Source organism: Stenotrophomonas sp. (genome assembly GCF_050737075.1).
GTDB lineage: Bacteria > Pseudomonadota > Gammaproteobacteria > Xanthomonadales > Xanthomonadaceae > Stenotrophomonas.
The window spans coordinates 1-41,445 of record NZ_JBOHXV010000038.1; the positions used below are offsets into that span (position 1 = coordinate 1).

Sequence of the window (41,445 nt, forward strand, 5' to 3'; positions counted from 1 at the left end):
GTCCTGAACATTGCCATGGCAGAAATGTAATCGAGCGAACACACTCCTGCAAGTGTCTGCGAACGCAGACACTTCAATGATGTAGGGCCATTTCATATGCCCATTCAATCAATTTTGTTTCCGATCGCTTACATTTAAAGCAAAGTCACCGAGCGCAGACATTCGTAAAATATCTGCGTTCGGTGACATTTTCCCGGCGTCGGGGGCCGTTATGCCACCTGCACGATATGCAGCGCCTTCGGGTTGCGCCACTGCGCCAGCAGCGTCGCTTCACGCGCCTTGGCCTTGTGCAGGTGGGCTTCCTTGACGTGGCCGTAGCCGCGGATGTGTTCGGGAATGCTGGCGATTTCCACCGCCAGCGCCACGCGATCATCGCCCAGCCCTTCCAGCAGCAGGGCCACGGTCTGTTCGTAGTCGGTGATCAGCTGCCGTTCGCCACGGCGTTCTTCGGTGCGCCCGAAGATATCGAACGTGCCGCCGCGCAGGAACTTCAGCTTGGCCAGCAGGCCGAACGCCTTGAGCATCCACGGGCCGTACTCCTGCTTGATCAACCGGCCCTGGTCGTCCTTCTTCGCGAACAGCGGCGGTGCCAGGTGGAAGCGCACCTCGAAGTCGCCCTCGAACTGCTGCTGCAGCCGGCGCTGGAACTCGCCGCTGGTGTACAGGCGCGCCACTTCGTACTCGTCCTTGTAGGCCAGGAGCTTGAAGTAGTACCGGGCCACGGTCTCGGTCAGCGCGGTGCTGCCGGCCTTGTCCCATTCCACCGCGCGCACGCGCTCGACCAGCGTGCGGTAGCGCGCGGCGTAGGCCGCATCCTGGTAGTCGGTGAGGAAGCGCACGCGGCGTTCCACCAGCTCGTCGAGCGAACGCGAGAGCCGTTCGTCGTCCAGCGGCAGGAACGCCACCTCGCCGCCGCCGCCGTGCCCGGGCAGGCCGCGCAGTTCGCGCTCGTCGCCGGTTTCGCGTGGCGCGGCGGTGGCGCCCCATTCGTTGCCTTCCCACTCGCCCGGCGGCAGGTCATGCAGCGGGCCCGGGGTGCGTTCGGCATCGGTGTGGCCGTTGCGCACCAGCCCGGCAGCCTGCTGCACCGCCTGCGGATCGATGGCGGCCAGGCGGCCCCAGGCGAATGCCTGCTGGTTCATCGCCACCGCCGCGCCGTTGAGTTCGACCGCGCGCATCAGCGCCTCGAACGAGATCGGCACCAGGCCCTGCTGCCAGGCGTAGCCCAGGATGAACAGGTTGGAGGCGATTGCATCGCCCAGCAGTGCGGTGGCCAACTGGGTGGCATCGAGCAGCAGCGGCTCGCGGCCGCCCAGCGCCACGCGGATGCCGGCAATGATGTCGGCGGCGGGGAACTGCATGTCCGGGCGGGTGGTGAACGTGCCCGGCATCGCCTCATAGGTGTTGAGCACCACCTGCGAACGCTCGGCGCGCACCTTCGACAGCGCCCAGTAGTCGTTGACCACCACCATGTCGCAGCCGAGCACCAGGTCGGCCTCACCGGCGGCGATGCGCACGGCGTGGATGTCTTCGGGGGTACGCGCGATGCGGATATGGGTGGTGACCGCGCCGCCCTTCTGGGCCAGGCCGGTCTGGTCGAGCACGCTGGCGCCCTTGCCTTCCAGGTGGCCGGCCATGCCCAGCAGCGCGCCGATGGTGACCACGCCGGTGCCACCGACGCCGGTGATCAGGATGTTCCAGGGCTGCTCCAGCGCGGTACGGAAGGTCGGCGTGGGCAGGTTGGCGAGCAGGTCACTGCGGTCACTGCGCGCGCCCTTGCGCGGCTTGCCGCCGTGCACGGTGACGAAGCTGGGGCAGAAGCCGGTGGTGCAGGAATAGTCCTTGTTGCAGTTGGACTGGTCGATGTCGCGCTTGCGCCCGAACTCGGTTTCCTTCGGCAGCACCGACACGCAGAAGCTCTTCTGCCCGCAGTCGCCACAGCCTTCGCAGACCAGCGAATTGACCACCACGCGCTTGGGCGGGTCGACCAGCTTGCCGCGCTTGCGGCGGCGGCGCTTCTCGGTGGCGCAGGTCTGCTCGTAGATCAGGATGCTGGTGCCCTTCACCTCGCGCAGCTGCTTCTGCACCGCGTCCAGCTCGGCGCGGTCGTGGAATTCCACGCCTTCGGGGAACAGCTCGCGCTTGTTCCATTTGCCGATCTCATCGCTCACCAGCACGATCGTCTGCACGCCTTCGGCGCGCATCTGGTGGGCGATCTGCGGCACGGTCAGGGTGCCGTCCACCGGCTGCCCGCCGGTCATCGCCACCGCATCGTTGTAGAGGATCTTGTAGGTGATGTTCACCCCGGCCGCGATCGCCTGGCGGATCGCCAGCGAGCCGCTGTGGAAGTAGGTGCCATCGCCCAGGTTCTGGAACACGTGTTCGGTGTCGGTGAACGCCGCCTGCCCGGCCCAGGTCACGCCTTCGCCGCCCATGTGGGTGAAGGTGTCGGTGCTGCGGTCCATCCAGGTGACCATGTAATGACAGCCGATGCCACCCAGCGCACGCGAGCCTTCCGGCACGCGGGTGGAGGTGTTGTGCGGGCAGCCCGAGCAGTAATGCGGCACGCGCGGGAAGCTGGCGCGCGGCAGGGCCAGTTCGGCTTCCTTGGCGTCCATCCAGCGCAGGCGCTGTTCGATGGAGTCATTGGTAAAGAAGCGCTGGATGCGGCGGCCGATCACCCCGGCGATGGTGGCCGGCGTCAGTTCGTTGGTGGACGGCAGGATCCACGCGCCCTGTTCGTCGTACTTGCCGACGATGGACGGGCGCGGACCGGCGCTGGCGGGCCAGTTGTAGAACTGTTCCTTCATCTGGCGCTCGATGAAGGCGCGCTTCTCCTCCACCACCACGATGTCTTCCAGGCCCTGCGCGAAGCGCGCGATGCCTTCCGGCTCCAGCGGCCAGGTCATGCCGACCTTGTACACGCGGATGCCGATCTCGGCGCAGGCGCGCTCGTCCAGGCCCAGGTATTCCAGTGCCTGCAGTACGTCCAGGTAGCTCTTGCCGGTGGTGACGATACCCAGCCGAGCGCGCGGCGAATCCATCACCACCCGGTCGATGCCATTGGCCCGGGCAAATGCCTGGGCGGCCTTGACCGCATAGCGGTGCAGGCGCATCTCCTGGTCCAGCGGCGGGTCCGGCCAGCGGATGTTGAGCCCGCCGGCGGGCATCTCGAAGTCCTCCGGCAGCACGATCCGCCGGGCGAACGGGTCCACCTGCACCGAGGCGGAGGACTCCACCGTCTCGGCAATGGTCTTGAAGCCGATCCAGCGCCCGGTGTAGCGGCTCATCGCCCAGCCGAGCAGGCCCATGTCCAGGATGTCCTGCACGCCGGCCGGGTTGAGCACCGGCATCATCGCGCTGACGAACTCATCTTCGCTGCCATGCGGCAGGGTCGAGCTGCGGCAGGCGTGGTCGTCGGCGGCCAGCGCCAGCACACCGCCATGCACGGAGGTACCGGCCGCGTTGGCATGCTTGAACACGTCGCCGCAGCGGTCCACACCCGGGCCCTTGCCGTACCACATGCCGTACACGCCCTGGACCTTCGCCCCGGGGAACAGGTTGGTCTGCTGCGTGCCCCAGACCATGGTCGCGCCCAGATCCTCGTTGAGGCCGGGGGTGAACTTCACCCGCGCCGCCTCCAGGTGCTGGCGGGCGCGCCACAGTTCCAGGTCGAAGCCACCCAGCGGGCTGCCGCGGTAGCCGCTGATGAAGCCCGCCGTGTCCAGCCCGGTAGCCTGGTCGCGCAGCCGCTGCATCAGCGGCAGCCGTACCAGTGCCTGCACCCCGCTCAGGTAAATGCGGCCGTCGGTACGCGTGTACTTGTGGTCCAGCGTATAGCTGTCGTCCAGCGGCCCGGCAGGCAGGTTGGCGGAGGACGGCGAGGTGAGTTCGGCGGTACTGGTCATGGCTGGCCCGTGCTGACGGCTGGCACGGCCACCGCAGGCGGCGGCCGGAAAGGGCGAAATTGTAACAGCCGGGCTGTTTCTGCCCTTCGGTACTCGCATCCGGAGCCGTGCTGCGGTTAGGATCGGGGAGGGAGGTTGTTGTGACAACCTGGGGGAGTTTGTATGGCAGTGGCAAGAAAGATGCTGACCGGCGTAGTGCTGGCGGCGGGGATGACCGTGTTCGGGGTGGCAGCGCAATCGTTGCCGGCATTGCAGGAGTTCTACTTCGACGATGACGTGGCTGCGGTCGCGCCCGTGGTCGTGCCTGCCGACAGCGGCGATGTCGTTGACCAGTTGATGAAACAACGCGAACGCGGGCGCAAGGCACTGGAAGCGACGGTGCAGCTGGCCAGCGTGGCCTATGCGCAGGGCCGTCCGGAGCTGGGGCGCGAGCTGTATGCGGACGCCGAGAAAACGGCGTCGGCAGGTTCCGTGCAGGGTCGCATGGTGCGCTGGAACCACGGTTGGGATCTGTACCGCCAGGGAGACGTCGAAGCGGCGTTGGCCCAGTGGCACAGCGCCCAGGGAGGCATGCGGGGCAACCCGTCGTGGGTACCGCCCACCTACGCGTTGGGGCTGTGGAAACTGGGCCGCAAGGACGAAGCCGTGAAGTGGTATGCCGCGGCCGTGCGTACCGAGCCGCAGGTGTGGAGCAGCAGCGCCAGCTTCGCGCAGCAACTGCCGGCCTGGAGCGATGCCGAGCGTGCCAGCCTGACAGAAGTGCAGCAGGCGTGGGCGGCGCAGCCGCCGGCCTGGCCGTAATCACGCGCACGACCGGCGCCGGCTTCGACCATGGTCGGGGCCGGCAACGCGGTGGCTTCCGCTAGGCTGGGGCGATGGCCTTCGATGCATTCGCCCTCATTCTGACCATGCTCGGCCTGGGCATGCTGTTCGCGCGCCTGCGCGCCCTGCCCGACAACAGCGCCGAGGTGCTCAACCGGGTGGTGCTGCTGGTGTGCCTGCCGGCGGCGGTGCTGACCTACGTACCCCGCCTGCAACTGGATGCCAGCCTGATCGGGCTGATGGCCACGCCCTGGCTGTTGATGCTCGCCACCGTGGTGCTGGTCGGCCTGGCCACGCGCGTGTTCGGTTTCGCCCGCGACGTGCACGCGGTGCTGCTCATCTGCGTGGCGTTGGCCAACTCCAGTTTCATCGGCTATCCGATGGTGCGCGCGCTGCTCGGCGACCACGCGTTGCCCTATGCCGTGGTGTACGACCAGTTCGGCACCTTCGTGCTGTTGTCCACGTTCGGGCTGTATGTGATTGCGCGCTACAGCGGCGACACAGCGCCCACCGCCCGCCAGGTGCTGGGCCGCATCGCCCGCTTCCCGCCGCTGTGGGCCCTGGCGTTCGCGCTCACCCTGATGCCGGTGCAGCCCCCGGGGTGGATCGGTACCGGGCTCAAACAATTGGCCGACGCGATGCTACCCCTGGTGATGCTCGCGGTGGGGTTGTCGATCCGGCTACGGCTCTCGCGTGAGGAACTCACCCCGCTGGGCATCGGACTGGTGCTGAAACTGGTGCTGATGCCCGCGCTGGCGGTGCCGATCGCCTGGGGCTTCGGCCTGCAGGGCACCCTGCTGCAGGTCAACGTGCTGGAGTCGGCGATGCCGACCATGATCACCGCCGCGGCGCTGGCGATCTCGCACCGGTTGGCCCCGCGGCTGGCGGCGGCGATGGTGGGCTACGGCATCCTGTTGTCGTTGCTCACGTTGCCGGCGTGGGTGTGGGTGTTGCACCGTTGATCTATTCGTCCGCGCTCACCGTGCGCCCGCGTGCCCATTCGCGCAGCGCGTTGACCTGCTCGGCCATCAGCACCGACAACGGGCGGCTGCCGCGGATCTCGGTCATCAGCAGCTCGGTATCCAGCGAGCGTTCCTCAGCGTGCGCCGCGTACAGCCCGGCCACCACCGCCTGTTCGATTTCCGCGCCGGAGAAGCCATCGCTGGCCGCCGACAGTGCCGGCAGCGCGAAATCGTCGGCATTGAGCTTGCGCCGCCCCAGGTGCAGGCGCAGCAGCTCCACCCGGGTGTTGGCGTCGGGCAGGTCGACGAAGAAGATCTCGTCGAAGCGGCCCTTGCGCAGCAGCTCCGCCGGCAGCTCGTGCACCTGGTTGGCCGTGGCCACGATGAACACCGTGCTCTTGCGCTCGGCCAGCCAGGTCAGCAGGTGCCCGAGCACGCGGCGTGATACGCCCCCATCCTCGCCACCGCTGGCCAGCCCCTTCTCGATCTCGTCGATCCACAACACGCAGGGGGCCAGCTGTTCGGCCGATGCCAGTGCCTCGCGCAGGTTCTTCTCGGTCTCGCCGTGGTACTTGTCATACAGGCTGCCGAAGTCCAGCCGCAGCAGCGGCACACCGAAGCCGGCGGCGGTGGCCTTGGCCAGCATCGACTTGCCGCAGCCCTGTACCCCGAGCAGCAGCATGCCCTTGGGCGGGTCGAGCCCGGCCGGGCCCTGGCCCCCCAGGAACACCGGGCGGCGCTGGTTGACCCAGCGCTTGAGGCGGTTGGCACCGGCCACGTCGGCGAACCGGGTGGTGTCATATTCGTAATGAAGGTGCCCGGCGCGGTTGAGCAGCTCGAACTTCAGCTTGGCCAGCTGCGGCAGGTCGTCCTCGCGGATCGCACCGTCGGCGAAGATCAGCTGGCGGGCGATCCGGCGCGCATCCACCAGGCTCAGCCCGCGCAGGTTGTGCAGGATCTTCTTGACCGCATCGTTGTCGACCTCCACGCGGCGGCCGCCGTTCTCGCGTGCATAGGCGGCCACTTCCTCGCGCAGCATCTTGAGCAGGGCGTTGGGGTCGGGCAGGCGCGGGTTGAAGCGGGTCGCCAGGGCCTCCAGTTCGGCCGGCAGCTCCACCTTGGCGCCGATCAGCACCAGCACGTGCGCCTCGCAGTGGCGGCGCTGGATCAGGTCGCGCAACGCGCGCTGGTGGCTGGCATAGCCCAGGTAGGGGTGGAAATCGAGCAGCAGGTAGATGCCGCGCTGGTCGGCCTGGCGGATCATCTGCAGCGCCGAGCTGGCGTCGGGCGGGCCGACCGGATCATCCTCGCGGTCCATGTCGATCCGGCGCAGGCCCTCGGTGATCGACCAGCGGTGCAGGGCCCGCCAGACGTGCATCAGGGTCTGGCGGAACAATTCGACGACGCGACCCTCGTCCTGGGTCTCGATGACAATCAGCGGGGTGTTGGCGCGGATAAGCGCACTGAGATCCTGTAACTCGCTCATACCGGCATGCAGTCCATTGGATCGCGCACGATAGCAAAGCGCCGGGGTATGCAGGAGGTTCAGCCGCGCGACTATCTCCATCACGGACGGCGGTGTACGCTCGGGACACGTTCTCCGGAAGCGAGGCTGGCATGAAGACGATCCTGGTAGCCGGTTCCAAGGGTGGGGTGGGCAAATCCACCGTCGCCACCCACCTGGCGGCGCAGGCCGCCCTGGCCGGCAAACGGACCGTCCTGGCCGACGCCGACCCCCAAGGCTCCAGCACCCGCTGGGCCGAGCGCCGCGCGGGGCTGGAAAGCGCGGTGCTGCCGATCGACGCCACCGGCAAGAACCCCTTGAAGAAGGTGCCCGACGATACGGAGGTGCTCATCATCGACGCCCCCGCCGGCGCGCGCGCTGCGGAGCTGGAGGCCTTCCTGGACGTGGCCGATGCCGTCGTGGTGCCGGTCCTGCCGTCGGCGCTGGATATCGAGGCCATCGTCGGCTTCCTCAACAGCCTGTCCAAGGTGCCGCGCGTGCACAAGCGCAAGCTGCCGGTCGGGCTGGTGCTCAACCGCACCAAGCCGTGGACCCAGACCTCCCGCCAGGCCGAGCAGATGCTGGAGGAGTGGCCTTACCCGATCGTCGCCAAGCTGCGCGACACCCAGGGCTACGTGGTCATGACCGGCCTGGGCCGAAGCCTGTTCGATTACCGCTCCGCGCAGGTGCGCGAGCACCAGAGTGACTGGGAGCCACTGTTGCAGTGGTTGAAGATTGCCTGAGCCAGAAAGAGAGCCTTATGCGAGAACTGATCCTGCTGCGCCACGCCCATGCCGAACCCGCTGGAACCGGACAGGCCGACCTTGACCGGCCGTTGTCTCAGACCGGCCTTGCCGAGGCCGAGGCCGCCGGCAAGTGGCTGGCCGAGAACGAGCTGTTGCCCGATTGCGTGGTGTGTTCACCCTCCCGGCGCACCCGGGAAACCCTCGAGGCGGTGCTTGGGAAGACCGGCTTTGTTGAAAAGATGCTGGAAGACCAGATCTACGAGGCCACTCCCGGTGTGTTGACCGGCGTCATCGACAGGCGGTGGGACGTTGACCGGTTGCTGGTGGTTGGGCACAACCCAGGCCTGGAGCAGCTGGTGGCATTCCTGACCGAAGGGACCAGCAGCGACTATCGCGGCATGCCACCTGCGGGTGTCGCTGTCCTTTCCTTCGAAGGCGAGTCCACCCTTGAACCCGGCGCGGCCACACTGACCCAGTTCTGGTGGCCGTAAGCCGTGACAGCAGTGCGCACCCTGCTGGGCTGTCTGCTCGGGCTGGCGGCGGGGGGGGTGCATGCCGAACCCCCGGTGTCGGCGCTACCCCCCGTCCATGCCACGCCGAAGCAGGTGCTGGAGCTGGATACGGCGCGCTCGCGCTTCGGCTTCGAGATCCGTACCCGCCTGGGCCAGCGCATCGAAGGGGTGTTCCCGCGCTTTGAGGGGCGCATCGAGGTCCTGTCCGATGGCCGCCACCAGGTCCACCTGCGCATGTTCACCGGCTATGTGGAGATCCCCGGCAAGGAGCGCTACACCGGCTGGATGCGCGGCGAGGAGTTCTTCGACGCCGGGCGCTACCCCGTGGTGGAGTTCGATTCGATTCCCTACCACCCCGAGCTGGTCGAAAAGGGCGGCGGCATCCAGGGTCGGCTGATCCTGCGCGGGGTGTCCCATCCCGAGACGCTGCAGGTGGAACCGGCGGCCTGCCCCCGGGCCGGGTATGATTGCGACGTCGTCAGCCGCGGTACCGTGCAGCGTGGCCGGTATGGGATGGACAGCTGGCAGCTAGCATTGAGTGATCGAGTGACCTTCGTATTGAGAGCGCGCCTGAACGAGGCGCCGAAACCGTGAATCCACTCCTGCGGGTAGTGGTACTGGCAACGCTGTTGCTGGGCAGTGGCTGTGCGTCGCTGTCCAACGCGGAGCGTGACCGTGCGTCCGGCATTGCCGCGCAGGCGCGCTCCCAAGTTGTTGATTGCGACAAACCTGACCGCTGCGCGCTCGACTCTCCGCTGCGTGCGCTGGGCGGGCATGCCTTCAGCGAATCCACGCCGGCTGCGCCGCGCCACTACGCCACCCTGCTGGACGAAGGTGAAGTGGCCCTGGTGGCCCGCGTCAACCTGATCCGCAGTGCCACCCGCAGCATCGACCTGCAGACCTACATCTTCGACAAGGACGACAGCGCCCGCCTGGTGCTGGACGAACTGCTGGCCGCCGCGCGGCGCGGAGTCAAGGTGCGCGTGCTGATCGACCAGCTGTCGGCCATTTCGGACCTGCAGATCCTGGGCGCGCTGGCCAGCAGCCACCAGAACTTCGAGCTGCGCGTGTACAACCCGACCTTCGGCAAGGCGCGGCTGAACTATGCCGACTACGCCGGCAGCGTGCTGTGCTGCTTCCGGCGCTTCAACCAGCGCATGCACAACAAGCTGCTGGTGATCGACGACGCACTTGGCATGGTGGGCGGCCGCAACTACCAGGACGACTATTACGACTGGGACAGCGAATACAACTTCCGCGACCGTGACGTGGTGGTGGCCGGCCCGGTGGCCCGCGGCATGGCGGCCAACTTCGACGCGTTCTGGCATGCGCCGCGCAGCGTACCGGCCGAACGCCTGAACGACGTGGGCCTCACCCTGCTCAAACAGGGCGCGCCGTCGATGCCGCCAGCCGATTACCGCCGCCCGCAGCGGGTGGAACAGGTCATCGAAGAAGCCACCGATGCGGACTATGTGCGCCGCACGTTCGTCGACACCGCACTGCCGGTGGCGTCGGTGCGTTACGTCGCCGACCTGCCACGCAAACACCGCCGCGAACGCGCCAGCCAGCCCGCCAATGGCCAGCACGTGACCGAGCCGCAGCTGGACGCGCTGATTTCCGGTGCACAGACCGAAGTGCTGCTGCAGACCCCGTACCTGGTGCTGTCCAAGCCGGCGCGCAAACTGTTCGAGGCGCTGCGCAAGCGCGAGAACCCACCGCGCATCGTGGTGTCCACCAACAGCCTGGCCGCCACCGACAACCCGATCGTCTACGCGCTCTCCTACAAGTACAAGCGGCGCAACCTGCGCGAGCTGGGCTTCAATATTTACGAGTTCAAGCCGTTCCCGCTCGACGCACCGGTCGACTACCGCAACCTGGTACCGGCGCCGCTGGGCGAGGTCCCCGCGGGCGATGGCAGGCGCAGCAGCCTGCTTGGTGGCAGCGCCGCCGGCAGCAACGCGCGTGGCGGCAGCAGCAGTGGCAAGAGCAACCGCCGCAGCGACGGCGTGGCGGTCCAGCCCGTGCCCGCAGCGGCCGATGACGAGGCCCCGGGCTTCGGCCCCGAGGCGCGCCGCGCCGAGGACGGCAGTGCGGTGGAGCGCCGCGTGCTGCGCGCCGAAACCCGCCCCTCGTTCCTGGGCACCAAGGCGGTCAACAAGCCGCTGCCGGTGACCCGCAGCGGCGCGCGCATGGGGCTGCACGCCAAGTCGCTGGTGGTGGACCGCCGCATCGGCGTGGTCGGCACCCACAACTTCGACCCGCGCAGCGAGAACTACAACACCGAGGGCGCGGTGATCATCGACGACCCGGTGTTCGCCGAAGCCCTGGCGCAGAGCATCCTGCGCGACATCCACCCCAAGAACTCCTGGACGGTGGCGCCGCGCACCAAACCGCCGGTGCTGTCGGGCCTGAACTACAGCGTCGGCAAGGCGTCCGAGGCGCTGCCGGTGCTCGACTTCTGGCCGTGGCGCTACGCCACCGATTACGAGTTCCAGCCCGGCCCGGAGTGCCCCGAGCCGCTGCAGAGGCAGGACCCGCGCTTCCATGCCTGCTACATCGCCGTGGGCGATTTCCCCGAAGTAAACGTGGGTCCCAAGTGGCTGCTGGTGCGCATGCTCACCGCCTTCGGCGCCGGCCTGGTACCGATCCTCTAATCCCCCTGCCGTTGTACGGAGATGCGTCATGTCCCTGGTATTCCGCGAGCCGGTCTCGATCGAGTCGCTCAATGCGCTCAGCCGCAACACGCTGATCGAGCACCTCGGCATCGTTTTTACCGCCGCCGGCGATGACTGGGTAAGCGCGACCATGCCGGTCGATGCGCGCACCCGCCAGCCGTACGGCATCCTGCACGGCGGCGCCTCGGTGGTGCTGGCCGAGACCCTGGGCAGCAGCGCCGGCAACCTGTGCGTGGATACCCGTGAGCAGGTCTGCGTGGGCCTGGAAATCAACGCCAACCATATCCGCGCCCAGCGCGCCGGCACGGTTACCGGCACGGCGCGTGCCGTGCACGTGGGCCGCAGCACCCATGTCTGGGATATCCGCATCGAGGACGAGGCCGGCAAGCTGGTGTGTACCTCGCGGCTGACCCTGGCCGTGGTGCCCGCCGCCCGCCCGGCCTGAGCGGCCCACCGTGCGGATGCTGTGTTGCGCCGGTCGAACCGGTGAGACCGGTGCGGCTGTGCCGCAGCCGGGCGCCGGCTTGACCGCCTGCGGCGACTGGCCGCCGGTTGTCATCATTTTGTCCGGGATCAGCTGGCAGACCCCGCGGCGCTCGGGTATCGTTCGCGGATGACTTCCCCCACTTCGGCCTCACGTGGCGGCGTGGCGCGTGTGTGCCGTTATCTGTACCGCGTACCGCTGCTGCTGGTCCACCTGTTGCTGTTCCTGCCCCTGCTGCTGATTGCCATGCTGCCGCCGTGGGGCCCCCTGCGCGTGGGCGAACGCACGTTCGAGCATGCCGCGGTGAATGCCTGGTCGGCCGGGTTGATGTGGATCTTCGGCTTCCGGCTGCAGCGCATCGGTACGCCGCTGCCGGGCGCCGTGCTGTTCGTGGCCAATCATGTCAGCTGGGTCGATATTTCCGTGCTGCACAGCCAGCGCATGATGGGCTTCGTGGCCAAGCGCGAAATCGCGAGCTGGCCGGTGGTGGGGTGGTTGGCCGCACGCGGGCAGACCATCTTCCACCAGCGCGGCAGCACCGAGTCGCTGGGCGGGGTGATGCAGGAAATGGTCGTGCGCCTGCAGGAAGGCAAGGCCGTGGGCGTGTTCCCGGAAGGCCGCACCCGCGGCGGTCGCGAAGTGGGCCCGTTCCATGCGCGCATCTTCCAGGCCGCGGTGGAGACCCAGGTGCCGGTGCAGCCGGTCGCGTTGCGCTACGGCCTGCGCGGCGACGCGCAGACCATTGTGGCGTTCGGCCCGAACGAGAGCTTCTTCGCCAACTTCCTGCGCCTGCTGGGGGAGCCGGCGCGCCGGGCCGAGGTGCATTTCCTCGCGCCCATCGGTACCCAGGACCTCGAAGGCCGCCGCCGCATCGCCGAGACCTCGCGTGCGCGCATCGTGGCGGCGATGGCTGCCGAGTAGCGCCGTGGCACCCCTTCACGCGCCAGCGTTGCGGTGGGGTGCAGGCTCGCGCCCATGTTGACCGCTGCCGACTATCGCCCACCGCGTTGGCTGCGCAATCCGCACCTGCAGTCGATGCTCAGTTCCAGCCGCATGCGCATGCAGCGCGGCCTGGTGCTGCTGGCTGCCACCGGCGCCCTGACCGACGAGCTGATCCTGGACGGCGGCGACGGCGTGCGCCTGCAGGGCTGGCACAGCCGTATCGAAGGCCGTGAACCGGTGGGCATGGCGCTGTTGCTGCATGGCTGGGAAGGCAGTTCCGAATCCAGCTACATGCGCATGACCGCCGCGCGCATGCTCGAGGCGGGCTATGACGTGGTGCGCCTGAACTTCCGCGACCACGGCAACACCCACCACCTCAATCCCGGCATCTTCCATTCCAACCGCATCGACGAAGTGGTGCAGGCCGCCGGCGACATCGCCCGGCGCTGGCCGCAGCTCCCGCTGGTGGCTGCCGGCTATTCGCTGGGCGGCAATTTCGTCCTGCGGCTGGCCCTGCGTGCGCCGGCGGCCGGGGTGCCGCTGCGCCGCGTGGCCTCGGTGTGCCCGGTGCTGGACCCGGCCATCACGATGGAGAGCATCGAGAACGGGCCGGCGATGTACGACTGGTACTTCCGCCGCAAGTGGGCCGGCTCGCTGCGCCGCAAGCGCGACCTGTTCCCGGAGCTGAGCGACTGGGACGACCGCGTGCTCAAGCTGGACATCCGCGCGCTCACCGCCTGGCTGGTCGAACACCACACCGAGTTCGGCACGCTGCAGGCCTACTTCGACGGCTACTCGATCGCGGGCGACCGCCTGGCCGGGCTCGAAGTGCCGGCCGACATCCTGATTACGCAGGACGACCCGGTGATTCCCTACGCCACCTTCAATGGCTGGCGGCTGCCAGCGCATGCCCGGCTGGAGATCGCCCCGTGGGGTGGTCACTGCGGCTTCCTGGAAAACTGGCGGGGCGATGGCTTCTCCGAGCGCTGGGTGGCGCAGCGGCTGGGCATCGAAGCGCTGCGCTGAGCCGGCAGCGGTGCGCCGTCTGGCGTGCACTACAATCGGGGTTTGACCCCAAGCCGGACCGTCATGCAAGACAAGATTCTCGAAGCCCTGCGCCGCAACGCGGCCGATGAAGCCGTGCAGCTGGCGCGCGCGTGGACCCAGGCCGAACCGGAGCAGCCGCAGGCGCACCGCTGGCTGGCCCTGGCGCTGCAGCAGCAGGGCCAGTACCCCGAGGCCCTGGAAAGCCTGCAGCAGGCGCTTACCCTGGCCCCGGACAACCCGGACCTGCACCTGCTGCACGCGGGCCTGCTGCTGTCGCTGCGCCAGTTCGAGGCAGCCGGTTCGGCGCTGGACCGCACCGCAGAACTCAATCCCAATGCGCTGCCCGCCTACCTGATGCAGGCGCACCTGGCGCTGGCGCGTGGCGATGTGGACGAGGCCGAGCGGATCACCCGCATCGCTGCCCGCGTTGATGAGGAGCACCCGGAAGTGGTGGCGCTGTCGGGCATGATCGCCCTGCGCCGGGGTGACGGTGATCGCGCGCTGGCGCTGCTGTCGGCCGCCAGCCAGGCCTTGCCCAACGACCCGCGCATTCTGTATGCCCTGGGGTTCGCCTACCTGGGCAAGGACATGCTGGCCTTTGCCGAGCAGGCGTTCCGCCGCGTGCTCGAACTGAACCCCGGTATTACCTCGCTGCACGGGCTGCTGGTCCAGCTCGCCCTGCGCCAGGGCAACACCGAAGGGGCCGCCGCGACCATGCGCCAGGTGCTGTCCAGGCCGGACACCGACACCCCGGCAATGCGTCGCCTGGCCGGCGAGCTGGAGCTGCAGTCCGGCCAGCCGCTGCAGGCACTTGAACACCTGGTGCCGGTGCTGGAACAGTGGCCGGCGGACCGCCAGACCCTGCAGCTGCTGCTCATGGCCTGGCAGCGCCTGGGCCGGGAGCAGCAGGCCCGCGAGACCCTCGATGGGGCGCTGGCCGGCAATGCCGGCGAGCACAACCTGTGGCTGGCCCGCCTGTCCGTGGAGGTGGTGGGCAGCACCGAAGCGGCGGCGGTGGCCGAGCGCTGGATCGAGGCCATGCCCGACCACCTGCCGGCGCTGGAAACCCGCATGCGCCTGCATGACATGAACGGCGAAGGCGACGCCGCCGAAGCCGTGGCCCGCCGCATCACCGAACGCGAGCCGGGCCGCACCAGTGGCGAGAACCGCGTGGTGGAAGCCCTGCTCGCCCGCGATCCAGCGGCGGCGGTCGCGCATGTGCAGGGTCTCATCGCCCGCGCACCGGCCGCGATCCGTGAGGATCTGCGCGCCTGGCTGGGCGCCGTGCAGGATCGCGCAGGCCGGCACGAAGATGCATTGTCGACCTGGGTCGACGTACACCAGGTGCAGGCCGCGCAGCGCCTTCCGCTGCCGCCCCAGGCCAAGGCCCCGCTCAGCTGGCCCGACATGGGCCAGGTTGACGAGACCGTCACTGACCGCCCGATGTTCGTCTGGGGCGCGCCGGGTTCGGGTGTCGAACGGGTGATTGCGGCGCTTGCCTTCGGCAGCGCGGTGGTGCGCGGGGACCGTTTCGGCCCCAACCCGCCCAATGACGCGTTCCAGAGCTATCACACGCTGCAGGACCTCTCCACCGGCAAGTTGGGCGCCGAAGCGCTGGTCGCGCAATGGCGTGAACTGCTGCCGTCGCGCGGCCTGGCCAATGCCACCATGATCGACTGGCTGCTGTGGTGGGACAACGCGCTGCTGTGGTCGCTGCGCCCGCAGCTGCCCGAGGGGCGCCTGCTGCTGGTGCTGCGCGACCCGCGTGACATGCTGCTGGAATGGCTTGCCCATGGCTCGCCGGCCCCGTTTGCGGTGAATTCGGTCAGTGAAGCGGCCGAGTGGCTGACCCGCGCGCTGTCGCAGATCGCGTTGCTGCACGAGCAGGACCTGTATCCCCACGCGCTGGTGCGCATCGATGAGATCGGCACCAACGCTGCCGCCATGGCTGACCACCTGGGCCGCCTGTTCGGTGTGCAGCTGGCGCCCGCCCCATCGCTCGGTCCGGTACGGCTGCCTGCCGGTCACTGGCGCCAGTACCGTGACGTGCTGTCCGCCGCCTTCGCACAGTTGACTCCGGTCGCGGTGCGCCTTGGCTACCCCGAAGCATAAGGAGACCTTGCCCATGAAGTTGAGCAGTACCCGCCTGCGCAATGGCGAGCCCATTGCCAGCACCTTCGCGGCCGGCGATGCCAATGGCTTCGCCCCCAACCGCAACCCGCCGCTGGCCTGGAGCGAGGTGCCCGAGGGCACCCGTTCCTTTGCGCTGCTGTGCGTCGACCCGGATGTGCCGACCGTGCCCGAGACGGTCGGCCGCCACGACCGCAGCGTGCCGCGCGACCAGCCACGGGCCGACTTCGTGCATTGGGCCATGGCCGATATTCCGGCCGACCTGCGCGGGATCGCCGAAGGCAGCTGCAGCGACGGCTTCACCGTGAAGGGCAAGCCCCAGCCGGCCGGTCCGGCCGGGGCGCGGCAGGGCTTGAACGACTTCACCGGCTGGTTCGCCGGCAATGCGGACATGGCCGGCCAGTACCTGGGCTATGACGGCCCGTACCCGCCGTTCAACGACGAGCGCGTGCACCGGTATTTCTTCCGTCTGTTCGCGCTGGACGTGGCCACGCTCGACCTGCCCACCCCGTTCACCGCCGCCGACGTGCACAAGGCCATGCACGGCCATGTGCTGGCCGAAGCGGCGCTGCATGGCACCTACACGCTGAATCCGGCGTTGGTGTAAAGGCGTAAAAGGTGTGCCGGCCAGAGGCCGGCACTACCGGGTGGGACGTCATCGGTAGCGCCGGCCGTTGGCCGGCACACGCGATGCCGGTTATTTCTCTACCGCAGACTCCACGACCATATCCAGCACATACGCCTTCGACGACGCATCGGCCGGCGGGTTGGCCACGTTGCAGCGCTTCACCCGCAGCACGTTGCGCGTGCCGGCTTCGTGCGTGTAGCCCTCGATCACGTCGTAGAAGTTCTCGAACGCGCCCGGCGTGCCCTGCTTGATGCCCTTGTCGTCGAAGTGGATCTCGCGGGTCTGCAGGCACTGCTTGTCGCGGATCATCGGGTGCGGGCACGGCTTGGTCTGCGCGGCCACCTCGATGAAGATGGTCTCGCCCGGGCCACCGAAGCGGGTCTCGGCGGTTGGCTGCGGGCTGAACACCAGTACATCAGCGCTGGCGGTGCGCAGGGTCAGCTGGCCTTCGCCGCCCAGTTCGGCCTTCAGCTCGCCTTCCAGGCGCGAGCCCACCGCCTGGTCCAGCGCCATCAGCGCCTTGTCGGTGCAGGCCATCATGGTCGACGCCATCGGCGACACGGTCAGCGTGCCATCGGCCAGGGTGTAGCCCCCGCCCATGCGGTTGCAGGTATTGCTGACGGCGAGGCGGCCGTCAGTGAAGTCCAGCGTGACCGGCTTGTCGGCGCGCGCGAACAGCGCATCGATGCGCTTGCCGGTGCTGTCGGTGGCGCTGTCGAGCAGCCAGTGGTTGCCTTGCAGGCGCTGCGCATCCAACTGTGCGACGGCCTTCTGGTCGGCGGCGGCGGTAGGCGCCGGGGCCAGCTCGTCGCGGCCGGTGCCAGGGGCCTGGCTGGAGGGGTTGCTGCACGCGGCCAGCAGGGCCAGCGGCAGGATCAGCATCAGGTTGCGGGTGGTTTTCATGGACATCTCCTTGGGAACCCGGGGAAGAACGTTGGAGCACCCCGGGTGGGGTTGCGGCGGCGCGGCGCTGTTCAGTTCCCGGCAGGCAGGAACAGCAGCAGGCCCGCGCCGAGTGCGATCCGGTAGAACGCAAAGGCGGTGAAGCGGTGGGCCTTGATGTAGCCCAGCAACCACTTCACTACGACGAAGCCGGTGATGACCGCGGCAACGAACGCCACGCCGACGTCGGTCCAGTTCTCGCTGGCCAGCTTGCCGTCCTTGGCCAGTTCCAGGAACGCGTAGCCACTGGCGGCGAACATGGTGGGAATACCCACCAGGAACACGAATTCAGTTGCCGCCGCGCGCCGGCTCAGGCCGAACAGCATGGCGATGAAGATGGCTGCCGCCGAGCGCGAGGTGCCCGGAAACACCCCGGCCACCACCTGCGCCAGGCCGACCAGCACGGCCACCTTCCAGGTCACCTCGTCGCGGTCGGGCAGGCGGGCGGTACGCGCCTCCACCAGCAGCATCCAGATGCCGCCGATGATCAGCGCCCAGGCCACCGGGGTGACCGTTTCAGGCAGTTCCCAGCCGGCCAGCCGCACCGGCAGGCCCACGATGGCGGTGACCAGGAACGCGGTGCCCAGCTTCAGCACGTAATCGCGGTTGGCGCGGTCCTGCAGGCCGGTGGCCAGCGTCCACAGCCGCTGGCGGAATACCAGCGTGATGGCCAGGATCGCACCGGCCTGGATCACGATGTTGAAGAAGTCCGAGCGCGCGCCCAGCCAGTGCTGGGCGATCAGCAGGTGGCCGGTGCTGGAAATCGGGAGGAATTCGGTAACGCCTTCAAGGATGCCCAACAACAGGGCGGAGAGCAGGTCGGACATCGGCGGGCAAAGGCTCTTTGAATGAAAACGGGGTAACGCCGGGACGTTGCCCGGCAACTTCGGAAACGCCGGGCTCTGCCCGACAAATTTTGTAGCGCCGGGCTCTGCCCGGCTGCACAAGCATAAAACATCAGATGACGCACCAAATGTGTGCAAGGTGCGGCCGTTGCACCGCGATGGTGCGCAGCGTTCAGCGCCCATCCGGGTGCACGCCGTGTGAAATCAATCACTTGTGTGCCGCAAGAAGTTGGCACGGGGATTGCTCTACCTACTCAGGCAATCACCCATCTGAGGTTTCACCGATGTCCGTGGAAAACGTTGAGAAGCTGATCAAGGACAACCAGATCGAGTTCATCGACCTGCGTTTCGTCGACATGCGCGGTATCGAACAGCACGTGACCTTCCCGGCCAGCATCATCGAGCCGGCCCTGTTCGAAGAAGGCAAGATGTTCGACGGCAGCTCCATCGCCGGCTGGAAAGGCATCAACGAATCGGACATGGTGCTGCTGCCGGACCCGTCCAGCGCGTACGTGGACCCGTTCTACGCCGACCCGACCCTGGTCATCAGCTGCGACATCCTCGACCCGGCCACCATGCAGCCGTACGGCCGCTGCCCGCGCGGCATCGCCAAGCGCGCCGAGGCCTACCTGAAGTCCTCCGGCATTGCCGAGCAGGCGTTCTTCGGCCCGGAGCCGGAGTTCTTCATCTTTGATTCGGTCCGCTTCTCCAACGACATGGGCCACACCTTCTTCAAGATCGATTCCGAAGAAGCGGCCTGGAGCACCGGCGACAAGTACGACGGCGCCAACAGCGGCTACCGCCCGGCCGTGAAGGGTGGCTACTTCCCCGTGCCGCCGACCGATTCGCTGCACGACCTGCGCGCTGAAATGTGCAAGACGCTGGAACAGGTCGGCATCGAAGTCGAAGTGCAGCACCACGAAGTGGCCACCGCCGGCCAGTGCGAGATCGGCACCAAGTTCAGCACCCTGGTGCAGAAGGCCGACGAACTGCTGCGCATGAAGCACGTCATCAAGAACGTGGCGCACCGCAACGGCAAGACCGCCACCTTCATGCCCAAGCCGATCGTCGGCGACAACGGCAGCGGCATGCACGTGCACCAGTCGCTGTCCAAGGGCGGCACCAACCTGTTCTCTGGCGACGGCTACGGCGGCCTGAGCCAGATGGCGCTGTGGTACATCGGCGGCATCTTCAAGCACGCCAAGGCCATCAACGCCTTCGCCAACTCCGGCACCAACAGCTACAAGCGCCTGGTTCCGGGCTTCGAAGCCCCGGTCATGCTGGCCTACTCGGCCCGCAACCGCTCTGCGTCGTGCCGCATTCCGTGGGTATCCAACCCGAAGGCGCGCCGCATTGAAATGCGCTTCCCCGATCCGATCCAGTCCGGCTACCTGACCTTCACCGTGCTGATGATGGCCGGCCTGGACGGCATCAAGAACCAGATCGACCCGGGCGCACCGAGCGACAAGGACCTGTACGACCTGCCGCCGGAAGAAGAGAAGCTGATCCCGCAGGTCTGCTCCTCGCTCGACCAGGCCCTGGAAGCGCTGGACAAGGATCGCGAGTTCCTCAAGGCCGGTGGCGTGATGAGCGACGACTTCATCGACGGTTACATCGCGCTGAAGATGCAGGAAGTGACCCGCTTCCGCGCCGCCACGCACCCGCTCGAATACCAGATGTACTACGCCAACTGAGCAACAGGTGGCGATGCCGAAGGACTTCCCTCCCACCTTCGTCATCGCCACCGCTTCACCAACGCGCAACGGCTGGGGAGCCGAAACGCAAGACGGTAGAACCGACCGGGTAAAACCGACGGGGTAGAGCGGACTGTTAGTCCGCTGGCTCTGTGCAACACCAGGGGCAAGAGAGACCGGACGCAGCATGGGCCTTCCTCCCTCCCGCGTCACCGCTGGCGTCGCCCTCACGGGCGTCGGCACCGGCGTGGTCCATGCAACGTTCGGCGCAACGACCGGTGGCCATGTGCAAGTGGTCCCCGGTTGACCTGACATCGGCCTGCGTCTGCAGGCCGGTTCCATCCACCATCGGGATATGCGCATGAAACTGATCTCCGCCATCATCCGGCCGTTCAAGCTCGACGAGGTCCGCGAGGCCCTCTCCGATGCGGGCGTGTCGGGCATCACCGTGACCGAGGTCAAGGGTTTCGGTCGCCAGAAGGGTCACACCGAGTTGTACCGCGGCGCGGAGTACGTCGTGGACTTCCTGCCGAAGATCAAGATTGAAACCGTGGTCACCGACGACCGCCTGGACGCCGTGGTCGAAGCCATCCAGAACGCGGCCGGCACCGGCAAGATCGGCGACGGCAAGATTTTCGTCACTGCGGTCGAACAGGTCGTGCGCATCCGCACCGGCGAAATCGGCGCGGACGCGCTCTAACTCTCACTCGGAGCCCACAATGAAGACTTCCTTGTTCACCGGGTGGCAAGCCCGGTTCCATGCCGTGTGCCTGATGATGCTCATCAGCGCGCTGGCCGTTGGCGCCTTCGCAGGCACCGCACATGCCCAGGCCCAGGTCACCCCGGCGCCGACCGAAACCGTGGCGGTTGAACCGCTGCCCACGGCGGAACCCGCTGCACCGGCCGCCGCCGTTGCCGAAGCTGACGCCGTGCCCACCTACGACCGCGGCGACGTGGCGTGGATGCTCACCTCCACCCTGCTCGTGTTGCTGATGGTGGTACCGGGCCTGGCGTTGTTCTACGGCGGCCTGGTTCGCTCCAAGAACGTGCTCTCCGTGCTCAGCCAGATCCTGGTGGTGTTCTCGCTGGTGCTGATGCTGTGGGTGGCCTATGGCTACAGCGCGGTGTTCAGCGAAGGCAACCAGTTCTTCGGCTCGTTCACCCAGTTCGCCTTCCTGAAGGGCTTCACCCCTGATTCGGTCGGCAACACTCCGATCAAGGGCCTGCCCGATTACCTGTTCGTCGCCTTCCAGTCCACCTTCGCCGGCATCACCACCGCGCTGATCGTGGGTGCGTTCGCCGAGCGCATCAAGTTCAAGGCCGTGCTGCTGTTCTCGGCGCTGTGGTTCACCCTGAGCTACATCCCGATGGCGCACATCGTATGGGGTGGCGGTTACCTGGGCGCGATGGGCGCGATCGACTTCGCCGGTGGCACCGTGGTGCACATCAACGCAGGCGTCGCCGGTCTTGTTGCCGCGTACTTCGTCGGCAAGCGCATCGGCTACGGCCAGACCGCGCTCAAGCCGCACAACGTGCCGTTTACCTATATCGGCGCGATGCTGCTGTGGGTGGGCTGGTTCGGCTTCAACGCCGGTTCCGCCGCCGCGGCCGACACCGTCGCCTCGCTGGCCTTCATCAACACCATCCTCGCTACTGCTGCCGCGGTGCTGGGCTGGACCCTGGTCGAAGCGGTCAGCAAGGGCAAGCCGTCCGCGCTGGGCGCCGCCTCCGGTGCGGTCGCCGGCCTGGTCGGCATCACCCCGGCCTGCGGCACCGTGGGCCCGCTGGGCGCCATCGTGATCGGCCTGGTCACCGGCGTGGTCTGCGTGTGGGGCGTCACCGGCCTCAAGCGCCTGCTCAAGGTCGATGACACCGCCGACGTATTCGGCGTGCATGGCGTGGGCGGCATCGTCGGCGCCCTGCTCACCGGCGTGTTCAGTGCGCAGTCGCTGGGCGGCACCAAGGCCGACCTCGACATCGGCCACCAGGTCTGGGTGCAGCTGGTCAGCGTGGGCTTCACCATCGTCTGGTGCGCCGTCGTCACCGTGGCGATCCTGCTGGTGGTGCGCCTGGTCTTCGGCCTGCGCGTGACCGAGGAAGCCGAGCGCACCGGCCTGGATGTCACCTCGCATGGCGAGTCCGCCTACGAGGCCTGACGGCCAACCGCGCAACCGATCCGGTAGTGCCGACCGTGTAGTGCCGACTGTTAGTCGGCAACCAGGCAAACAATGATCCATCCGGTAGCGCCGGGCTCTGCCCGGCAACCGAAGAAACAAGAAACGAGAGAGAGACGTTGTCTTGGCCGGTGTCCCGAAAGGAACACCGGCCATTTTTTTGCATTCGCGCCCCGCACCCCAATCGGCCACAATCGACCCATGCGCCGATTCCGCCTTCCGCTCGTGCTGCTCGCCACCCTCCTGCTTGCCGCCTGCGCCAGCACCGACGTGCGCAGCCCGCTCGCCACCTGGGTGCCGTCGCCGAACCACAACGTTCGCAGCCCCGTCATCATCGTCCTGCACCACACCGACCAGGACAACGTGCAGCAGAGCCTGCACACCCTGCGCACCGCCAACAGCGGCGGCAAGGTCAGCTCGCATTACCTGGTCGGTTCGGATGGCCACATCTACCAGTTGGTGGCCGACAACCGTCGCGCCTGGCATGCCGGCGGCGGCCGCTGGGGCACCATCACCGATCTCAACTCCGCCTCGATCGGCATCGAGATCGACAACGACGGCAACAGCCCGTTTGCGCCCGACCAGATTGCCGCCCTGATCCGCCTGCTCGACGATCTGTGCACGCGCCTGAACATCCCGCGTACCCAGATCATCGCCCACGCCGACCTCGCGCCTGCGCGCAAGCAGGATCCCAGCCGCTACTTCCCCTGGCAGCAGCTGGCAGAGGCCGGTTTAGGGGTATGGCCGCGCGCAGTCGACGGCCCGGCACCGACGGGCTTCGACCCATGGCTGGCACTCCAGGCCTTCGGCTACCCGCTGGATGATCGCGCGGCGGCGGCAGGCGCGTTCCACCGCCGCTTCCGCGGCCGCGACGACCTGCCACCGAGCCTGGACGCCGAAGACGCCCGCATCCTGCACTCGCTGCTGCAACAGGCGCGCTGATCGGCAGCGGGCGAGCGGCTGTGTCCATGCGCCCATCGAACGACCGCCACGGACGACGAGGCACGACGACGGACGACGGGGTAGAGCGGACTGTTAGTCCGCCGCTTCAGCAACACGCACCTACAATCAACGGCTGATATCGCCCAAAAGAGCACCCATGAAGGCCAAGCGCATCCCCGCCGCACTCAAGCACTCCGCCTTGACCCTTCTGGGCCTGTCCTTCCTCGCCGCCTGCAGCGTCAGCACTCCGAAGGCAGACGCACCGTCCGCCGGCACCAGAACCGCCACCAACACCTACGCCAAGGCCGATTGGAAGGAACTCCCTGCCGTCTCCGACGCCGATCTCCAGGCAGGCTTTTCCGCCTGGCGCAGCGCCTGCCCGCGCCTTAAAACCGACCCCACCTGGGCATCCACCTGCGCCGCCGCAGCCAACGTCGCCAGCGCTGGCGACATCCGCCAGTTCCTGCAGGACCGCCTCGACGTCTACGCACTGCGTGCCGCCGGCAACCGCGCCGACGGCCTCATCACCGGCTACTACGAACCGGTCTACCCCGGCAGTCTGACCCGCACGTCTGCGGCGTCGGTGCCGGTGTACGGCGTACCAAACGACATGGTCAGCGTGCAGCTCGACGACCTCTACCCCGAACTCAAGGGCAAGCGCCTGCGCGGCCGCGTACAGGGCCGCGTGCTCAGGCCCTACGACGACGCCGCCACCATCAACACCAAGGGCGCCAACGCACCGGTGCTGGCGTGGCTGACCCACCCCATGGACCTGCAGTTCCTGCAGATCCAGGGCTCCGGTCGCATCCGCCTGGACGATGGTCGCCAGCTGCGCATCGCCTACGCCGACCAGAACGGCCACCCGTATCGCCCCATCGGCCGCTGGCTGGTGGAGCAGGGCGAGCTGAAGAAGGAAGACGTCACCATGGACGCCATCCGCACCTGGGCCAACGCGCATCCGGCGCGGATTCCGGAACTGCTGGCCAGCAATCCCAGCTACGTGTTCTTCAGCAAGGGACCGGACGATGGCAACGGCCCGCGCGGCTCATTGAACGTGCCGCTGACGGCGGGCTACAGCGTCGCGGTGGACCGCACTGTGGTGCCGCTGGGCAGCCTGCTGTGGCTGTCGACCACGCGCCCGGACGGCACGCCGGTAGTGCGCCCGGTCGCCGCGCAGGACACCGGCGGCGCCATCGCCGGCGAAGTCCGTGCCGACCTGTTCTGGGGCACGGGCGATGAGGCCGGCAAGCTGGCCGGCGACATGAAGCAGAAGGGCAATATCTGGATGCTGTGGCCGAAGGGTGTGGCGTTGCCGGTCCCTGCCGCTGCTGACGCGTGATCGACGCGTCGATAACCGGATCCACCGACGCCCGTACCCTTCCGTAGAGCCACGCCATGCGTGGCTTCGCGGTGCCAGAACGCAGAGCAGCCACGCATGGCGTGGCTCTACGTTGCTCGAGGTTGATTGAGCCGGCCCTTGGCGGACATCCCGAGGGATGCCCGCCAATGCCGTAACGTCACTTCGGCATCAGGACCGTGTCGACAACATGGATCACGCCATTGGACTGCGTCACGTCAGCAATGGATCGCAGCGACAGCGGGATCGGCTGAGAACACGAAGACTGGGCGACAGGTGTTCGTGGACCAGCGGCAGACCCGATATCATCCCCACCAGAACATCTGGAGCGGATGACGAGTGAGAAAGTCCATGGAAGGCGTGATCGGGCCCTTGGGTCGCGTAGTGCTGTTTGTTGGTATGGCGGTGTTCGCCTGCAGCGCCCATGCGCTCGGCGATGACGAGGCCGCGTTGCTGAAACGTGTGCAGACCGCTGCAAAAGCCGGTGATGCGAAAGCGGAATACCAACTGGCCAATCTGTATCTCAGCGGAGGCGGTGTCGGCAGAGATGCGGCGAAGGCCGCGGCTTGGTATCGCAAGGCGGCTGAGCAGGGCTACGGGCCTGCCCAATCCGAACTGGGTGCGCTCTACCTGCGCGGAATCGGTGTGCCCAAAGACGAGGCTCAGGCCATTGTCTGGGTGCGCAAGGCGGCGGAGCAGGGCGAAGTGCTGGCACAGTCCGATCTGGGCATGATGTATCTGAACGGTCAGGGCGTGGAAAATGACAACGCTCAGGCCCTGGTCTGGCTGCGCAAGGCGGCCGAGCAGGGGTCTGCCGCCGGGCAGCACAACCTTGCCAGCCTGTATCAGCGGGGCGGGGGCGGACTGGCCAAAGACGATGCCGAAGCCAAGCGTTGGTACGGCAAGGCAGCGCTGCAGGACCGGTCGCAACTCGGCGTCAGCCAGTCCCGCATGGCGCTCTGCCTGTATGGCGGGGAACATGAAGTGTGGTGCACCGAGGCAGAAAGCCCTGGGGCCTTCGGCCCTGTGGAAGATCTGACAGCGGCCGCCGAGGGTGGCGATACCAACGCGCAGAGCAGGCTCGGCGACATCTACGGCAAAGGCATTGGGGTGCAGAAGGACGAGCTGCAGTTGTTCAACTGGTACCGCAAGGCGGCCACAGCGGGTTACGCGCCTGCGCAGACGCAGCTGGGATACATCTATTCCACCGGGCTCGGTGTACCCAAGGACGAAGACGCGAGCATCGCCTGGTACTGCGAGGCGGCCGCGCAGAGATACCGCAGGGCTCTCATCAATCTCGAGATCATGCGCACCTACGGGTTGTTCGATCCGGATGAATGTCCGGAGCGGCGGGCGCTACGCTGAACGCGGTAGCGCCACGCCCTGCGTGGCGCTACGTTGCTCGAGATTGAGTGAGCCCGGCCCTTGGCGGACATCGCGCTGGATGCCCGCCAATGCCGTCCCGTCACTTCGGCATCAGGACCGTGTCGATGACGTGGATCACGCCGTTGGACTGCGTTACGTCAGCAATGGAAACGCCGGCCTTTCCACCCTTCGCATCCACGACCCATAGCTTGCCTTCGTGCAGCTTGATGGTCAGCGGTTCTCCCTGGACCGTCTTCAGCGTGGTCATGCCGCCGTGCGCCTTCGCATCGGCCATCAGCTTCTGCGACGTGTAGGTGCCTGGTACCACGTGGTACGTCAGGATCTTGGTCAGATCTGCCTTGTGCTCAGGCTTGATCAGGGTATCGACGGTGCCGGCAGGCAGCTTGGCGAACGCCGCGTTGGTCGGCGCAAAGACGGTGAACGGACCCTTGCCGTTGAGCGTGTCCACCAGACCGGCGGCCTTCACTGCGGCCACCAGGGTCGTGTGGTCCTTGGAGTTGATCGCGTTCTCGACGATGGTCTTGGTCGGGTACATGGCGGCGCCGCCAACCATCACCGTGTCGGCGGCGTAGCTGAACGAAGCGGCGGAACAAAGTACGGCGAAACCGGCAATGGCGGTAACGCGATGAAGAATGGCACGCATGGTGTATCTCCTGGATTCTTCGGCCCTCAGGGTGAGGACATGGAAGGTACGGCGCCTCCCGCGAAACGTGAACCGATCACCAAAGTAGGTGCCACCGGACGCCCATAGTATGTGCAGACTGTCAGGGTTCTGACCGAGCATTGCCCCTCTTTGAGCGGCAAAGGGTGTGCAGCGCAAGGCACGCAAACGTAGCCTGCCCTAGTGTCAATGGTCCAGAACCATTGCGATAATAAGGCGGTAGGCCTAGTGACTCTTGATATTAGGGTGAGACAGCCTATGGTCAGAATTAGTTTGTCTCCCAGGCCCTGGATCACAGGCACCTGTCCAGAAGGCAAGTAGAGCGAGGAGAGGGAAGATGCTAGTGATGGTTAGACACGCGGAGAGTATGGCTAATGCAGGATTTGCAACCGCCGACCCAGAATCCATTGCCCTTACTGCCACGGGGGAACAGCAGGCTCGCGCGATGGCAATGACCTGGTCCGCTACGCCTGACCGCATCTTTACCTCACCCTTCCTCCGGGCAAGGCAGACGTCGCAACCACTGGCAGAGCGCTTCAACATGGTCGCCGTTCCCCTTGAGGTTCATGAGTTCACTTATCTGTCGCCGGAGCGGTGCGTTGGCACCTCGTCGGCAGATCGCAAACAGTGGGTAGCGGACTACTGGTCCCGTTGTGATCCAAATTATGTGGATGGACCGGGTGCTGAGTCGTTTGCTGAGCTAATCGTCCGCGCTGAGCGGGCATTGCGCATTCTTTGGTCCTACTCCGAGAATGAGCAGGTGGTCGTGTTCAGCCACGGGCAGTTGATGCAGGCGATGCGGTGGATTTGCGGGAACAAGGCTCCGTTGACGATAAACGCTGGAGCGATGGACACATTTCGAAGGCTGGATTTGGATCAACCTATAGCTCATTGCCAGAAGCTGTCTATTTGACTGGAAGTGCGCGCGGACAGTGTCCATCTTTCCCCGTCTCCGCTTTCCGGGCGCAGGTGGCTGGTCTCACCGGGCCAGACTCCTATCCGTCACTAGCGAACAGCAAAGCCTGTTGATGAGCGGCGCACCTTCGGTAGCGGTAGGGAATGACCGGGCTCACAGGCTCTGGGATGTGAATGCCATGTCTTTCAGCAGCGCGTCTCATCAAGTAACAGGGTTCGTGCACTGCGGCTTGGATCTGACTAGAGATCACGCTGTCATCCACGTGGATCGGAAAGCTCGTGTCGGGCAGGAGGCGAAGAAGTTGCTTCGTAAGTATGATCAACTCATGCGCGCACGGACGCACTCTGGGGTCTCGGCATGCTCCAGGCAGTGCTCGAATCAGGTAATTTGCCGCGTACCACTGGCGATCAGCTAACCGCTGCAGGTGGAACAAGCGATACGCGCAAGCCAGCATCAGAAAGCCGTAGATGTCACCTCGTTGGTAAAGGCGATCCAGGTCATAGGCCATGACCGGCACGCGGTTTTCCTCAGTGCTGGCCTCATCGCCTGGAAATGAGTAGCGGTCCCCGAGCAGCCCCGCACTGCATGCAAATAGGCGATTCCAGCCAACAACCGTCCTCATATCCCATTCTCGATGGCTGAGGGCTGCTAAGGGCCACTTAAGCGCCTCTTCGAGTTGGGGGTGGTGCAGGGCGAGGTGCTCGCGTCGCTTGAGTGATAGTGATCGCAAGCCCTGCCGATAAGCGCTGAACTCATCGCTGCGCATCATCAACGGACCATCTAGGCTGTCGCGCCGTAGAACATAGCGTGCTCTTAGCTCTTCCTCTCCGCCTTCCACCAGAGTCCATATATTCCACAGAATCCTGGAGTGCAGCCGGGCCGATGCATCAGCGGCTGGGCGGCCTAGATTAGAGCACTGCATCGCCTGGAGTGCTTGACAAGCTTCGTGCAACTCCCCCATCAGAAACCTCCAAAAAAAGTAGCCGTTAGAAGGGCAGTTTCGCTGGATGAAAACGCAACGGTGGAGCGTTAAGGTTAATGAGAACCTAGCGTTACTGGAGCTTACGTGAGCCTATCAAGTAATGGACCCGATGCCTTGTCTGTGGCTTGGGTGGCCCAAACCTATGGCGGGCTGGTTCCGGCTAAGGACCTGTCGCGACTGCTCGGCTTTAACAGCCCGGCGGCACTCAGGCGGGCACAAGCCACAGGTCGTCTACCAGTGCCGCTGTTTCGCCCACAAGGTCGTCGCGGGTGGTTCGCACACGCTGCTGATGTCAGTGCGTACCTTCAGTCTCAGGCACCTCAATCTCCGAGGGAGGCAGGCAGCCTATGACCTAGCCCCATCTGAACTTCCCTTCCCGGGATTCGGAAAAAGAAAACCCGTGAGGTAGGACTCACGGGTTCTCAGGTCGGCGACTTCACTGGTCTTGCCGGTACTTTCCCCTTCCCTGACCCCCCTGTCAAGCCTGCGCAGGCCTGTCACGGGCACCTATGTCCGACTCGGCTGGTAAGGCTCGCCTAGGCCTTTTGGACGGTGCTCCCGTGAGGTGCGCATGAGGAATCGGCATGTCCACAGACCCACAATTCGGTGGCTTATCGCTTGAAGACCGTCACCAGCTTTACACCCGAATAAAAGCAAGTGAGCTCAGTATTCGGCAGCTCGAGAACATGATTGCCGGCAGCGGAACCAAAACCGTAGGCAAGGCGGCGCTGAGAAACGTTCGTGTTAGACACAACTCAATCAAGAACGGTAGTGCGCGAACAGTTGAAAGCCACACGTGCGAGTTAGTCTTTGCCTATGAGCTTGAACTTGATCCCGAGGTGCTGGGCTACTACGTACAAGTACCATGCCGCCGCGTTCAGCGCACCACGGCGTCCGGGCGCAATCACATCAGCACTGCACATGTGGATTTTCTTGTATTTCGCAGGGACAACGTAGAGCTAGTGGAGTGCAAGCCGCTATCGTGGCTGGAGCGCCAACTGGCGCTTCCGGACTCCCTTTGGGCCAAGCAGGACGCGGTCTGGACCTATTCCCCCTACGCCCAATGGGCGCAGCAGCATGGCCTGGCGTTCAGAGTCTGGATACCGCCCACTCCAACCGGTGTGTACCTCCAGAACCTTGAAGCGTGTTACGCAGTAGCCGGTGATGCCCTTCAGCAACATGAAGCTACCGCAGTATCCAAGGCAGCTGGGCTAATCGCCAAGCGCCCCCGTCTGCTGGACAGTCTCCTCGCCGAGGTGCCCGGTTTCACACCGCGCCTAGCGCTTTGGATGCTGGGAAGATCGGCGGCCTTCGGGCCATGGCAGAGCACTCCCGCGGCTAGGACTGACCGCTTCCATCTGTATGGCACGAAGGAGCAGGCCAAGGAGGCGGACAAGCTACTGCTTGAATCCATTGTCAAAGCTCAGTCGCAACCAGCTGTGGACGATCCATTGCTGGTGGCAACCGCTACAGACCTCCAGCGGGCACACCAGCGACTCAGTAGGCTTGCGCTGATTGAGGCCGGAAGTCTGCCCGCAACACGACGGATGGGCGCTCTGCAGCGACAGGTTCGAAAGGCTGTTGCCGAAGGGAGATCCGCGCTTTCGGCTTGTCTTACCAAATATGCCTTTAGCGGAAACCGAGCGTCGCGCCTGCTTCCGGAACACGAGCAAGCCATAGAGACCGTCATCGCGCTGCACTGGAACACCGGGAGGGTATATAGACCGAAGGACTTGCTCTATGTGTTCGAAGAGGAGTGCCTTCGGTTAGGAGTTGACCCTTGCGGTAGGGGCCGACTGGATGCCAGACGAAGAAGCGAGAGCCCAACACGCCATGCGCTATCCACGGGCGGCTTTCGCGCCTACCACGCGACGCGTACACGCACCGATCCTCGCCATCGCTCGCTGCCTCCGATCGGATATGGCCACACACTGCACGTGGATTCGTCGGATCTAGATGTTCGCTGCGCGCCGAACCTGATTCACTGCTTCCCAGCAAGCAAAGCAAAGTTCTATATCGGCATAGACGGAGCGACGGGCTATCCGATGGCTCATGCATTGGTATTTGGCTCAGCAAGAACCGACGCCTTGGCATTGCTCATGCGTGAGTACGTCAAAAGACAGTGTTTCTTACCCAAGTTGATCCATCTGGATCGAGGGCCGGAGAACACCTCCCGCTGGCTGCAAGAGTTCTGCCATGGCGAGATCAGTTTAAGGTTCTCTCCAACGGCGGGCAGCGCCTGGAATGGCATTGCTGAGAACGCCATCAAGCAGGTCAACGAACAAGTAGCACACCGATTCCCGGGAAGCACGCGCCCCGACCAGATGGGACGTAAGGTCGACGGCAGGTTCAAGAGCCGAAACAATGCGAGGACGGACTTTGTCCGTGTGCACGAGGAGTTCCTGAAGTTCGTCTATCACGATCTTCCTATGACACCGGGGCCAGATGATATAACGCCAGCCGAGAATAAAGCTGAGGCGATCGCGGCCTACGGCGCTGTCGGAACACCGTGCGAATGGGACGATGGGTTCCTAATCAGAACTGCGATCAAGGTGGAGACCAAGAAGCGAATCGACCGCCAGCGTGGCGTACGCACTGCGGATGGTTGGTTCACCAGTGACGAGCTTTTACAAGAGCTGCGAACTGAGGATGCCAGTGAGGTTCGCAGCGATTGCTGTGATCCGAGTGTGATCTACGTGAAGGTTCGTGGAACCTGGTTCAAGGCATTCCACAACAGGGTGCAGAGCGATGCGCTGTTGTCGGATCAGGAACGACTGTTCCATTTACTCTGGTCACCCACGCTGCGGTCACAATCGGCAAGAAGGAAAGACGAAGTCGCGCGTGCTCGCTATTCGCGCCGAGTGCAAGCCCAGGCGGCAAGGCCCGCAACAGAGCACCTTGCCCCCGAACCGATGCCCAGCACCAATGAGAGTCTTGATATTGAAACAGTGCCACCGACGATCGCACAGGACATCGTCCCGTTCGATGAACGGGAGGATTACTGATGAAGATGGTTCAGCACCCAGCCTACGAGGGCCCACGCAAGCGCTTGCGAATGGCGCTTGACCAGCATCGTCCTGGGCATATGGTGTTCATTATTGGACCATCCGGCGTGGGCAAGACAACGATGAGGCGCTCGGTGATGCAGGAGATGTTTGGAAGGCCTGCATGCTGGGGACTTGGGCGGATACCCTTGGTCGAAACATTCGCCACACTTCCTCACGGCGCGTACTTCAGTTCCCGTCAGCTCGCTGTCTCTATTCTCCAGGAGCTGCACGCACCAACGTTGGCATGGCTACTGGATGGAAGCTATCTCGGGGAGGACGCCAAAATGGAAATTCGACGCGAGCTTGCCACTGCAGCATCGGAGTGGGAGTCCTTCGCGCGAACAAGACAGACGGAAGGCGAGTATTGGGGATTGGTGCAGCGAAGCTTAAGAGCGCGCAATTGCAAGTATGTATCTATCGATCAGGTCACAGCGCTATTGGTCAACCACAGGGACAAGTCCCCGGCTGATCACACCCTCCATCTGATGGCGATAGCTGAAGCCACAGGCGTGATGTTCGTCATGACTGGCGTGCACAAAGCCACGCAATTGTGGTCGATCAACTCCGAGTTGCGACGCCGCGTTACAACCGTTTGGGTGCCTCCATACAGTGATAAGCGTCGGGACGACAAGCTACCATTCCTTCGCCTGCTCAAGTCATTGGCCGCCCGCTACGAGCTTTCGCAGGATGATCTCCTAATCCGGATGGCCAACGATATCCTCGCCGCAACCGGCGGTGTATTCGCTGAAGTGGTTGAATTGCTGGGGCGGGCCGAGATTGCTGCGAAGCAAGAGGGATGCAACAGAATTCTCAAGCGACACATCGAGATCTCTTACTACGGAAGTGAGGATCTTAGGAATCTATGGCGGGACATCGACGCCTTCGAGATGAGCATGGTTGCCGGCAGTGTCACTGAGCGATCAGAACACGTGAAAGCGCGCTGGGGATCCCCAACTTGAGGTAAGGCGGCGATGACTATTGACTCAAGTCAGATGCGTTGGAGCGTCCTGCCGCCACTTGCCCTGATGGGCCTGGGTACTGGACTGGTGGAGTCAGCCGAGCATTACTGTGCGAGGCTTGCATGGACGGTGGGTTTGAGTGTTCGTGCTCTGTGTCCGCCTGTTCGTGCCGCGAGCGGAGTTCTGCAGCGCGCCCAGGCAATGGGAGCCAGCGGGTTCTGCGGCCCTGGAAGGCAATTCAAGCGTCGAGTCGAGCACCTTGAGCGGTTAACTGGCGTCGAACACATACGGCACGGCACGTTCTGGGTTGTCGATGACCTGTTGGCGGTGACCGGCGTGGGGCGCGACACCAAGCGGCAACGTTGGTGCCCACAATGCTTCCTGGAGTGGGATGAGGAACACTCCTACGAGCCCTTAATCTGGATGGTTGATGTGCAACAGAGCTGCCCGGTCCATCGTTGCGCCTTGGAAGCAGCTTGTCGGGCCTGCAGTTCCTTCCAGCCGACTGGGCGAGACTATCGACGGCGCCGCCATTGCTACCGCTGTGGTCAAGGCTTAGCGGGGCTGGGAAAGTTGGCTGCCCTACCTAGTCACCACATATGGGCCGAACATGCGCTTGCCGGATTGATCGCGCTCTGCGCGACTCCAGGACAGCCGCAAATACCGTACGAGCAGTACGAGCGCTTCGTACGCGGCCTCATTGAGATAAGTCTTGACCAGCCGAATCAGCCGGCTACGCTTCGCGCGGCGATGGCACGCTTGCGCTCCAACGCTATACGCGGACGGGTCACTCTTAGAACGCTAGTGAATCTATCCGCGCTGCAGGGGATCACGATTGCACAGATGCTACTTGATCCTGTCGCAGCTGCTTCGCGTCCTTTGATTGACCTGTGGTCAGGGTATCAGGCTCTGGAGTTCCCCGGCGGGAGGCATGGCACCAAGGTCGTGGCGTTTAGGCAGTGCTTACGCGAGATACTGAGCAAATGCGGAGAGCGGTACGTGCCTCCGATGAGATTCGTCTTAAGGAGCATGAAGATCAACAGAGATTTTGCCCGCGAGATGTGCGTAGACGTCTACGAAGACTACGAGGCCGCGTACCAACGTCAGGGGGGGTATCAATCACGACTGCATCGAGATCGCGCCTTTGTACTCGCCTTGCGTATGATTGGGCAGAACAATCAGAGCCCTTTCGCACCGTGCGACGCCCGAAAGGTTGCCAGGCAGGCCGCGAAAGCGGCGCGGGTGTCGTTGGAAGACGCAGAGGCAGCAACTAGGTCCGCTATTCACAGTTCGCGGGCCCTGGAACGAGCAAAAGGCGCGATGCTGTGCTCGACCAAAGATAACTTGAGTGGTTGAGCCAGCCACCAAACGATTTAAGCTCCAAGCCCAGTGGTTTGCAACGGAACCAAGTTCCCCCATACGTGGCTGCTTAGCGCATAGACGGTGCCTCAGAATTTGCCGCAAACTAGCTCAGTACCTCCCGTGCTCCGCCAGCGGGAACTCGTCGTCAACCGATGTACAGTCGGCGCGAGAAATTATCAACCTTCAGCATGGAGAGCATCGGAAATGAGCAATCAATTCAGGTCCGCAGAGCAGGAGTGCGGTCCAGCGGATGAAGAAGAGGAGTGTGTGATGTGCGGTGGAACCGGCGGTTGGCCTCGCCTCGGCGAGTGGGAGATGTGCAAGCCGTGCGATGGTAGCGGGAACAGCCCTGCACTTCGATCCGGGCATGGGAAGCGCGAGGAACTACACTGAGCGAGCATACGCCGGGGTAGAGTTTGTGCGCTCTGACCTGCTTATGAAGGTGGCACACCAAGAAGATGTCCCCGGATTCGTCACGGCGAAGACCGTTGGCGGTCCCAAAAATTCGGGAACAACGGGTCACGCCAAGTCTCATCCGAACTTCGACGCCTGGGTCTGGGCGCACATGAACCGCGCCAGCTCATCCGGTTAGACAGATTGACGTGCCGGACCTATCAGGGAGCAGGCCCTGTCTTGGATGCCAATTCGGCGCGTATACGCATCAACATCAGATCGCGCAACTTCCCAACCCGCTGTCCATCAACGGCCGCTACGTAGAGGTCGTCATCACGCTGTAAAATGGGGAGGCCTTCCAGACGGAGTGAGGCGGTGGCCTCAATGAGTGCGTGTCGGCACTGAGCTGTGTTGGACATGGATTACTCCGAGCCTGATAGTGAGTTATGGCGCCTGGCTAGCTCGCCGCACGTCCGATCTGGCGCATAGCAGGCGCAGCCTTAACAGTGCGACAAGTTGAGCTATGGAGGCTGGGCTTGGAACCCGATGCGCGCGCATGACCCGATAGATTAGCTTCAAGTCGATCGCTGACAACACTTGCTGAACGAGCTGACGACACACCTGTGCGTATGAGCGGTGATAGCCGTGGTTCGGCAGCGGCGAGACCGCCGCCTTCATCTAGGCGATCAATTCCGGTCCATCCAGCGTTCGATGCGATCGCCCCGTTCGCCATCCGGCGGGATTGGCGGCCAGCGACCCATCTTCAGAGTGCCGCTGAACAACGTAGTGGGTTTACACAGCTAGTTGGGTCCTTAGTCGAATTGAGGGCGTTCTGGGAGGCTGCTTATTGACCTGGAGATCAACCTCATAAGATGGCTCAGCAAGAATCCCGTGATGCACGTCATCAGGCTGGATTGAATCTATAAGGCGAGCTGTTAAGCTCCCCAGACAATGGCTGAATAGGCAGGGGGTTGGGAATGGCGTGGTATGACATAGGCGACCTGTTGATGAAGGTGCCGCTGGAGGATCTTGCAGCTCGCCTGGGTCTGAGGATGGAGCGCCGCAATCATCAAGTTAGCGCCCTCTGCCCATTCCACCAGGACACAAGGCCCTCCCTCAGCTTTTACCCCGCAGCAAAGGGGAGTCTCCCACATTTCCACTGTTTTGCCTGCGGTGCACATGGTAATGCAGTCGATCTAGTAAGAGAGATTAACGGGAGTGACTTCAAGGGTAGTGTTGAGTGGCTTGCTCGGCTCTACGACGTCCAGCCCGTGAGGGGAAAGCCCGAGGCGGCCTACTCGAGGAGTAATAGAGTATCGGCCTTAGATTTTGCCATTCGACAGTTCAACCTGCATCACGATGTGGGACGATTCGAAAGCTGGTGCTCCGATCGCGGGTTTGACGCGGCGTTCTTGTATGGCAAGGGATTGAGGTGCATACCGCAGGGGGTGCTGGTTGCTGCGGCGGATAAGTTGGGAGTCGGAGAGAGGCTGGAGTTGTTAGACGGCTTGCTGGGGCTAGGTCTGGTCCGGCGGCTGCGAACACCTGGTGGAATTAATCAGCACAAACTAGATTACAGCGATCAGTTCAGCGACTATTTTGATGATGGTCGCATTGTAATTCCCGTATACGATGTCGGAAAAGGAGGCTCGCGCGCGGTTGGATTTGCGGGGAGGCTCCTCGATGACGTAGCGGGAGGCGAGGTTCCGAAGTATCGTCTTACGCCAGGTTTTAAGAAATCAGATTATCTATTCAATGCGGATTCCGCCTTTTTGGCAGTTATTGATGAGCTGAAGGAAGGCAGGCCATCGAATCTGTACATAGTTGAAGGGTTCTTGGATGCGTTGCGTCTAGAATCACTTGGCAAACACGCGATTGGCTTGATGGGCACGAGCCTGAGTAAAGATCAGTTCAGGTTGCTTTCGGATTTTGTGGAGGCTCGGGCGGACAACGCGAAGCCACTTCGGATATGCGTATTTCTTGATAATGATGCCGCTGGGTTTCGCGGGGCGGAGCGGCTCGTCCGAGATTTACTGGGCATGGTCGGTGTAGACCTCCAGTGGATGGGTGTCCATTGGAAAACACGGCCAAGCATTGGAAAAGATCCTGATGCATGTCTGCGCGATATATCTGGAGACGAGCATGCGGATGCGTGGCTGGCAGAGTACAGTCTACCCGCTGAAGCAGCGCTTTTGATTGCATCGCTTGGCGGTAAAGATAGTTCGGTGCTCGCCGACGATAACTGGAAGATTCTGCCTACGGCGGTGAAAGAACGGGCGCTCTTTCGGGCTGCGGTTGCGATAAATAGGGCCCGTGGCAAGCGGCAACACAGTTCGTTCTTCGCACGTCTCGCCTACGTCGAGTCGATCTGGGCAGATGAGCTGGGGCAAGTGCTGGCAGAGGATGGTAATGCTCTAGCCAGGATTTCAGCTGCCGTCTATCTTAACGGCGAGTTTGAACGAACAGCATTGGCCCGCACTTTGGCATATTTTGGTTCTCGTCGGGGAGAGCTGCCGTGTGACGAAGAGGCTTGGATAACGCTTGGTGCGAACGCGCGCCTGTTCGACACAGTCGCGCTTGATAGATTGAAGAGCGTAACCGCCGAAGGCTCTTCCTGGCGGCAAGCAGCGCCGTTTGATGCGGTCAATCTGCCCAGAAAGCTGAGTAGCGAAGAGAGCGCATTGAACGACGCGCGGCTCAAAGTAATGCCGCATCCGGCCGACTTGCACGCTCAACAGATTTTTCTCAATGAGTTGCTTACTGAAAGGCATGATCGTATTAGCGCGGGAGGAAGAACGTTCTCCTCCAGCATCCCTGCAGTCAGATGGTACTCTTCACGGGACGAGGTGATTGTCACCGGACCCTTCTCTGCTCTAAATGAACCCGACCGACAAGCTGGTGAGCCGGCAACGTTGAGTTTTGGCTACCAGATCGACATGGAGGTGCTAGAGGGGCACAAGACGCCTTCAGACCAAGGTATGTTCCGCCCTTTCAGCCAATGCTGGCGCGACTTCATGCAGTGCTTGGGTGAGCAATGCCGCTCCATAGGCTCTCAGGTCCACGTGCTTCGGCTAGATGTTCGGCGCTATTACGATACCGTGCAGCGGTTTGTAGTCCGAGATCGTCTACTCGCACCATTGATCGAGGAGATCAACGCTTCAGGATTGCCGGTCGGTTTCTCAAACATCCTCGGTTTGAAAGAGGAGCAGGGGAGTGATGAATGGGCGGCATCGTTGGAGCGACTGTTGATGGGGTTCCAGTTCGGGTACGCCTATCGGAACCCGGAGCAAGACGGGCTCGACAGCCGCGGTGAAGAGACTGTGGGAATCCCTCAGGGCCCAGTGATTTCTGCGTACATCGGGACCATCGCGCTGTTTCCGGTAGACAACTGTGCTCGAAAATTCATTCGGGAAAGTTCTAGGGTATCGGAAAGCGGACAAACGCTTCCTCGAGCAGGTTACGCCCGTTACGTTGATGACATCGTCATTTTTGCCGAGAGTGCACAGCTACTTGGTGACCTCCGCGAAGCCCTTCAAGCGGAAGCGCGGCTGTCTTCGGTTGCCTTGATTCACAAAGGCGATCGCGTGCGCGCAGGTTCGCCACAGGAAGTGATGAGGCAGTTAAACGAGGGCCGTGGGCTCGCTGCCTCGGTTCCAGGTCTGGAAGCGCCGCTTGTAGGCGACGGAGAAGCCGGGTGGGGCTTGGCTCGGGATGCGCTGAGCGTAAACCGGCAGTGTGCCCTTCGGATGTTGCGCCATCCGGATCTAGTTGCAAATCCGCCCGCCATACTTCCCCAAGTAAGGGCCGCAATGGGTGCTAAGGATCTGCGGCCGAACGACCTTGGCCTCTGCGCACGCTGGCTCTGGTGGCTGGTCGCGTGCGATACCAACGACCTAGCAGAGCAGCCGAGCTCGGAGATCTGGAGCAGGTTCTGGGCGGCCTGGGACAAAGCTTACGACGAGCGTCACCGGACCAAAGACGGAGGAGATTGGTACCCCGCCTTCAAAGAACGGGGTTATCACTGGCTGTATGCCCTTGAGGGATTGGATCGGCTGCTTGACCCTAATCCATGGGTTGAGAATGGTCAGACAATTGAGGAAATTCCGCAAAGCCGGGCGCGTCGTCAGTCCCTGGCACAAGCTGTATGCAGCACGGAATTCTTCAGAGATCTCGCCGCAAAGGAGAATCAATCACACTTGCGACGACGTGCATGGTTGATTGTGGCAAAGGCTCGAAGGCTGTCGCGTAACAGCGCGTGTGGGCATTCAGTTAGCATCCATCATGCAGGGGCTGTGACCTCTGTGGAATGGCTCTGTCTGGCTGCTGAAGCGCTGTACTTTACCCCTCATTCAGATGAGCTTGCAGATTGGGAGCCATTGAACGAAATGAGGAATCGAGAAAATTTTCGCTCGTACGGAGATGATGGCCTGCGTCTTGCGGATGCCGTGAGAGATCTACTGAAGAATAAAGTCAATCGACCTGAGCATGAGGCACGAGATGAGGTCGTCCGAGGGTTGGCTATAGACTTCATCTTGAACAGCGCTCCCGGGTGCAAGGGCCTAGATATTCTGAGTGGGTTCGATAACTTGTTCAAGGTGCCAGGGGCCGGCGATATAAAGCTTATTGCGCACCTTCCGGTTTCGGATGGAGCCAGCTCGCTATATGCGTTGGAAAGTATTTCTACCTCTCAAGGTAGGCGCGTGTATGTGTACACGGCGCCGCGCACGACGACGCGATCACGGACATTCATTGGTGTAGCATTGCGTGGGGAGCAGCTCACACCTGAATTCTCAGAGTTGGAATTCAGTCCTGAGGAAAGTGAGGCCACACGTTTAGGTGTGGAGAGAAGCGAGGAGGTGATCCCATGGGCGCTCGCCGGCCCAGAATTGGTCAAGTCGCTTGGCTCCAAAACAAGGGCAGCTGTCAGCCTATTTGATGGTTTGTACGCAATTCATCTTGACGTCAGTAAGGGCGAAGCGGCTGCCTATGTACCCTTCATGCCGCAGTTGGTACACCATGAGCGCGACGACCAAGTTCTAATTCATCTAGTCGGCGAGCCGGTGAAGCGGGAGTCTTTGGGTGTCAATGCATGGTTCCATGATTGGGACGGCCGGGTCCGTACCACGAGCGTTCCCATGGCGCATGCTGATATATGGCGGGTCGGGTGGGCGGTAGCCGATCTCCTTGGTGTTGCGGCAGATATGTCAGGTGAGACGGGAAACCGCGAAGAGACATTGGCCGAAGAGGCCCTCTCGGTCGAATCCTCCGGTGAACTGCGGACGCAGGCGCATGCTGAGCTCATTGAAGGCTATGTCCTTAGGCAGCAGCTTCGGAAGTTGCAGGGTGCCTATTTGTCAGAGGCGCAGGTTGACATTTCCACTGTTGGAGTGGGCGAAAGGACGCTGCCAAGAACGGTACGGCGGGCGTTAGACCTCTTAAGAAATTATCCCGCAGACGAGGATCTGCGGACTAGGACATGGTATGTGTTGCTCATGGAGGCGCATACCCGGGGCATGGCTGCTCGCCTGCGCCCTGGCGGTGCCGCCGGTCTACGCAACACTCTGCACCTAGTGTTCCCTGAGGCCATTGGGCGCCTGCCCTTGTGGCTACTGCAAGGCATTGATCTCAGGCCAACCGGATCAGTTGGTCGTGAGAACCGTCCTGAGCTTTTGCTGTTGCAAGCTCTCTACGGCGCGATGCAGGAAATGCCGCAAGGTAGCGAATCCGGGGAGGGTGTCTATGGCGGGCCAGTGCTGCGGCTTGCACTGGCACTCGCGGTTGCCACGGCGGGGCTAAGGGGTTGCGTTGCCGCAGTGTGGGGGCTTACACAAGGTAACGAGAACCGCCTTAAAGATAGCCTCGGCCTGCCCACCACGTGGGTACTACCGGACGAGCAGCGTGCCGATCCGCAGGGTGACTATCGCGCGATCTGTACATGGCTGACCGATGCCAATGGTGAGGCGCTCGAACGTGCAACGCCTTGGCACTGGATGCTAGTCCTTGTTGGGTTGCTGGAATCCACCTTCCCCCGGGCCTTGGAGATTCCAGAGCTTAGCAAGGCCTTCTCCGTGATCAGTGCGTGGCGATATGGTAGTGCTGGGTCCGAATGGGCAGATGTGCATGACGAAGCGCACGTGTGGCCATTTGACGACCTCCCCGCGCTTAGCCAATCGGACTGTGATGAATTGGTCCGCGCAGTCGCCGGTGCAGCGGTTCGTGTTGACGCGCTGCTTGGTCTCTGCGTCGTTCCTGTGGAGGGACCAAGTTTTCGCAGAGATGCGCATACCGATGAGTTCACGGATGCTAAGGATGTAGGCTGGCAGCTGTCCAAGGCCCAGTACACGTGCCTCGGTGGGGGGGGCGTTGAAAGAGTGCTGATTGGTACTCGTAGGTTGTCCGCTTGGACCGAGACTAGGAGGAAGGAGGATGGCGAGCTAGTAGCCGTTCATTGGCTTGGAGGGAAGTTGGGGAAATGGCTTGGGCTACACGAGAAACGCGCGCCTATCAGCCCAGTACAACGGCCAGTCCTACTAGGTAGACAACCTACTGGTCCTGATGAACAGCCGCCATTGGCGGTCCGGGATCATGGACTCTTGATGCGTGGTGGCAGCATTGCTGCACCAGAGTCTGAAATGGCCACTCACGCCTTGGAAAGCGACCAAGGTGCAGTCGCAAATGCAGATGTAGGGGCATCTGCGGATGGTGGGCGGGCACCTGATCAAGAGGGCAACCCCAGCGCCAGTACTAATGAATTCTTCGCGAGGCTACGCGAGATTCAAGCAGCTTCCTTTGCTATCCGTCGACGATCGGGATCCGATGGCCCCGAAGCCAAATCGTCCCACTTTCGCGTGGCATTGCTCCAGCTCAGCGCACCAGACAGTTACTGCCATCCGGTGGTTGAAGTTGGTATTGATGGGCTGCCACTTACAGGGAGCACATGCGATTCCTTGCAATCTGTACTGAATAGTGATCGTTTCAACGATGTCAGAGCGGCAGGACTTCGCGGGAACGAGCATTACTGGAAGCAATCGGTGAATGTCATCTCGTGGCCAGAACACCGGCGGCGTGCTGTTCTGCGCGAGGCGCTCAATGCTTCCCATAAGCTCAGAGTCGAGCTGCTGGTACTCCCCGAGGTGAGCCTTCGCAAGGAGACGATTGAGTGGATGAAGGCTGAGTTGACCAAGCACTATCCTGGACTTTCGGTACTTGCTGGCACCTACCGAAACTTCTCCTCAGGCTCAGGCACGGATCATTTAAAGGAAATGCTCACTCTGCTGTGGCGGCCCGAGAAGTCGCTTTGAATCGCCCAGGGTTTTGTAGACAGTCGTCAGCCGTTTAGTGCGTACTGCTTCTCGAACTCTACCGGGGACAGCCCGTCGTTGGAACTGTGCCGCCGTTTTGGGTTGTAAAACATCTCGATGTACT

General features: G+C 63.6%; 28 protein-coding genes and 1 pseudogene. 22 read left to right on the forward strand and 7 right to left on the reverse strand.

The genetic code is table 11. The features are described 5' to 3' along the window. Positions 1 to 209: 209 nt before the first annotated feature. Positions 210 to 3,908, reverse strand: coding sequence for an indolepyruvate ferredoxin oxidoreductase family protein (locus ACREPD_RS10990; RefSeq protein ID WP_431599375.1), 3,699 nt, complete (start codon positions 3,906 to 3,908; stop codon positions 210 to 212). A gap of 162 nt (positions 3,909 to 4,070) precedes the next feature. On the opposite strand from ACREPD_RS10990, the gene ACREPD_RS10995 reads away from it, so the two are divergent. Both ACREPD_RS10995 and ACREPD_RS11000 read left to right on the forward strand, forming a co-directional pair. Continuing rightward, on the forward strand, positions 4,071 to 4,709 hold the full coding sequence (locus ACREPD_RS10995) for a tetratricopeptide repeat protein (protein WP_431599376.1): 639 nt from the start codon (positions 4,071 to 4,073) through the stop codon (positions 4,707 to 4,709). Positions 4,710 to 4,783: 74 nt separating this feature from the next. Next, entirely contained in the window at positions 4,784 to 5,692 is a 909-nt protein-coding gene (locus ACREPD_RS11000; RefSeq protein WP_431599377.1) for an AEC family transporter, read from the forward strand. Between the two features lies 1 nt (position 5,693). On the opposite strand, the gene ACREPD_RS11005 is transcribed toward ACREPD_RS11000, so the two are convergent. Further along, complete coding sequence (locus ACREPD_RS11005; protein WP_431599378.1) at positions 5,694 to 7,178, reverse strand: AAA family ATPase; 1,485 nt, start codon at positions 7,176 to 7,178, stop codon at positions 5,694 to 5,696. 131 nt (positions 7,179 to 7,309) lie between these two features. On the opposite strand from ACREPD_RS11005, the gene ACREPD_RS11010 reads away from it, so the two are divergent. The 9 genes from ACREPD_RS11010 (at position 7,310) to ACREPD_RS11050 (ending at position 16,339) form a co-directional block, all read left to right on the forward strand. Continuing rightward, positions 7,310 to 7,939, forward strand: a complete 630-nt coding sequence (locus ACREPD_RS11010) for an AAA family ATPase (protein ID WP_431599379.1) — start codon at positions 7,310 to 7,312, stop codon at positions 7,937 to 7,939. Positions 7,940 to 7,956: 17 nt separating this feature from the next. After that, positions 7,957 to 8,433 carry a SixA phosphatase family protein gene (locus tag ACREPD_RS11015; protein WP_431599380.1) on the forward strand — a complete coding sequence of 159 codons (477 nt, stop codon included), beginning with the start codon at positions 7,957 to 7,959 and terminating at the stop codon, positions 8,431 to 8,433. A gap of 75 nt (positions 8,434 to 8,508) precedes the next feature. After that, positions 8,509 to 9,048, forward strand: a complete 540-nt coding sequence (locus ACREPD_RS11020) for a YceI family protein (protein WP_431599396.1) — start codon at positions 8,509 to 8,511, stop codon at positions 9,046 to 9,048. Beyond that, the gene (locus ACREPD_RS11025) at positions 9,045 to 11,108 is read left to right on the forward strand and encodes a phospholipase D family protein (RefSeq protein ID WP_431599381.1); all 2,064 of its coding nucleotides are present in this window, start codon (positions 9,045 to 9,047) and stop codon (positions 11,106 to 11,108) included. Before ACREPD_RS11020 ends, ACREPD_RS11025 begins: the two co-directional genes overlap by 4 nt. 34 nt (positions 11,109 to 11,142) lie before the next feature. After that, positions 11,143 to 11,574, forward strand: coding sequence for a hotdog fold thioesterase (locus ACREPD_RS11030; protein ID WP_431599397.1), 432 nt, complete (start codon positions 11,143 to 11,145; stop codon positions 11,572 to 11,574). 168 nt (positions 11,575 to 11,742) lie between these two features. Further along, positions 11,743 to 12,534: a lysophospholipid acyltransferase family protein gene (locus ACREPD_RS11035; protein WP_431599382.1), complete on the forward strand. Its 792-nt coding sequence runs from the start codon at positions 11,743 to 11,745 to the stop codon at positions 12,532 to 12,534. Positions 12,535 to 12,588: 54 nt separating this feature from the next. Continuing rightward, the gene (locus tag ACREPD_RS11040) at positions 12,589 to 13,581 is read left to right on the forward strand and encodes a YheT family hydrolase (protein ID WP_431599383.1); all 993 of its coding nucleotides are present in this window, start codon (positions 12,589 to 12,591) and stop codon (positions 13,579 to 13,581) included. 63 nt (positions 13,582 to 13,644) lie between these two features. Continuing rightward, positions 13,645 to 15,714, forward strand: a complete 2,070-nt coding sequence (locus tag ACREPD_RS11045) for a tetratricopeptide repeat protein (protein ID WP_431599384.1) — start codon at positions 13,645 to 13,647, stop codon at positions 15,712 to 15,714. 13 nt (positions 15,715 to 15,727) lie between these two features. Beyond that, positions 15,728 to 16,339 (forward strand): YbhB/YbcL family Raf kinase inhibitor-like protein, encoded by a 612-nt coding sequence (locus tag ACREPD_RS11050; RefSeq protein ID WP_431599385.1) that lies wholly within the window; start codon positions 15,728 to 15,730, stop codon positions 16,337 to 16,339. 90 nt (positions 16,340 to 16,429) lie between these two features. On the opposite strand, the gene ACREPD_RS11055 is transcribed toward ACREPD_RS11050, so the two are convergent. Further along, entirely contained in the window at positions 16,430 to 17,263 is an 834-nt protein-coding gene (locus ACREPD_RS11055; protein ID WP_431599386.1) for an META domain-containing protein, read from the reverse strand. A 71-nt stretch (positions 17,264 to 17,334) separates the two neighbouring features. Continuing rightward, complete coding sequence (locus ACREPD_RS11060; protein ID WP_421568353.1) at positions 17,335 to 18,129, reverse strand: undecaprenyl-diphosphate phosphatase; 795 nt, start codon at positions 18,127 to 18,129, stop codon at positions 17,335 to 17,337. 302 nt (positions 18,130 to 18,431) lie between these two features. Here ACREPD_RS11060 and glnA point away from each other — a divergent pair, with 302 nt between their 5' ends. The 5 genes from glnA to mltA all read left to right on the forward strand — a co-directional run bounded on the left by glnA (position 18,432) and on the right by mltA (position 24,296). After that, the gene (glnA, locus tag ACREPD_RS11065; RefSeq protein WP_421568355.1) at positions 18,432 to 19,841 is read left to right on the forward strand and encodes a type I glutamate--ammonia ligase; all 1,410 of its coding nucleotides are present in this window, start codon (positions 18,432 to 18,434) and stop codon (positions 19,839 to 19,841) included. A gap of 361 nt (positions 19,842 to 20,202) precedes the next feature. After that, positions 20,203 to 20,541 carry a P-II family nitrogen regulator gene (locus tag ACREPD_RS11070; protein WP_026070924.1) on the forward strand — a complete coding sequence of 113 codons (339 nt, stop codon included), beginning with the start codon at positions 20,203 to 20,205 and terminating at the stop codon, positions 20,539 to 20,541. A gap of 19 nt (positions 20,542 to 20,560) precedes the next feature. Further along, a complete protein-coding gene (locus ACREPD_RS11075) occupies positions 20,561 to 21,997 on the forward strand; it encodes an ammonium transporter (RefSeq protein WP_431599387.1) in 1,437 nt (478 codons plus the stop codon). Between the two features lie 219 nt (positions 21,998 to 22,216). Beyond that, positions 22,217 to 22,957: an N-acetylmuramoyl-L-alanine amidase gene (locus ACREPD_RS11080; protein ID WP_431599388.1), complete on the forward strand. Its 741-nt coding sequence runs from the start codon at positions 22,217 to 22,219 to the stop codon at positions 22,955 to 22,957. 157 nt (positions 22,958 to 23,114) lie between these two features. Continuing rightward, entirely contained in the window at positions 23,115 to 24,296 is a 1,182-nt protein-coding gene (gene mltA, locus ACREPD_RS11085) for a murein transglycosylase A (RefSeq protein WP_431599389.1), read from the forward strand. A 178-nt stretch (positions 24,297 to 24,474) separates the two neighbouring features. Here mltA and ACREPD_RS11090 read toward each other — a convergent pair. Continuing rightward, a pseudogene (locus tag ACREPD_RS11090) lies at positions 24,475 to 24,543 on the reverse strand (fasciclin domain-containing protein); the annotation flags it as partial. 122 nt (positions 24,544 to 24,665) lie between these two features. Here ACREPD_RS11090 and ACREPD_RS11095 point away from each other — a divergent pair. Further along, complete coding sequence (locus tag ACREPD_RS11095) at positions 24,666 to 25,679, forward strand: tetratricopeptide repeat protein (protein WP_431599390.1); 1,014 nt, start codon at positions 24,666 to 24,668, stop codon at positions 25,677 to 25,679. Positions 25,680 to 25,779: 100 nt separating this feature from the next. On the opposite strand, the gene ACREPD_RS11100 is transcribed toward ACREPD_RS11095, so the two are convergent. Further along, a complete protein-coding gene (locus ACREPD_RS11100) occupies positions 25,780 to 26,343 on the reverse strand; it encodes a fasciclin domain-containing protein (protein ID WP_431599391.1) in 564 nt (187 codons plus the stop codon). A gap of 355 nt (positions 26,344 to 26,698) precedes the next feature. Between ACREPD_RS11100 and ACREPD_RS11105 the strand changes: the two genes are divergently transcribed. From ACREPD_RS11105 to ACREPD_RS11125, 5 genes are all read left to right on the forward strand, one after another. Further along, positions 26,699 to 27,274 (forward strand): histidine phosphatase family protein, encoded by a 576-nt coding sequence (locus tag ACREPD_RS11105; RefSeq protein ID WP_431599392.1) that lies wholly within the window; start codon positions 26,699 to 26,701, stop codon positions 27,272 to 27,274. A 1,569-nt stretch (positions 27,275 to 28,843) separates the two neighbouring features. Then, on the forward strand, positions 28,844 to 31,264 hold the full coding sequence (locus ACREPD_RS11110; protein ID WP_431599393.1) for an integrase catalytic domain-containing protein: 2,421 nt from the start codon (positions 28,844 to 28,846) through the stop codon (positions 31,262 to 31,264). Beyond that, positions 31,264 to 32,265, forward strand: a complete 1,002-nt coding sequence (locus ACREPD_RS11115) for an AAA family ATPase (RefSeq protein WP_431599394.1) — start codon at positions 31,264 to 31,266, stop codon at positions 32,263 to 32,265. The genes ACREPD_RS11110 and ACREPD_RS11115 overlap by 1 nt, the downstream gene beginning before the upstream one ends. 66 nt (positions 32,266 to 32,331) lie before the next feature. Then, positions 32,332 to 33,621, forward strand: coding sequence for a TniQ family protein (locus ACREPD_RS11120; RefSeq protein ID WP_431599398.1), 1,290 nt, complete (start codon positions 32,332 to 32,334; stop codon positions 33,619 to 33,621). Positions 33,622 to 35,027: 1,406 nt separating this feature from the next. Next, on the forward strand, positions 35,028 to 41,321 hold the full coding sequence (locus ACREPD_RS11125; protein ID WP_431599395.1) for a CHC2 zinc finger domain-containing protein: 6,294 nt from the start codon (positions 35,028 to 35,030) through the stop codon (positions 41,319 to 41,321). Positions 41,322 to 41,347: 26 nt separating this feature from the next. Here ACREPD_RS11125 and ACREPD_RS11130 read toward each other — a convergent pair. Further along, the coding region (locus tag ACREPD_RS11130) for an IS3 family transposase (protein ID WP_046427907.1) at positions 41,348 to 41,445 on the reverse strand (98 nt) is incomplete at its 5' end.

Coding starts and splice junctions, on each gene's coding strand:
- ACREPD_RS11055 (WP_431599386.1), bottom strand. CDS start 17,263: ATGAAAACCACCCGCAACCTGATGCTGATCCTGCCGCTGGCCCTGCTG.
- ACREPD_RS11010 (WP_431599379.1), top strand. CDS start 7,310: ATGAAGACGATCCTGGTAGCCGGTTCCAAGGGTGGGGTGGGCAAATCC.
- ACREPD_RS11045 (WP_431599384.1), top strand. CDS start 13,645: ATGCAAGACAAGATTCTCGAAGCCCTGCGCCGCAACGCGGCCGATGAA.
- ACREPD_RS11035 (WP_431599382.1), top strand. CDS start 11,743: ATGACTTCCCCCACTTCGGCCTCACGTGGCGGCGTGGCGCGTGTGTGC.
- ACREPD_RS11120 (WP_431599398.1), top strand. CDS start 32,332: ATGGGCCTGGGTACTGGACTGGTGGAGTCAGCCGAGCATTACTGTGCG.
- ACREPD_RS11080 (WP_431599388.1), top strand. CDS start 22,217: ATGCGCCGATTCCGCCTTCCGCTCGTGCTGCTCGCCACCCTCCTGCTT.
- ACREPD_RS11105 (WP_431599392.1), top strand. CDS start 26,699: ATGCTAGTGATGGTTAGACACGCGGAGAGTATGGCTAATGCAGGATTT.
- ACREPD_RS11075 (WP_431599387.1), top strand. CDS start 20,561: ATGAAGACTTCCTTGTTCACCGGGTGGCAAGCCCGGTTCCATGCCGTG.
- ACREPD_RS11095 (WP_431599390.1), top strand. CDS start 24,666: ATGGAAGGCGTGATCGGGCCCTTGGGTCGCGTAGTGCTGTTTGTTGGT.
- ACREPD_RS10990 (WP_431599375.1), bottom strand. CDS start 3,908: ATGACCAGTACCGCCGAACTCACCTCGCCGTCCTCCGCCAACCTGCCT.
- ACREPD_RS11100 (WP_431599391.1), bottom strand. CDS start 26,343: ATGCGTGCCATTCTTCATCGCGTTACCGCCATTGCCGGTTTCGCCGTA.
- ACREPD_RS11110 (WP_431599393.1), top strand. CDS start 28,844: ATGTCCACAGACCCACAATTCGGTGGCTTATCGCTTGAAGACCGTCAC.
- glnA (WP_421568355.1), top strand. CDS start 18,432: ATGTCCGTGGAAAACGTTGAGAAGCTGATCAAGGACAACCAGATCGAG.
- ACREPD_RS11050 (WP_431599385.1), top strand. CDS start 15,728: ATGAAGTTGAGCAGTACCCGCCTGCGCAATGGCGAGCCCATTGCCAGC.
- ACREPD_RS11060 (WP_421568353.1), bottom strand. CDS start 18,129: ATGTCCGACCTGCTCTCCGCCCTGTTGTTGGGCATCCTTGAAGGCGTT.
- ACREPD_RS11125 (WP_431599395.1), top strand. CDS start 35,028: ATGAAGGTGCCGCTGGAGGATCTTGCAGCTCGCCTGGGTCTGAGGATG.
- ACREPD_RS10995 (WP_431599376.1), top strand. CDS start 4,071: ATGGCAGTGGCAAGAAAGATGCTGACCGGCGTAGTGCTGGCGGCGGGG.
- ACREPD_RS11040 (WP_431599383.1), top strand. CDS start 12,589: ATGTTGACCGCTGCCGACTATCGCCCACCGCGTTGGCTGCGCAATCCG.
- ACREPD_RS11000 (WP_431599377.1), top strand. CDS start 4,784: ATGGCCTTCGATGCATTCGCCCTCATTCTGACCATGCTCGGCCTGGGC.
- ACREPD_RS11115 (WP_431599394.1), top strand. CDS start 31,264: ATGAAGATGGTTCAGCACCCAGCCTACGAGGGCCCACGCAAGCGCTTG.
- mltA (WP_431599389.1), top strand. CDS start 23,115: ATGAAGGCCAAGCGCATCCCCGCCGCACTCAAGCACTCCGCCTTGACC.
- ACREPD_RS11015 (WP_431599380.1), top strand. CDS start 7,957: ATGCGAGAACTGATCCTGCTGCGCCACGCCCATGCCGAACCCGCTGGA.
- ACREPD_RS11005 (WP_431599378.1), bottom strand. CDS start 7,178: ATGAGCGAGTTACAGGATCTCAGTGCGCTTATCCGCGCCAACACCCCG.
- ACREPD_RS11070 (WP_026070924.1), top strand. CDS start 20,203: ATGAAACTGATCTCCGCCATCATCCGGCCGTTCAAGCTCGACGAGGTC.